Origin of the sequence: Pseudomonas mucoides (assembly GCF_015461845.1) — a bacterium.
GTDB classification, from domain to species: Bacteria; Pseudomonadota; Gammaproteobacteria; order Pseudomonadales; family Pseudomonadaceae; genus Aquipseudomonas; species Aquipseudomonas mucoides.
This window is the reverse complement of sequence record NZ_JACOPW010000002.1, coordinates 1,026,348-1,083,188: the sequence shown is the minus strand read 5'-3', so window position 1 is coordinate 1,083,188 and position 56,841 is coordinate 1,026,348. Positions and strand designations below refer to the sequence as shown.

The window sequence follows — 56,841 nt, the reverse complement described above, 5'->3', positions numbered from 1 at the left end:
CCGGGGCTGAACACCCTGCGCCACTATCAGATTGCGTGGCTGCGAAATGACATTGTGGCCGGGCTCGTCCTGACCACGATGCTGGTGCCTGTCGGTATCGCCTACGCGGTGGCCTCAGGTGTGCCCGGCATCTATGGCCTCTACGCGACGATCATCCCGCTGCTCGCCTATGCGTTATTCGGGCCCAGCCGGATTCTGGTACTGGGGCCGGATTCCTCCCTGGCGGCAGTCATCCTGGCGGTGATCCTGCCACTGTCCGGTGGCGATCCGTATCGCGCCGTTGCCCTGGCGGGGATGATGGCAATCGTGTCAGGGGTGGTCTGCATCCTGGCCGGCATCGCGCGCCTGGGCTTCATCACCGAACTGCTCTCCAAACCGATCCGCTACGGGTACATGAACGGTATCGCGCTGACCGTACTGATCAGCCAGTTACCCAAGTTTTTCGGCTTCAAGATCGAGTCCGACGGACCGCTGAGAAACATATGGGCGATCTTCACCGCCGTGCTGCATGGAAAAACCAACTGGGTCACCTGCGCGGTCGGCGCTGCCACCCTGGTGGTAATCCTGTTGCTCAAGGGGCACAAACGCATTCCGGGTATTTTGATTGCCGTGGCAGGGGCAACCATCGCCGTCGGTGTGCTGGACCTTGCCACGAAATACGGCATATCGGTGCTCGGTGAACTTCCACAAGGCATGCCCGCGTTCGCCATTCCCTGGATCACTTCCGCCGATATGGTTCCGGTCCTGATCGGTGGTTGCGCCGTCGCGCTGGTTTCGTTCGCGGACACCAGTGTTCTTTCGCGTGTCTATGCCGCGCGTTCGCGCACTTACGTCGATCCGAACCAGGAGATGGTCGGGCTCGGCGTCGCCAACCTGGCGGCCGGTTTTTTCCAGGGTTTTCCCATCAGCAGCAGTTCGTCACGCACTCCGGTGGCCGAGGCCGCCGGCGCCAAAACCCAATTGTCCGGTGTCGTCGGCGCGCTGGCGGTGGCGTTGCTGCTGATGGTGGCGCCGAACCTGTTGCAGGACCTGCCCAATAGCGCGCTGGCGGCGGTAGTCATCGCTTCGGCCATCGGCTTGATTGAGATCACTGATCTGCGGCGTATCTATCGCATTCAGCGCTGGGAGTTCTGGCTGTCCATCGCCTGCACCGTCGGCGTCGCGGTGTTCGGCGCCATCGAGGGTATTGGCCTGGCCATCCTGCTGGCGGTGATCGAATTCCTCTGGGATGGCTGGCGGCCGTACTCCGCCGTATTGGGACGTGCCGAAGGGGTCCAGGGTTACCACGACCTCAAGCGTTTTCCCAATGCCCGGCTCATCCCCGGCCTGGTCCTGTTTCGCTGGGACGCCCCGTTGTTTTTCGCGAATGCCGAACTGTTTAACGACCGGGTACTGGACGCCGTGGCGGCATCACCTACGCCCGTGCGTTGGGTGGTGGTGGCGGCGGAACCGATGACCAGCGTCGACGTGACGTCGGCCGACATGTTGGCCGAACTGGACGAAACCTTGCGCGCAGCAGGCATCGAATTGTGTCTGGCCGAGATGAAAGACCCGGTCAAGGACAAACTCAAGCGGTTCGGGCTGTTCTCGCAGTTTGGCGAAACGGCGTTTTTTCCAACGGTAGACACGGCCGTCGACAGCTACCTCGCGATGTACCCCGCCAACTGAGTGGACGACTAAACTGATTGGCAGTGAGCCAGCCAAGCGTTTTAACGGGAGGAATATCATGATTCGCAAATACAGCATGATGGCCCTGGCGACACTGGTCGTCGCCGTGGGTGTGCAGTCAGTATCGGTAACGGCTTACGCGACCGAGCAGGGAGAACAGCGGCGTGAAGCGCGGGATACACGCCAGACAGGGCGCTCGGATGCACGGCAAACCAAGGTCGATTGCAGACAGGCCAGTGAGAAAAGCAACGCGCAATGCCGCCAGGACAAGCGCAGCACCAAACAGGACACGCGCCGCACTGCCCGGGACATCAAATATTGATGACCTGATGCCGATCGCCATGGACCGGGGCGGTGCTAGATACCACTGAACATACCAATGATCACCGCATTGACCAGGTCAATGAAAAAGCCACACACCAGTGGCACGATCAGGAAGGCTTGATGTGCCGCGCCGTATTTTTGCGTCACGGTCGTCATGTTGACGATGGCCGTTGCCGTGGACCCGAGGGCAATGCCGCCGAAGCCGGACGCTATCACGCTGGCTTCGTAATTGCGGCCCATGCAACGGAACACCACGAAATACGTGTAGAGCACCGTCAGCAGGATTTGCAGGCTCAGGGCGCACAGAATGAACAGCAACGCACCACTGAGCTGCCATAACTGAAGCCCCATCAGCGCCATGGTCAGAAACATGCCCAGGCAGATATCGGAGATCAGCGACAGACCCAGTCGGGCGCCGCCCCAGGATTTCAACCGTTGTTCATTCATCACCGCGAGAACGATGTGGTGAATGACGATACCCGCGAACAGGCAACTGACGAATTTGGGCAGGGTGATACCGGCATCGACCAGCAGCAGGTTGAGTCCGTAGCCGAGCATCAGGGTCAGGTTAAGCCACATCCACGCCCAGAGCACATCGTAGTAGTCCATTGACTGGTGGGGTTGCTGTTCAAGGACGCCGACTTCCAGGCTCCCGTCCCCGGAAGGTGTCAGTTGATGACGACGTATCAGGCGGTTGGCGATCGGGCCGCCGATCACGCACGCGGCAATCAGGCCGACAGTGTTACTGGCCATGCCCAGTTCATGCGCGTTATTGATGCCCAGCTTGTCGACGAACAGCGGCGCCCAGGCCAGGGTCGTGCCCGCGCCCCCCGTCAGGGAAATGGAGCCCACCATCAACCCGGCCTTGGGATCGAGTCCAAATGCTTCGGCCACGCCCATGCCCAGCGCGTTTTGCAGGACGATGAACACCCCCGCCAGCACCAGCAGGATTAGCAGCGGGACGCCGCCCTTGAGCAGTTGGCGCATGTCCGAGTTCAAGCCAATGCCGGCAAAGAAATACAGCAGCAGGGTGTCGCGAACATCGAGATCGAATTCGATCTCGATGTTAAGGCCGAAATAAAACAGGGTCGTCACTGCCGCACAGACAAAGCCGCCAACCACCGACTCGGGAATGCAGTATTGACGGAGCAAGGCATTGCGCTGAACAAGGGATTTGCCGAGAAAAAGCAGGAGGATGGCGAGGGTAAAACTCACGAGGCCGTGAATCTGGAAGATCTGTGGAGTCATTCAGAGCCTGCCTAAAAATATGAAAAATCATTATCAGGATTCGACCGTTCAGCGTTTAGACCTGAGTCAATGAACGGTGGATGCAGCATAGCAGGCGGGTCAAATCCTTCCTGTCGCGCCCAAATGCTTGCTTGTCCAGGTCTTCCTCAAATTCACACGTATGATCATGCTTTGACCTACGACGGATAAATAGGGGGACCTGATGGCCACCGCACATGTATTCATTGCCACCAGTCTGGATGGCTTCATCGCCCGCGCTGATGGGGACATCGACTGGCTTTTGCAGCGTGATGATCCGGCCGAGGATCATGGCTACTCAGCCTTCATCGCCGACAAGGATGTGATCGTGATGGGGCGGGGAAGCTACGAGAAAGTGCTGACCTTCGAATCATGGTTCTATGACCGGCCCGTCGTGGTGCTGTCTGAACAGTTGGCCAATGCACCGGTGCCCGATGCGTTGAAGGGCAAGCTGCGTTTTTCCAGTCTCACCCCCGCGGCCTTGATGGAGGAACTGGCCGGGCAGGGCGTGCATCGGGTTTATGTCGATGGCGGGCAGTTGGTGCAGTCATTCCTGCGCGATGGGTTAGTTGCTGACATGGTGATTACCACCGTGCCCGTGCTGATCGGGTCGGGAAGGCCATTGTTCGGGCGTCTTCAGCAGGATGTTGACTTGAAACTGGTCTCCAGTTGCTGCTTTCCTTCCGGTTTGGTGCAGTCCACGTATCGGCTGGTCCGATGACCCTGACGCAGGCGCCAGGACGGGGCCGATCCGGGCCCCGGTCGCAGGAATTTGTAATGCGCAGCATTGCCCGACACAATCGCGTCCCGATCCGGCCAACGGTGCCGGGCATTCGTGGTGAAGGGAACTGCAGTTGAACGAACAGACATTGTCCATGCGCCTGGAACGCGTGGCGGCGCATGTGCCAGTCGGTGCGCGCCTGGCCGATATCGGCTCCGATCACGGCTACTTGCCCGTGGCGTTGATGCACCGTGGCGCCATCGTGGCGGCCGTCGCCGGTGAGGTGGCGTTGACGCCGTTCCACGCGGCTGAACGCACCGTGCGCGAGAACGACCTGGACGTGCGGATCACCGTGCGCCTGGCCAATGGACTGGCGGCCATCGAGCCGGGCGACGGGATCACCGCGATCAGCATCTGCGGCATGGGCGGCGAGACGATTCGCGACATCCTCGACAACGGAAAGGCGCGGCTGAGCGGGCAGGAGCGCTTGATCCTGCAGCCCAACGGCGGCGAGCAGCCACTGCGCCAATGGTTGATGGAAAATGGCTACCGCATCCTCTGCGAGGAACTGCTGCGGGAAAATCGCTTCGACTACGAAATCATCGTTGCCGAGCGCGCCGGCCCGGTGATGTACACCGCTGAGGAGCTATACTTCGGCCCACTGCAGATGCAGGCACGCAGTCCGGCGTTCCTGGCCAAGTGGCAGCGCCTGCTGCGCGAAAAGCAGAAGACCCTGAGCCAGCTCGCCCGAGCGCGGCAGGCCGTGCCGCAGGAGAAGCTGCAAGACATCGCCCGGCAGGCTCGGTGGATCACTGAGCTGCTGGTGTGAGTTGGTCGTCCATTTAGAGCGACCACCCAATAAAACGATTGAAAAAAACTCCCATTAGCTTTAAACGGGAAGCTAACCGGCACATTGCCAGCAATCTGTAAGTGAGTATTGCCAGTTTTTGGCTCAGGGAGCGTTGATGAGAGTTCGTCCATGGACCGACGCCCTGCGGCAATCGAACGATTGCGACGTTGTCGCATCTCAACTGAATGGACATCTGGATACGGTCGGCATGACCTACGCTGGCAACAAGGACACCCTCGAGCAATTGCTCATCCCCGCGCGCCACTGGGCGCACTCCACGGCGTGGGCGGTTTACCGCGCCGGTGAACAAATGCATCTGGTCGGGCAGGGCGACCCGCAGGTGCAGTGGCCGGCAAGCGTGGCGAATGAAGACTTTGACGCCTTTTGCCAGACCCGGCGCTTGCACCGCTGGCCGACCGGTAAAGGCGAAAGCGAGCTGGGTTGGCTACTTGCCCCCCTCAACGAAGCGGCGGACCCGGCGCTCGCCGATTTCGCCCAGCGCCTGGGCATTCAGGTCCAGACCAATACCCTGGCCCGCGCGCAGATTACTCAGCGTGTGCTGTATGAAATCACCTACCTGGCCAGTTCGACCCGCGACCGCTCGGTGTTTCTGGTGGGGGTTCACCAGTTACTGGCCAGCCTGATTGACGCCGAGAACTTTTATCTCGCGCTGTATGACCCGCACACCGGCAAGATTGACTACCCGTATTATGTCGACATCATCGACGTGGATGCCGTGGAGTCCCAGCACTATGAATACCTCGACCCTTCGCACCTGTCGTTGACTGGCCAGGTGTTGACCACGGGCCAGCCGCTGCTGATCGACGCCGCCGGCATCATCGCGGCGCAGGCCGAGGACCGTTTCTACTGCGTGGGTGATCGTCCGGAGTTCTGGATGGGCGCGCCGTTGAAAAATGCCTCGGACGACGTCTTTGGCATGCTGGCCATGCAAGTCTACGAGGTGTCCCGGACCTACAGCGCTGAAGACCGCGCATTGTTTCTGGTGGTGGCCCGCCACGTGGCCATGGCGCTGGACCGGATTCTGCACCGCGAAGACCTGGAAGAGACGGTGATGCGCCGCACCCTGGAGCTGTCGGCCGTCAACGATGCGTTGAGGCAGGAAGTGGCCGACCGCCAGCGCGCCGAGCATCTGCAAAGCGCGCTGTTCCAGATTGCCGAACTGTCGAGCCAGCCCGGCGACATGGCTGAGCTGTTTCAAACCTTGCATGGCATCGTCGGTGATTTGCTGTTCGCGCAGAACTTCTACATTGCGCTGTTCGACGACTCGATCAGTGAAGTGACCTTTCCGTATTACGTCGATGAGCGGCAGACGATCTGTCCGCCGGCACGGCGTGGCTGCCGGGGCTTGACCGAGTACGTTATCCGGCAGCGCCGGCCGTGCCTGATTGACGTCGGCGAGGCTGAACGATTGGCGGCGCAGGGTGAAATCGAACTGGCCAATGAGTCTGTCCGGTCTTACTCCTGGCTGGGCATTCCGTTGTTCGATGGCGATGTGGTGCGCGGCGTGCTGGCGGTGCAAAGTTATACCTCGCAGGTGCGCTATACCCTGCGTGATCAGGAACTATTGACGTTCGTGTCCCGGCATATCGACACCGCGTTGTCACGCCGCACGGCCGCCGAAGCGATCCATGCCGCCAATCTCAAGCTGGAGGCCCGGGTGCAGAACCGCACCCGTGAGCTCGATCACGCCAATGCCAAGTTGCAACACGAAAACTCCCACGATGCGCTGACCGGGTTGCCGAATCGTACCTACCTGCAACACCGCCTGAGCCAGGCCTGGTTGGAGTTCGGCAGCGTCGGCGGGCACCTGGCGGTGATGTTCATTGACCTCGACCGTTTCAAGATGGTCAACGACAGCCTCGGTCACCATTTTGGCGACCTGCTGTTAATGCAGGCCGCCCAGCGTCTGCGCGGTTGCCTGCGCGAAACCGACATGCTGGCGCGCCTGGGGGGCGATGAGTTTTCGGTGCTGGCGCCCGAGGCATCGCTGGAGGTGGTGATCGAAATCGCCGAGCGGATTCTGGTGGCGTTCGACCTGCCGTTTTTCATCAATGGCCATGAAGTGTTTTCGTCCTGCAGTATCGGCATCGTCAGCGCCGACAGTCAGTTCCATCACGAGCCCGCCGACTTGCTGCGCGATGCCGACGCGGCGATGTACCGGGTAAAGAGCGCCGGGCGTGACAGCTACGCGGTGTTCAACCAGGAAGTGCGCCGGGAAGTTTCGGACCAGGTCGAGCGGGAAGGGGCCTTGCGCAACGCGCTCAAACGCACTGACGAACTGCTGCCGTATTTCCAGCCGATTGTCAGTGTTGACACCGGCGAGCTGATTGCCCTTGAAGCGCTGGTGCGCTGGCATCAGCCGGGCGGCCGGGTGATCGCGCCGGGCGAGTTCTTGCCGGATGTCGAGGGCTTGCGCCTGATCGGTCGACTGGACCTGTACATGCTCACCAGCGTTGCGGTGATCCTCGCCCAGCCTGAACATGCCAATTGGCCTGCGGTGCACGTCAATTGCTCCAGCTACAGCATGACCCGTCCGGACTTTGCCAGTGAAGTGCTTGCACTGTTGGCGCGGCACGGAGTTGCGCCCTCGCGGATTTGCCTGGAGTTGACCGAAGGTGCGCTGGTGGCTGAGCCGGCCATCGCCCGCCTGACCATGCAGCAACTCGCCGACAATGGCATGTCGGTGGTGCTCGATGACTTCGGTGCCGGGTTTTCGTCCCTGAGCTATGTGCATCAATACCGTTTCAGCGGCTTGAAGATCGACAAATCGTTCATCCTCGAACTGACCACCAGTGCGCGCAGCCGCGCCATCGTCCGGGCGATTGTGCGGATGGCCGAATCGCTGGACCTGAGTGTGGTTGCCGAAGGTGTCGAGGATGAAGCGACGCTGGAGCTGCTGCGCGAAATAGGTGCGGGGCAGGCCCAGGGTTACTACTTCGCCAAGCCGATGGGGTTGGAGGCGTTGTTGGCGAGTTCGCTGGTGGGGTCATCCAGCCGGGTGCTTGCAGATAATTCGCCAATCACTCACTAAAACCCTGTCGACTGTGTAGCAGCTGCCGAGCCCGCGAGGCTGCGTTCGAGCCGGGGTCGCGCTCGACCGCAGTCCTCGCCATCGCGTCGAAATAATCATTTTGAAAATGTATACCGCACGATTTTTTAACAAAGCGTGAACAACTGGTGTGATCAATTAAGAGAAAAGTTCACCAGAACTTCCTCCGAACGCTGACACCCAGTGAGTCACCCTTGAAGCGCATAAAGCCCCCCTCGAAGATTGCAAAACGTTTGCGGCTCAGACGGCTCGCGCTGTGCTCAAGCGTCGCCTTCATCTGTCTGTCCATGGCGGGTGGCTACTGGTTATACACGCCACCAGCGCCTTACGTTCCGCTAAGAAGCCCGGACCCTGCGTCGGTGTCGATGATCGCCGTGGGCGATCAAGGCAGCGGTAACCTGCAGCAGTGGCGGGTGGGGCGGGCCATGGAGCGAGTCGCCGCCAATGAGGGAAGCCTGAACATGGTGGTGTTCCTGGGCGACAACTTCTACGGCAAGTCGCTGGCCAGTACCCATGACTCCAGTTGGCAAACCCGGTTCGAGCGCGTCTATTGGGGGCATTGGCTGAGTCATGTGCCGTTCTACGCGGTACTGGGCAATCACGATTACCCGGTGTCGCAAAAGTACGAGATCAAGTACGGACAACAGCACAAGGGATCGGGCCGCTGGCAGATGCCGATGAATTTTTACGCCAAGGATTTCGGTGAAGTCGACGGTCGCCCATTGGTGCGAATGGTGTTCCTCGACACGTCGGCGCCGCGTGAAAGTTTGCAGCAGCAAATCGACTTTATTGATCAGGCGTTCCAGGCACCCGGTCCGGCGCCGGTGTGGCGAATCGCAGCGTCCCATCACCCGGTGCGCAATCAGGGCCAGCATGGAGAGGAGTCGGATCTGGTCGCCAGGCTTTTGCCGGCGCTGCAGCGCAACAACGTTGATCTGCTGTTGTCAGGCCATGATCACAATCAGCAATTGCTGTTGCGTGCCGGCGAACCAGCGTGGGTCATCTCCGGTGCGGGAGGGCAGAAACTGTATGCCCTGAACACGCCGACGCCCGATAGCGCGTTCACCGCATCGCGGGCCGGGTTTGCCAAACTCGACCTGAACGCCGATCAATTGAGGTTGGCGTATTACAACGATCGAGGCGATCTGGAAACCAGCTATCACTGGGCCAGAGACTGCCAGTGGATGGCCAAAGGCTGTCTACGGCCCGAGGACTCCCAAGGGACCCTCGCGCAGTCGGCTCAATAGGCACCGATAACAGGGACAATTGGCGCTGCCTTTTGTAGCCGCTGCCTAGCCCGCGAGGCTGCGTTCAAGGACGCAGTCCTCGCCATCACCCTGCACCTAGCGAATACCCGCACCCGCCATCGACTCCGGTATCCACTGCGCCGTCGACAGCGGCTCGATATACCGAATCCCGCCATGCGGGCCGACCACGCCATTGATGTTGTACGAGCCGCGCGACAGGTCGTACGTCATGAAAGGCGTGGCATCCGGGACCTGCTCGTCATAGCTCTGGCTGAGGAACGCGAAGGAGCCCCGGTAAAGTTTGCCACTCGTGTCGTACTGATCGGAGGCGACAGCGGCCCAAGTGTCTTCATCCAGGTAAAAGCGGCGCTTCTGGTAGATGTGACTGGCGCCGGGCTTGAGGTTGCCTTCCACCACGTAGACCCGATGTTTCTCCCAGCGCACGAAATCCGGGGACAGGTAGTTGGGGGTGGTCAGCGACTTGGCCTCCCGCGCGTAGGTCAGTTTGTAGGTGTTGTAGGGCACGATCATTTCTTGCTTGCCCACCAGCGTCCAGTCATACAGTTCCAGGGCTCGGGCGGTGCCGGGGTTCGGCGTGTCGTAGGCCAGGATTGAAATCTGTTTGACCCGGCGCTGGGCCGGCATGTACTGCCAGGCACGGCCAGGACGCTGCAGCGGGTTGGTGGCGTTCTTGAGCATGATCGACTCGCCGGCTCGCCGCGCAGGTCCCGTATAGGACAGTTTCAACTGGTAGTAGAGGTCGGAGTTGTTGATGGGCTTGGACAGGTTCTCGTAGATCGGGAAGGAGACGAAGGCCTCCCCGGTGACGGCCAGGCTTGCCACGCCCGCCGAGTCGACGTTCCAGGAGTCGTACTTGGAATGGATGTTGACGCCCTGGTAGCGCAGCAGGAAATTCCACATCGCTTCGGCACCCGATTGCGGGATCGGGAACGGCACACCGGGCAATACATTGTCGAAGGCAATCCCGCCATTGAGGGACCGGGCGGTGGTGGCATTCTTGCGGCTATTGTCCAGCACCGTCTGCGGCAACGATGCGGTGCGGTGGGTCGGGTACACGTCGATGCGGTAGCCGGGGTAGCGCTTGGCCAACTCAACGGTGGTGGCCGTCAGCATGTTTTTGTACTGATCAACGTTGCGGCCATTGATCACCAGCAGCGGTTTCTCACCGGCATAAGGGTCCGGGCGCATGCTGTCGCCGATCTTGAAACTGGCGGGGGCCGTGGTCAGGCCTCCGCTATAGGGCGGGATGGAGCCATCGGCATTACCGGCTTTTTCAGCACCGACCAGCGTCAGGTTGGTGCCAAGTTCCGCAGCTTGCTGACTCGATACAGAGGCCTGGGCCTCAATGGCCAGCGTCATCAGGAGTGAGGCAGCCAGAAGACTTTTCACGATTTTCATATTGTTATTCTCTTGCTGAGTGCATCAGGCCACTCGTGGCTCAGGCGGAGCAACCGTATTCGCCTTGTGGGCGATCAGACGGGCTCAAGCGCCAGATGCTTTTTTATGACTCCCATTAAAAAGCCCCCGAATCGGGGGCGCTTTTCATTCGACGACAGTCGCTTGGCTATTCGTGACAGACGCGAAAAATCACGCCCATCGGCAAACTCGGCCTCATAGCTCTTCTTCTCTCAATGCAATGATCCGACCTGATTTCTCGGCGGCCACCAGCGAGGCATGGTCTTTTGCGTTTTGATCGGCATAGGTGAGGGCAAATGTTCCGATGGCCTGGTCGAAGGAGTCGGTCTTGCCCAGGTAGCCACTGATGAGTGCAGCATCCCCGGATTTGGCGTGGGAACGGGCCAGGGTCAGACCGCACCACTCGGCGTACATCTTCAATCGTGGGGCGGAAATGCCCTCGATGGGCGCTGACATTTTCATGTCGCGCAACTGACGCACAAAGAAATAGCGGCCGTTCTGACCGCGGGTCCAGCCCAGAAAGATGTCGCTGGACGACTGCATCAGGCGCTGCCCCGTGACGACACGTTGTCCCTGATTCTCGTATTCGCTCTTGCCGGCATAGGGCGCGAGTACCGAGGGACAGGCTTCCTTGAATTGCAGGAGCAACGGGTGATTCTCTGCGGAAAAGAACAGGCCGACGAAACAATAAGTACCGACGCTGCCAATGCCCACCGCTTTGACGGCAATGTCTTCGAGACGGTAGCGATCGAACAGCACGCGCCGTTCATGGGGCAGCGACAATCGATAATCTTGCAGCGCCAGATGGACGTTGCGCACGAAGCCCTTTTCATACACATGAAACAGAATCGGCGGTTGATCGATCAGACGCCGTCGCCCTCCGACTTCACCGCTGATTTTGGGATAAAGGTAATCGCCAACACGCAGCTTGGCCTTGGCGACCAATTGCTCACGGATTTTCTTGATTTCAGCATTGGGCGCCATGTCGATGATCGCTTGGGCGTCCAGGCAGTCGTACCAGACTTCCACCGGGCTCATCTTGGAAAATTTGCGCAGATTCTCGCGGTAGGCACGCACACATTCGGCGGCGCTGGCCTTTGCCGCTTTATCGCTGAGGCGGTTGTCGCGGGCGGCCACGGCAAAACTGATCGCCAGGCGTTTGACATCCCATTCCCAGGGGGCGGGGAGGGTTTCGTCGAAGTCGTTGATGTCGAAGATCAGATTGCGCTCAGGTGTCGCGAACAATCCGAAATTCATCAGGTGACAATCCCCGCACGCCTGCACCTGAAAGCCGGTGATCGGGGTCGTCGCCAGGTCATGGGCCATCAACCCCGAAGAGCCGCGTAAAAAAGTGAAAGGACTGGCCAGCATGCGCCCGTAGCGCACGGGCACCAGATTGGGCAGTCGATAGCGATTGGACTCTTCGAGGAGTGCGATAGGGTCGCGGTGTTTGCGCGCGGGTTTCCATTCGGCGTGAAGGGCATGCGGCAGACTCACGCGTAATTGCTCACCGGCGTACAGGCGTTCCTTGCGTGAGTGAAAGACCCGTTCTTCCCCGTTGTCTCGCGATTGCCCAGACGTGTTGTCGGTAGGCCTGTTTTTACGGGGCGGCATGTTCACTCCTTTGCTCAACGAAGTGTGATTCGGTTGGGCGCAGGAGCTGGTCATTCGGCTGTTCCATCAGCCTGCAGAGAGTGTGTGCGCCAGCGTGTTGGAAAGCGCGAAAGTTAATGCTTGAAGCGTAGCAGCTCTTATCCGGGGTGCCGCTTGGCGCGGATTATTTTGTGTTATTTCTGCGAGGGTTTCCGGTTTCAGGTAAGCCGCGTGTTCAGTCGACAGGCTGGCTTAAACAAGAAAAATCGCCCGCGTTTAAATGAAGCCTTCGGTTACCACTCAGAGGCTACAACGCCTTGCGCCATCGCCTACGGGTAAGACAGAATCCGCCGGCTTGTTTGCTTTGTCCCTGGCCTCTATCGTTTCCCTGCCACTGCCCATCAGTGGTCGGGTTTAGTCGCCCGGGGTTAAAAGTAAGGTGCATTAGCTCTGTCATTCAGGCATTCCCATGCCTGCACTTGATGGTGGCTGTGCGCAGGGCGCCTTCGGGCGCGCCGGCTTTGCTAGCTTCCCCGGTCGACTAACCTGCGTACAGCTGCCTCCCTCTCGTTTAGTCGCAGGAGGGTGGCGCTCAATCATGGAAGCGAGCATATGTTCAAAGTAACACCCAACCCACCGGACACCGATCCGGCATCCCCGTACGAACCCGATTCAAAAAAACTCAACGAAGCCGCCGAACGCGCCCTCAATTTCCATTTCCCGTCGAACGCCGACATCAACGCCAAACCGCGAACCCGCAGCACGCTGTTTTCCGTGGACCCGCACGCCACCGCCGAAACCCTGGGCATATTTTTGGTCGAGACACTGGCCTCGATCGACGTGATGGTCCATCAGTTGGTGGATCATCTGGAGGGGGAGGCCCGCTACGCGCTGCTGGGCATTTCAAACAGCATCATGGTGGCCGAAATCACGGCAAACGGCGTGCTGGATAAAATAGAACCCCCCAGGTAACCGCTGCTACAGACGAGGCTAACACCACCATCTTGTAGCCGCTGCCGAGCCCGCGAGGCTGCGTTCGAGCCGGGGTCGCGCTCGACCGCAGTCTCGCCATCATGGACGGCGTCCTAATGGCAGACACGGCTGCGAAACCCGCTGCAACGTGATAAACCACACAAACCAGGCAGTCACGCTGATCAAGGCCCCCAACAAACTGACGGCCATCCATCCCCATAGCGCATAAACCTGAGTCGCGGCAGCGGCGCCCAGCGCGCTACCGACCGAGTAGAAACACATGTAGGCGCCGACCATACGACTCTGGGCATCGGGTCGCGCCGCGAAAATGATGCTCTGGTTGGTGACGTGTACGGCCTGCACCGCGAAGTCGAGCAGGACGACGCCGCAGACCAGCGCGATCAGGGACGTCTCGGCAAACGTGATGGGCAGCCAGGACAACGTCAGGAGCGCCAGCGAAATCCCGGTCACCCGCTGTCCCAGGCCTTGATCGGCCCAGCGACCGGCTCTTCTGGCCGCCAGGGCACCGGCGACACCGGCCAGGCCAAACAGGCCGATGGCCGTGTGTGAGAGCGACAGCGGCGGGGCGCTCAACGGCAGCACCATGGCGGTCCACAGCACGGAAAAAGCGGCGAAGATCAGCAGGGCCAGCAAGCCCCTGACACGCAACGCGGGTTCGGTGATGAACAGTTTGAACAGAGAACTGATCAGCATCAGGTAGGACTCTTCATGCCTTGGCGACGCCGTGACAGGCACCGCTCGCCAGAGCACCGCCGCGAGCGTCAGCATCAATCCTGAGGACACACAGTACACGGCGCGCCAGCCCGCGAGGTCCGCAATCAGGCCTGAAGTAAACCGCGCCAGAAGAATGCCCAGGACAATGCCGCTGGTGACCGTCCCCACGGCATGCCCGCGTTGTGAGGGCGTTGCCAGCACGGCGGCATAAGCCACCAGCACCTGAACGACCACGGCCAACAACCCCATCACGACCATCGCACCCAACAGGGTCAGCCATTGCTGCGCTGCGCCGACCGCTGCGAGCGCAACGGCGGAGAGCAACACGTGCGAAAGAATCAGCCGCTTGCGGTTGACCAAGTCACCCAGCGGGACGATGAACAGCAACCCCAGCGCGTAACCGACCTGAGTGGCCGTCACCACAACCCCGATCATGGATGATTCCACGCCGAGGCTCTGAGCCATTGAGTCGAGTAAAGGCTGCGCGAAATAAACGTTGGCGACGGCCAGCGCGCAGGTGACAGAAAACAACAACGTGAGCGACGGAGAAAGCCCCGCAGGCTGCGTGGACAGTTGTTGGGTGGTTAAGTCGACCTTGGCTGTCATGCACACCTCCATGGTGTTAATCTGGTTTCAAATAAAAACCGGATGCGATTGTTGCTGCATCTGGTTTCAAATTGCAACCTGAAAAGCCACCTGTGGGAAGGGCAAAAAAAATGGTCGAAGACGCTTCACCGCAAAGCAACGAATGCCCGGTCGCCAGAACACTGGAGGCCATCGGAGATCGCTGGTCGCTGATGATCATTCGTGACGCATTTGATGACATTCGCCGATTCAGCGAATTTCAAAAGAGTCTCGGCGTGGCCAAAAACATTCTGGCGTCGCGCCTGAAAACGTTGGTTGAAGTCGGGGTCTTCGACATTCGACCGGCGTCAGATGGCAGCGCGTACAAGGAGTACGTGCTGACGGAAAAAGGACGGGAGATCTTTCCGGTAGTGGTCAGTATCAGGCAGTGGGGCGAACGTTTTCTGTTCCAGCCCCAAGAGACGCGTTCTGTGCTGCTGGATAACCAGTTCGGCCAGCCGCTGATGCCGCTTGAGGTTCGCTCATCAAACGGTCAAAAACTTGAGCCTTCTGACTGCCACAGGGTGAGACTGGTTGTCGGCGTTTAAGACGTATCGATCAACTTTCAGCGGTAACGGCTGAGTCTGAACTGGCCTCGGCCTCCAGTTTCAACCGGTCAGCCTTGCTGATGTATTTTTCCTTGCTTTGCGGCGCCAGTTTGGCGCTGGCCTTTTTGGCGTGAGCCTTTAATAGCTGCTGTATTTTTTTACGGCGGTTCATGTTTTTTACTCGGCTTGCCTGGTCTTGAATGACGCGAGACTTGAATGTTAACTCAGATCCTGTGATGCGCTCGATACGCGATGCCTCGCCCCACCTTGTCAGGTCATTAGCCGATCGCCTCCAGATGTCTCACCAACCACTCACTAAACCCCCTCGCACTGCTCTCGCTGTCGCGATGCGTCAGCACCGCCCAATTCGGCCCGCGAATGGTTTGCTCCACCAACGGCTGCAACAACCTGTCACTGCACGCCTTTTGACTCAATAACTGACTCACCAACGCAATACCCAGCCCCGCGCACGCCGCGTCCAGCAGCAAACCGGGATCGGAGAAGTTCAGTCCCTGATCCTGCTGGCCCACGTCGATACCGGCTTCCACCGCCCAATGACTCCAGTCCATTTCCCGCTCGCCGTGCAGGGTGGTGCGCTGTTCGCTCGGCAGTGCCAATTGGCTTGGGTGACACGCCGGGAACAGTCGGTCGGCGTGCAGCACTTTGAAGCTGCATTCAGCCTGGGAGCTGATGTCGTCGCGCACTGCAATGTCGATGGTCTGGGTGGTCATGTCCGGCACTTCATCGGTGCTGTAGATCCACAGGTCCACCTCTGGATGTTGAGCGCGGAAGTCCCCCAAACGCGGCAACAGCCAATGTCGGGCGAACGCCGGCGTGGTGTTGAGCACCAGTTGATTGGGCTTCTGGTATTGCCCGAGACGGCGAATGCCGACCGCCAATTGTTGCAGCAGCGCCTGGGTGGTGCTGAGCAAATCGTGGCCGGCGTCGGTCAGGGCGACGCTGCGGCCGCTGCGAAAGAACAGCGGTTGTTCGAGGTACGCCTCCAGGCTGCGAATCTGCTGACTGATGGCCGACTGGGTGAGGTTCAGCTCGTCGGCGGCCTTGTGAAAACTGCCCAAACGGGCCGCAGCTTCAAAGCCACGAAGGGTGCTGAGGGGTGGCCAGTGCTTGAGCATTGATAAGTTCTCCTAATCACTTCTGCGCAAAATCCATCGTTTGTTCGCCCGTTTTTCCAGCCGTAGCATGCATGCCAAGACCGCCAAGGCAGTTTTCATTGAACACAATGGCTTAACTAAAAGGGCTTTTTATCATGCAGCAGGTCAAGCAGCAGCAGGAAATTCAAAACAGTGGTTGGTGGATGCCGGCGGAGTGGGTTCGCCATGCCGCGACCTGGATGGTGTGGCCGCACAACCAGGCACTCTGGGAGTCGGGTTGGCACGTCACACTGCCGCTGGTGCAAGAGGATTTCGCCCGTGTGGCCAATGCCATTGCCCGTTTCGAACCGGTAAAAATGGTCGTCGACCCGTCTGCTGTCGCCAGTGCCAAAGCCTTGTGCGGGCCGAACATCGAGCTGATCCCGTTGGCGGTGAACGACAGTTGGTGCCGCGATTCCGGCCCAAGCTTCGTCTGCCACCCGCAACTCGGCATGGCCGGGGTGAGCTGGCGCTTCAACGCGTGGGGCGGCAAGTCGGCGCATGAGCTGGACGAAAGCCTGGCGCGCCGTGCGCTCAATCATCTGGGCTTACCGTGCTTTGGCACACCGTTGAGCAACGAAGGCGGCGCGATCCATGTCGATGGCGAGGGCACGTTGATCACCACCGAATCGGTACTGCTCAACCCCAATCGCAATCCGGGCATGAGCAAGTCCGAGATGGAAGAGATTTTCACGCGGTTGCTGGGCGTGAAGAAAACCATCTGGCTGCCGGGTGATCCGGACTACGTGACCGGTGACATGACCGATGGTCACGTCGACGGCGTGTGTGCGTTTGCGCGTCCGGGTGTGTTGTTGGTCGACGCCACCCGCGACCAAGGCTCGGTGTATGCCGACGTGGTGCGCGAAAACTGTCGCGCCCTGGAACTGGCCAGCGATGCCCACGGGCGCAAGTTCGAGATGATCGAGTTGTACGAAGCCACCGATGCCGTCGACACCGAGGCGCAAGTGTTCTGCGCGTCATACACCAATTTCTATATCGCCAACGGCGCGATCATCATGCCGGCTTATGGCATCGACGCCGACGATGATGCGGCGGATGTACTGCGCCAGGCGTTTCCCGGACGTGAAGTGGTGCCGGTGCGGATCAATCATCTGGCCCATGGCGGCGGCGGGGTGCATTGCATCACCCAACAACAGCCGGCGTGGCCGGTGGAGGGTTGATCTGATGACACTTTTGACAATTGCCACCACGCAAATGCCCTGCACCTGGGACTTGAAAAACAACCTCGATCTGGCCGAGCAATTAGTGCGCGATGCGGCGGCCAAGGGCGCGCAGGTCATTCTGCTGCAGGAGCTGTTTGCCACGCCGTATTTTTGCATCGAGCAAAACCACAAGCACTTGGCGCTGGCTGAAGAATACAGCGACAGCTCAGTGCTCAAGCGCTTCGCCGCGCTGGCCAGGGAATTGGGTGTGGTGTTGCCACTGAGCTGGTTCGAAAAGGCTGGCAACGCCTACTTCAATTCCTTGAGCGTGGCCGATGCCGACGGGCGCCTGCTGGGCGTGTATCGCAAGACGCACATTCCCAACGCCATCGGCTATCAGGAGAAGGAATATTTCAGCCCCGGCGACACCGGCTTCCGGGTCTGGGACACCGCGTTCGGGCGCCTCGGCGTGGGGATCTGCTGGGATCAGTGGTTCCCCGAAACCGCTCGCTGCCTGGCGTTGATGGGCGCCGAAGTGTTGCTGTTTCCCACGGCCATCGGCTCTGAACCTGGCTGCGCAGCGCTGGACTCCCGGGATCATTGGCAAATGACCATGCGCGGCCATGCGGCGGCCAACATCCTGCCGGTGGTGGCCGCCAACCGCGTCGGCCGCGAAGTGGCGACCACCGATCCCGAACTGCAAATGAGTTTCTACGGTTCGTCCTTCATCTGTAACCACAAAGGCAAGTTGCTCGCCGAAGCCGACCGCGACAGCACGGGCGTGCGGGTCCACACCCTGGACCTCGCTGCCATGCGCGAAGAGCGTTTGAGCTGGGGCATCTATCGCGATCGCCGTCCGGACATGTACGGAGCGCTGTTGAGCCAGGATGGCCGTCACCTCAATGCTCGCTGGAACACTCAAGGGGTTTGACATGCACATTGCCAACAAACGCTTGCTCGGCGCCCTGGGCCTGACCCTGTGCTGCGCGATCCCGTCGCTGCACGCCGAAGAGAAAACCCTGCGCCTGTACAACTGGGCCGATTATTTTGCCGAGGACACGCTCAGCCAGTTCACCGCGGAAACCGGAATCAAGGTGATCTACGACGTGATGGACGGCAGTGAAACCCTGGAAGCCAAGATGCTTGCCGGGGGCAGCGGTTATGACTTGATCTTCCCCGGTGACACCGTGGCCGAACGCTTGATGCGCGCCGGCAGCCTGCAAGCGCTGGACCAGTCGAAACTCACCGCGATGGGGGACGTCGAACCCGGTTTGCAGAAGCTGCGCTCGCACTATGAGCATTCGAGCAAGGCCACCGTTCCCTACACTTGGGGCACCATCGGCCTGACCTACAATGCCGAGCAGATCAAGCAGCGCATGCCGGACGCGCCGGTCAGCAGCCTGGACATGCTGTTCAAACCGGAACTGGCCGCGCGGTTTGCCGATTGCGGGATCTCGATGATCGATTCGCCGGACGAAGTGTTGGCCGTGGTGCTCAACTATCTGGGCAAAGATCCACGCAGCGCCAAACCGGCCGACCTCGCCGCCGCCAGTGATCTGCTGATGAAATTGCGGCCGTACATTCGCAAGTTCCAATCGCAGCCGGTGACCGATCTGGTCAATGGCAACCTGTGCCTGTCACTCGGCTACAGCGGCGACATGACCCAAGCGCAGCGGACGTCGGACTCAGCCGGCAAGAAAACCACGTTCCAGTACCGCGTTCCCCGTGAAGGCACCACGGTGTGGATGGACACCATGGCGATTCCGATCGATGCCAAACATCCGGAGTACGCCTATGCGTTCATCAATTTCGTCATGCGCCCGCAGAACATGGCGGCTATCAGCAATTTCACCGGATACCCGACTTCCAGCGCCAAGGCGCGGCCGAGTGTCGATGCGGCCATGCGCAATAACCCGGACATCTACCTCGACGACGCCACCTACGCACGGCTGATCCCGGGCAAGGACATTTCGCAAGCCGATATGCGCGCGCGGATGCGCACCTGGACCAAGTTCAAGACTGCCACTGCGCAGTGACATCCGGCCGGCACCCGGTGCCGGCCTTCACCTTTTGCGCAATTACGAACCGCTATTCAAGGATTTACATATGTCGACGCGTCGCGAGTTCATCAAATACGTCTCCGTGGTCGCAGGTCTCGGCGCCGCCGCCTCCATGGGCTGGGTCAACGCCGCCACCCGGGGCCCATGGTTCATGCCCGATGAAGGCGATAAACACCAACGCGCCTTCATCGCTTTTGGCGCACAGGACGCGATCTGGGAGGACTTCACCGCCGATGTGCAAGAAGCCCTTGGCCGGATCGCCCGCACCATCGCCCGCTATGAGCCGGTCACGGTGTTCTGCCGCAGCAACGAGCGAAGTCTGGCCGAGGAGCTGTGCGGTACGGCCAACATCACCTATATCAACACCCAGCTCGATGACATCTGGATGCGCGACATCGGCGCCAACTTCGTCATCGACGGCGACGGCGGACTGGGTGCTGTGGACTTCAACTTCAACGGTTGGGGCAACAAACAGCAGCACGCCAAGGACGCGAAGCTGGCCGGTCTGGTCGCTGAAAACGCAGAGGCCAGTAACCTGCGCACCGAACTGGTGGGCGAGGGTGGCGGCATCGAAGTGGATGGTCACGGCACCGGGATCATGACCGAAAGCAGCTGGATCAACGCCAATCGCAATCCGGACTGGAGCAAGGCCGAGGTCGAGCAAGAACTGAAGGAGCGCCTCGGCTTGCGCAAAATCATCTGGCTGCCGGGGATCAAAGGCAAAGACATCACCGACGCTCATGTCGATTTCTACGCACGGTTCGTCAAGCCGGGCGTCGTGATCGCCAACCTCGACAACGACCCCGAGTCCTACGACCGCAACGTCACGTTGGCGCACCTGGAGATTCTGAAAAACGCCACGGACGCCGATGGCCGCAAGCTCCAAGTGCATACCGTGTCGCCACCGCTGTACCCGCGCAAGAGCAAGTTCAACAAGAACAACCCGGACTTCGCCGCCGGCTACATCAACTACTTCGTGATCAACGGGGCGGTCATTGCGCCTGAGTTCGGGGACAAAGCTGCCGATACCAAGGCCTTCGACCTGCTGTCAGAGCTCTACCCAGACCGTGAGGTGGTGCAGCTCAATATCGACGCCATCTCGGCCGGTGGCGGCGGCATTCACTGTGTGACCAGTCATCAGCCAGGGGTTTAATCGGCTGCGGCGCCCGTTGTATCTGCAATCAATTAATGTTAAGTGGCTGTTTTAGAAGAAAAATATTTTAAGCAGGGGCTTCCCGGACGGCGCGAAAGTTGTTAAATTCCCGTCCACACGTAGCAAGTGCTACAGGGGCGTCGCCAAGCGGTAAGGCAGCAGGTTTTGATCCTGCCATGCGTTGGTTCAAATCCAGCCGCCCCTGCCATCTTCAAGAAACGCCAGATCCTATCGGGTCTGGCGTTTTTTTATGCCCGTCACTTTCTTCCAGGCGACATACCTCAGACTGCCTTTGCACCCTGCATTTGTTGGTCTGCATGGTAAGACGAACGCACCAGCGGGCCGGAGGCGACGTTCTTGAAGCCCATTTTTGCGCCTTCCTCGGCGAACCAGGCGAACACGTCCGGGTGCACAAAACGCTGGACCGGCAAATGGCTGCGCGACGGCTGCAGGTACTGGCCGAGCGTGAGCATGTCGACGTCGTGCTCACGCATTCGCTGCATGACCTCGATCACTTCCTCGTCGGTTTCACCAAGGCCGAGCATCAGGCCGGACTTGGTCGGGACGGACGGGACCAGTAACTTGAAGGTCTGCAACAGGTCCAGCGACCACTCGAAATCCGAACCCGGCCGCGCGGCTTTGTACAGCCGTGGCACGGTCTCCAGGTTGTGGTTGAACACATCGGGCGGCTCCGTCGCGGTGATCGCCAGCGCAACATCCATGCGCCCCCGGTAATCCGGGACCAGGGTTTCCAGTTGCACGCCCGGCGACAGCTTGCGGATCTCGCGCAGGCAGTCGACGAAGTGCTGGGCGCCGCCGTCGCGCAGGTCGTCGCGATCCACGGAGGTGATCACCACGTACTTCAGACGCAGGTCGGCGATGGCCACGGCGAGGTTCATCGGCTCATCGGCGTCCAGCGGTTTTGGCCGACCGTGGCCGACATCGCAGAACGGGCAACGGCGGGTGCAGATGTCGCCCATGATCATGAAGGTCGCGGTGCCACCGGAAAAACATTCGCCGAGGTTGGGGCACGAAGCTTCTTCGCAGACGCTGTGAAGCTTGTGTTTGCGCAGCAATTGTTTGATCCGGTCGACCTCGGGAGAGATCGGCATGCGCACGCGGATCCAGTCGGGTTTGCGCGGGAACTCATCGGTCGGGATGATCTTGACCGGGATCCGCGCGACCTTTTGCGCACCGCGCAGTTTGACGCCGACTTGCATTTTGGCCGGGGCGGGGTTGGTTGATTCCACAATGGGGTTCATGAGTATTTTCTTTCTTCGGAAGGCAGAGGCGAGCCCACACACAGTCCAATGTGGGAGCAAGCTCGCTCCCACAGGGATTACGGGGTGGCTGATCAGTCGCGGTAGACCGGGAAGTCGCTGCACATGGCGGCGGCTTGGCTGGCGACTTGCGCCTCGACATCGGCATCACCGAGGTGATCAAGCAAGTCACAGATCCATCCCGCCAACTCGATACTTTGCGCTTCCTTGAAACCACGGCTGGTGATCGCCGGCGTGCCAATGCGCAACCCCGACGTCACGAATGGCGACTGCGGGTCATTGGGCACGGCGTTCTTGTTCACCGTGATCCCGGCCCGACCGAGGGCGGCGTCGGCGTCTTTGCCGGTCAGGCCCTGACGGATCAGGCTGACCAGGAACAGGTGGTTGTCGGTGCCGCCAGACACCACGTCAAACCCACGGTCGATAAACACCTTGGCCATGGCCTGGGCATTGCGAATCACCTGCGCCTGATAGGTTTTGAAACCGGGCTCCAGCGCTTCCTTGAAGCACACCGCTTTGGCTGCGATCACGTGCATCAGCGGGCCGCCCTGGCCGCCGGGGAACACCGCGGCGTTGAGCTTTTTCTCCAGTTCCGGATTGGCCTTGGCCAGGATCAGGCCGCCACGCGGACCGCGCAGGGTTTTGTGCGTGGTGGTGGTGACGACGTCGGCGAAGGGGAGCGGGTTAGGGTACAGACCGGTCGCCACCAGCCCGGCGACGTGGGCCATGTCGACGAACAGGTATGCGCCGACCTTGTCGGCAATCTCGCGGAAACGCGGGAAGTCGAGGGTCTTGGAGTAAGCCGAGAAACCGGCAACGATCATCTTTGGCTTGCACTCGACGGCCAGGCGCTCGACTTCGTCGTAATCGATCAGCCCGGTTTTAGTGTCGATGCCGTACTGCACGGCGTTATACAGCTTGCCCGAGGAAGACACTTTGGCGCCATGGGTCAGGTGGCCACCGTGGGCCAGGCTCATGCCGAGAATGGTGTCTCCAGGCTGGATCAGGGCCAGATACACAGCACTGTTGGCCGAAGAGCCGGAGTGCGGCTGGACGTTGGCGTAGTCGGCACCGAACAATTGTTTGGCGCGATCAATCGCCAGTTGCTCGACCACATCAACGTGTTCGCAGCCGCCGTAATAACGCTTGCCCGGATAGCCTTCGGCGTACTTGTTGGTCAGGCCGCTGCCTTGCGCCTCCATCACCCGTTGACTGGTGTAGTTCTCGGAGGCGATCAACTCGATGTGGTGTTCCTGCCGTGCGTCTTCGGCATTCATCGCTGCCAGCAGTTCGTCGTCGTAGCCTTTGATCTGATCGTGTTTGCTGAACATGGTGGTGTCCTGTGTGGTAAGCGGGAAGGGGTTCAGGCTTCGGCGGATTCCTGGGTCAGGCGCGCGTAGGCGTCCTGATCCAGCAGTTGGTAAATGGCTGCAGCGTCGGCCGGTTTGAAACGAAAGAACCAACCTTCGCCCAGTGAGTCTTCGTTGACCCGTTCCGGTGAGGATTCCAGCGTCGCGTTGACTTCGACCACTTCGCCGTCCAGCGGCATGCCGATGTTGCTGGCCGCTTTCACCGACTCCAGCACCGCCACTTCATCACCGGCGCCAAACGTCCCCAGTTCCGGCACTTGCACGAACACCACATCGCCCAAAGCCTGCTGCGCGTACGGCGTGATGCCAACGGTGACCAGGCCATCACGCTCAAGCCGCAGCCATTCGTGATCGACGGTAAAACGCAATTCGCTCATACCCACTCCTCATTGTTCAGACCCATCCGCTGCTGGTGGCGGATGACGTTTACAGGCTCGTGCGGGGCAGCGAGCGTGGTTGCAGGAAGTGATAGCAAGGGGGGTGCCAATGTTTGTTATTTGTATTAAATCAATGGCTTATAGTTATTTGTTGAGAGGCAAAGGGTGTTGCCTGTATTGAAATCAATACGGGCAACAGGCGTGTAGCGAGCAGGGCAAGAAAACACGGGGTGGAAGGGGTGTGTCTTGAATTCGATACGCTGTATCGATTTGCAAACAGTCCGCATCGACAGCACATAGCCCCCTGTAGGAGGCGGGCAGGGTTTCAGGGCTTGGCGGGAATGCCGTATTTGCGCAGGCGAATGGCGATGGCGCTGTGGGAGGTTTGCAGGCGGGCGGCGAGCAGGCGGCTGGACGGGTAGCTGCGGTAGAGCTGCTCCAGCAGGTGCTTTTCAAACCCTTCGACAGCTTCTTCCAGGCTGCCAACTTCACCGTCGTTCTGGCGCTCCACCGCCGTCCTGGCGATGTCCAGATCGTCGATGTCTACCAGCGGGTTTTCGCAAATGGCCGCCGCGCGGAAAATCACGTTTTGCAGCTGGCGCACATTGCCCGGCCAGCGGTTGCCGAGCAGGGCGGCAAAGGTGCTCGGGGCCAGACGGCAGACCGGGCGCTGGATCTGCGCGCAGGCCTGTTGCATGAAGTGATTGGCCATCAGCAGGATGTCGTGGCCGCGTTCGCGCAGCGGCGGTACTTGCAGGTTGAGCACGTTGAGGCGGTAGAACAGGTCTTCGCGAAAGTGGCCTTCGCTGACCATTTTTTCCAGATCCCGGTGGGTTGCACTCAGCACCCGAACGTTGACCTTGACCTCGCGATCCCCCCCCACCCGGCGGAAGCAGCCATCGCTCAAAAAGCGCAGCAACTTGGCTTGCAAGTAGGGCGACATCTCACCGACTTCATCAAGAAACACCGTGCCCTGATCCGCCAGTTCCAGCAGGCCGAGTTTGCCGCCGCGCTGGGCGCCGGTGAACGCGCCGGCGGCGTAGCCGAACAGTTCGCTTTCGGCGAGGCTCTCCGGAAGCGCCGCGCAGTTCAGGGCGAGAAATGGCGCCTCCCGACGTGTGCTGAGCGCGTGGCAGGCCCGTGCGACCAGCTCTTTGCCGGTGCCGGTTTCCCCCTGGATCAACAGCGGCGCATCGAGGGTGGCCACACGTTGGGCACGGGCCTTGAGCGTGCGGATCGCCGGGGACTCGCCCAGCAGCGCATCAAACCCTTCGGCATGGTCATGGTGCAGCGCCGACAGGCGTTCGCCGATGCGGCTCGGGTGATACAGGGTCAGCAGGGCGCCGGCGTCGGTGATTGGCATGGCGTCCAGCAGTAACGTCTGGCCGCCCAGGCTGACCTCGTGCATGGGCAGGCGGAAGTGGTGTTCGATCAACGTGTGTTGCAGGGACGGATCATCAAACAATGCCGTCAGCGATTCACCAGCCGGTTCGCGCCCACACAATGCAATCAGCGCCGGGTTGGCCAGCAGCACGACACCGCGATCATCCACGGCCAAAACGGCGTCAGTGCTGGCCGCGAGCAAGGCATCGAGTTGCAAGCTGCGGCGCTGCCCCGGAAGGATGTCGACCATCGTCACCGCTTGCACACCCTGCACCCCGAGAAAGGCCTCGCGCAACTCTTCCAGCACCTCGGCACCGAGGGTCGGCGCATCGATGTAAACGTTCGGCGGCACCATCTCGACGGCGTCCAGATTGAACCGGCGCCCACCGAGCAGGGCCAGCACTTCCTGGGTGATGCCGACGCGGTCGATGAAGGTGACGTGGATGCGCATAACGGGCCTGCAAGGGTGGTGAGCGGGGTGATTGCATCAATGAGTATGCCGGGCACTGCGTGGCTGTGGCGAGCGCAGATCAGCCATTGGCGGTTTTACGCGAGCTGGCCGCCAGGTCCTCCAGGAAGGCCTGGAGGATCGGTGGCGGGGCCGTGCCGCGTCGGGTAATCACGTCAAACGGCGACACCAGTTGCAGGCTGTTCGGCGCCAGTTGGTGCATCTCCCCGGTCTTGATCCACTGCGCGGCGAAATGCGCTGGCAGAAAGCCCAGGTAGGCCCCGGAGATCAGCAAAATCGCCAGCGCCTCGATATTGTCCACGGTCGCGGCGGCTTTGCTGACACCCAAATGTTCGAGGTCGTATTGCTGCATGTAGCCGCGTACGACAATGCGGCTCGCGGCGATTTCTTCGAGCAGTTCGTCGCCTTCGGCCTTGTTGCCATACAGCGGATGCCTGCGCCCGCAATACAAGCCCAAGGCCTCTTGATACAGCGGTGTGTGCAGCAACCCCGGTACATGGATCGGGAAGTGCCCGATGGCCAGGTGCAGGCGGCCGTCGAGCACCCGTTCTTCGAGTTCGGCGGGGGTGCCGACGTAGACGTTGAGGTGCACGTCATGCCCCCGGGACACGAAGCGCTGAGTGGTGCGTGGCAGCGGTGAATCGGGGTCGGTGATGGTGGTGTCGATAATTCCCAGGTTGAGTTTGCCGCTGATGTGCTGCTTGAGCACGTCGGCGTCCATGCAGAAATTTTCCACCGCCGACAGCAGGCGTTGGGTGGCTTCATGTATCGCCACGCCTTGCTCGGTCAGGCGAAACCCGCTGCGCCCGCGTTGGCAGAGTTTGACCCCGAGCCGGGTTTCCAGATGAGTCATCTGTTCGCTGATCGTCGACTGACCGGCGTTCAACGCGGCCTGCGCGGCGGAAAAGCCCCCGCACCGCACAATCGTGGCAAACACCCTGAGCAATTTCAGATCGACATCGTGTAGCTGAATCACCTTGGACCTCCCGCACGTGGATGCATCGGTAATGCCGATATGAGTATCTGATGTTTAGCATTTTTTCCACGAAAACCTGCGCCCATAGTCATTCCAACGGCGGTCGCCTTGCAGTCCGCCCAGCCGATAACAAAAAGTGGAGAGGCTTGAAATGTCGAATAACGGTTATGAATCCGGTCGCCTGAACCTGCCATTCGTAGGTCATTGCACCTTTGGCAAATCCCCGGTGTGCACCGATTGGGACGCGCTGGATGCCGACGTCGCGGTGCTCGGCGTGCCCAATGACATGGGCACCCAGTGGCGCTCCGGCGCACGCTTCGGACCACGCGGGATTCGCGAAGCATCGACGCTGTTTTCCTTCGGCCACGCCGGCGCTTACGACCACGAAGACGACGTGATGTACCTGACCGCCGCCGACGTGCGCATGGTCGACGTCGGTGACGCCGACATCGTGCACACCGATATGGTCACCAGTAACGAAAACACCGAATACGCTGTGCGCAAAATCCTCGATGCCGGCGTCATGCCGGTGGTGCTCGGCGGCGACCACTCGGTGCACGCGCCGGTGATCAAGGCTTTCGAGGGCCGCGGCCCGATCCACATCATCCACTTCGATGCGCACCTGGATTTCGTCGACGAACGGCACGGTGTGCGCTACGGCCACGGCAACCCGCTGCGCCGCGCCTCGGAAATGAACCACATTGTCGGCATGACCCAGATGGGCATTCGCAACGTCTCGTCGTCCAACCGCGATGACTACGAAGCGGCCCACGCCGCCGGTTCGAAAATCCTCTCGGTGAGGGATGTCCGCCGCCTCGGCGTCGAAGGAGTGCTGGCGCTGATCCCGCAGAACATCAACTACTACATCACCATCGACATCGACGGTTTCGACCCGTCCATCGCCCCCGGCACCGGCACCCCGAGCCACGGCGGTTTCCTCTACTACGAAGTGCTGGAAATCATCCAGGCCCTGGCCAAGCGCAGCAAAGGCAACATTGTCGGCATGGACCTGGTGGAGGTTGCACCGGTGTATGACCCGAGCGGTATGACCTCGATTCTGGCGGCGCAACTGCTGCTTAACAGTATCGGTTTCATCTTCCATGAACGGGCTCAGGCGAAGCACGCCGTGAGCGCAACCACCACCGAATCGGCGTGAACTGACCGCCGCACAGAGGGCATGAAAAATGGACGCGAGTGTTAAGCAGTACCTGCAGAAATTCGGTGTCTGCGAAGCGACCCAGACCTTCCTCAGCAAGGTGCAGAAAATGTTCATCGGTGGCGCCTTTGTCGAGGCCAGCGACGGACAGACCTCCGACGTCATCGATCCGTCGACCGAAGGCCTGATCACACGCATTCCGATGGGCACCACCGAGGATCTGGACCGCGCCGTGCAAGCCGCTCGCGCACAGTTCGACGGTGGCGCCTGGAGCCAGGCCAAACCGGTGGAACGCGAGCGTTTGATGCAACGCCTGGCGGACCTGATCGAGCAGAATGCGGCAGAACTGGCGGAAATCGAATCGATCGACATGGGCAAGTCGGTCGCGTTTGCCAAGGACGTCGATATCCAGGGCACCGTCGATACCTTGCGTTATTTCGCCGGGTGGGCGACCAAGCTGCACGGACGCACCGTCGAGCCTTCGCTGCCGGGCAACTATCTGGCGTATACGCGCAAGGAAGCGGTGGGGGTGGTCGGCGCTATCGTGCCGTGGAACTTCCCGCTGCAAACCATGGCCTGGAAGCTCGGCGCCGCCCTGGCCACCGGTTGCACCGTGGTGGTCAAACCCGCTGAACTGACCTCGCTGTCAGCCCTGCGTTTTGCCGAACTGGTGCAGGAAGCCGGGATTCCCGACGGCGTGATCAATATTGTCTCGGGACGCGGCAGCGTGGTCGGCGCGGCCATGGCCACGCACCCCGGCATCGATAAATTGACCTTTACCGGCTCGACCCCGGTCGGCCGTACCGTCGGGCGTGCGGCGCTGGACGAAATGAAGCGACTAACCCTGGAACTGGGAGGAAAATCACCGGTAATCGTGTTGGCCGATGCGGACATCCCTGCGGCGGCGCAAGCGGTCGCCAACGGTGTGTTTTTCAACTCGGGCCAGGTGTGCGACGCCGGTACACGCGCCTATATTCATCGCAGTGTCTACGACGAATTTTTGCGTGAGCTGATCGCCTACACCCGCACCCTGAAGATTGCACCGGGTCTGGATCCAGACTGTTTCATTGGCCCGCTGGTCTCGGCCCTGCAAAAGCAGCGGGTCACCGAGTACATCGAAACCGGCAAGCAGGAAGGCGCCGAACTGGTCTACGGCGGCCAGCCCGTCGATGGCCCAGGCTTCTTCGTCGAGCCGACCATCTTCGCCCATTGCCGCAACGACATGCGCATTGTCCAGGAAGAGATTTTTGGTCCGGTGCTGGTCACCGCACCGTTCGACGATGAGGAAGAGGCGCTGGCCCTGGCCAATGACTCGGTGTACGGCCTGGCCGCCGCGCTGTACTCCAACGACCTGGGCAAGGTGCACAGCCTGATCCCACGGTTGAAGGCCGGTTCGGTCTACGTCAACGCCCACGGCACCCTCGATCCGTCGATGCCGTTCGGTGGCTACAAACAGTCCGGTTTCGGCAAGGACCTGGGCGCCGAGCAGCTCGATTACCTGCTCGAGACAAAGGCCGTCTGGATCACGTTGCCTTAAGCACGCGGCACCCGTGGAGAGGGAGCAAGCTCCCTCGCCTCAAGGTGCTCATCGCAAGGAATGCAGTTCCGTCATGATCTTCCAACAATAAGAGTCCATCATGAACACTGACGCCAAAGCCGCTCCTAGCGTGTCGCTCCTCGACGATAAACCCATCGTCGAAAGCCATTCGATCGACTTCATCCCGGAACACGAACGCACCGACAAACTGGCGAGCCAAGGCCCGTTCTGGTTCCTCGGCAATTTCACTTTCTTCACCATGACCATCGGCTTCGTCGGCCCAAGCGTCGGCCTGACCGCGCTCTGGACCACACTCGCCGGCACGCTGGGCATCATGTTCGGCACACTGTTCATGGCGTTCCATGGTTCACAGGGCCCGCACCTGGGCTTGCCGCAAATGATCCAGTCGCGGGCGCAGTTCGGCTATCGCGGTGTGATCCTCGTGTTGCTGGCGACGCTGTTTGTGTTTGCCGGGTTCAACATCGTCAACCTGGTGTTGATGATGCAGGGTTTGCACACGCTATTCGGCTTTCATCCCTGGGCGATTGCGGTGGCGGTGACGATACCGGCGGCAGTCCTGGCGATCCTCGGTCATGACTGGATGCACCGCAGTTTCAAATGGGCGTTGTACCTGTCGATTCCGCTGTACGGCCTGGTGACGCTGGCGGTGCTGATGGGCTGGGTACCGGATGCCGCGATGCCGGTACTGGCTGCGGGAGAAGTCGCGCCAGCGCCGTTGGGCTTCAACTGGACCGGGTTCATCGCCCAGTTCGCGGCGGCGGCCAGTTACAACATCGCTTACGCCCCGTACGTGTCCGACTATTCCCGTTACCTGCCGAAGAACACCTCCAGCGGCAAGCTGATTGCCGTGGTGTTTCTTGGCGCCTCGTTGTCCGGCGCATGGATGATTTCGGTGGGTGGCTGGTTGGCGGATCACCTGCATTCCACGGACGTGCTGGTCGCCCTCGGTCAGGTCGGCAACGTCGTCTCGCCACTGATCGGCACCGCGGTGGTGGTGATCACGATCCTGGCGTTCCTGCCGGTGATCGCGATGAACATCTACAGCGCGAAACTGACCACGTTGACCTGCGTCGACTCCATCAAGCACATCGAACCAACCCGCAAGGCCCGCATCCTGGCGATTGGTTTTGTGATCCTGCTGCAACTCGGCGTGGCGCTGAGCATCCAGAGTTCGGGCAAAGGCTTGTCGGTGCTGGGGATCTACCTGGTGGTGATGCTGTACTTCCTCGTGCCCTGGACCTCGGTCAACCTGACGGACTACTTCTTCGTGCGCAAGGGCCGCTATGCCATCCCGCACTTCTTCATGCCCCACGGCAACATCTACGGCAACTGGGGCCTGCGTGGCATCGCCGCGTACGCCATCGGTTTCGTGTCGATGATTCCGTTCTTCTACATCTACGACGGCGTCGAGCAGCGCGAGGTCTATGTCGGCCCCCTCGCCAAAGCCCTGGGCAGCATCGACATCGCCTGGCTGGTCGGGCTGATCGTTTCGGGGCTGGTGTACTACTGGTTCAGCCGCTCGATTGATCTCAAGCGTGAAGAAACCGTGATCCAGCACATCGAGAAAACCTCTCCGCAATACACCACTGGCGACTCGCTGACCCATCGCCCGTCCCCAGTGTTCAACGAATCGACGGCCGGGAGATAACCATGGCTACGCAAAAATACGACTACATCATCATTGGCGCCGGCTCCGCGGGCTGTGTGTTGGCCAACCGCTTGAGCGAAGACCCGGCTACTTCGGTGTTGGTGCTGGAATTCGGTGGCAGCGACCGCAGTGTGGTGATCCAGATGCCGAGCGCCTTCTCGATCCCGATGAACACCAAGAAATACAACTGGCGCTACGAAACCGAGCCAGAGCCGTTCCTCAACGGGCGGCGCATCCACTGTCCACGCGGCAAGGTGCTGGGCGGTTCTTCGTCGATCAACGGCCTGGTCTACATCCGTGGCCACGCCTACGACTTCGATGAGTGGGAATCCCTCGGTGCCCAGGGCTGGGGCTACCGCAATTGCCTGCCGTACTTCAAACGGGCAGAACATTACGAGGAGGGTGGCGACGGCTATCGGGGCGGCACCGGGCCGCTGCACACCACCAACGGCAACCACATGAAAAACCCGCTGTATGGGGCGTGGGTCGAAGCCGGTGCCGAAGCCGGTTACATCAAGACCGAAGACTGCAACGGCTACATGCAGGAAGGGTTCGGCGCCATGCACATGACGGTGAAAAACGGCGTGCGCTGCTCCACGGCCAACGCCTATTTGCGCCCGGCCATGGGCCGTCCGAACCTGACGGTGATCACCCACGCGATGACCCGCCAGATCCTCCTTGAAGGCAAACGGGCGGTTGGCGTCATGTACGACCACGATGGCCAGACGCACCAGGTTTACTGCCACCGCGAAGTGCTGATTTCTTCCGGCCCCATCGGTTCGCCGCACCTGCTACAACGCTCCGGTATCGGTCCGGCCGAGGTCCTGCGCAAAGCCGGGATCGGCGTGCGCCATGACCTGCCGGGGGTAGGGGAGAACCTGCAGGATCACGCCGAGGTGTACATCCAGTTCGGCTGCAAGGAACCGGTGACCCTCAACAGCAAAATGGACCCGCTGAGCAAACTGATGATCGGTCTGCGCTGGCTGCTGTTCAAGGACGGGCTCGGCGCCACCAACCATTTTGAGGCCGGAGGTTTCATTCGCTCGGACAAGGGCCTGCGCTGGCCTGATATCCAGTTCCATTTTCTGCCCGCCGCCATGCGTTATGACGGCAACAAACCGATCAAGGGCCACGGCTTCATGGTGCTCACCGGGCCGAACAAACCCAAGAGCCGCGGCTACGTGCGCGCCCGTTCGGCGGACCCGTACGAGCACCCGCAGATCCAGTTCAACTACCTGCAACGGGAAGAAGACCGCGAAGGCTTCCGCCGCTGCATCCGCCTGACCCGGGAGATCATCGGCCAGAAAGCCATGGACCGTTTCCGCGATGGCGAAATCGCTCCCGGCCCGCGGGTGAACAGCGATGAAGAGCTGGACGCCTTCGTGCGGGAAAACCTCGAAAGCACCTACCATCCGTGCGGCTCGTGCCGCATGGGCGAGGACGACATGGCGGTGGTGGATTCCGAGTTGCGTGTGCATGGCATCGCCGGATTGCGCGTGATCGACTCGTCGGTGTTCCCGACCGAGCCGAACGGCAACCTCAACGCGCCGACCATCATGCTCGCCGAGCGCGCCAGCGATCTGGTGCGCGGACGCAACATGCTGCCGGCCTCGGATGCACCGGTTGGCTTGGTGGAGAATTGGGAAAACAGCCAGCGCTCGACGTTGCCGGGGCGTAACGTCCGGGTTTAATGCCCTGGTTTTTTGCTCAACAACAGCCAGGTCGACGCCGAGTCGATCTGGCTTTTTGTGTTTTTCAGGCGGGTTTTAGCGGTAACGGCCTTGTCTTGCAGCGTCTCCTATACTGATCCGCGTTGGCAGGTTCAACACCGATCCTGAATGCCGTTGGAGGCGCACCCAGCACTCCGACGGTTTTCCCTACGACCCCACAGTAAGGAGAACGAACATGGCAATCCGCATTGGCGACGAGGCACCGGACTTTACCGTCGAGAGCACCGAAGGCACGCTGCATTTCCACGAATGGATTGGCGACAAGTGGGCCATCCTGTTTTCGCACCCCAAGGACTTCACCCCGGTGTGCACCACCGAACTGGGCTATATGGCCGGGCTCAAGCCTGAGTTCGACAAGCGCAACACCAAGATCGTCGGCCTCAGCGTCGACCCGGTCAGCAATCATGCAAGCTGGGCCAAGGACATCGAAGAAACCCAGGGGCACGCGGTCAACTACCCGATGATCGGTGACGAAAACCTGGTGGTGGCGAAGCTCTACGACATGATCCACCCGAATGCCAGTGGCGGCACCCGTACTGCCGTCGACAACGCCACCGTGCGTTCGGTGTTCATCATTGGCCCGGACAAAAAGGTCAAGGCCATGCTCATCTACCCGATGAGTGCCGGGCGCAACTTCGATGAAGTACTGCGTCTGCTCGATTCCCTGCAATTGAACGCCAAGCACACCGTCGCCACGCCGGTGAACTGGCGTCCGGGCGAAGACGTGATCATCCCGACATCGGTGTCCGATGAAGATGCGCGGAAAAAATACCCGGACGGTTTCAAAACCATCAAACCGTACTTGCGCACTGTGGCGCAGCCCAAGTAATCCAACCTTCGAGGGATCCCGAAATGGACGTAAAAGCCCTGCGCGCCGACGCCAGCCACCTCGACAAGGTGGCGCGCCTCTTCGACGCCTACCGAGGCTTTTACGGCCAGCCCTCGAACCCGACCCAGTCCCGGGACTTCATCGCCGAACGCATTGCCCGGGACGAATCGGTGATTTTCCTCGCCGAAGACGCCGCGGGCCATGCGTTGGGTTTCGTGCAGTTGTACCCGACGTTTTCCTCCATCGACGCCCACCGCACCTGGTTGCTCAGCGACCTGTTCACCACCCCCGAGGCCCGCGGGCTAGGGGTGGGAACGTTGCTGATGAACACCGCCCGTGCCTTTGCGGTGTTGAGCGGTGCCAAGGGCATGGTGCTGGAAACCGCCACCGACAATGTGGGTGCGCAGCGGTTGTATGAGTCGTTGGGGTATGTGCGTGATGGGGGGTATTACACGTATTGCCTTGATTTGAAGCAGGGTTGAGAAGGGTGGTGGTCATGCACCCCCACCCACATCACGGCAACGCCCACTCCTCACGAAACTGCTCGTACTGCGCCTCCGGCATCTGCACCAGCAATGGCGACTCGCGAGGGTCGAGCCACTTGAGCAACGCAGCAATATCTCCCTGATCCATGGCCGTACAGCCCGCTGTGGGTGACGCGGGGCCGCGCCAGATGTGGAAGAAAATGCACGAACCCGAACCCGCTGTGGCCGGGGTGTTGTGCTCGATGAAAATGCCTTGGCGATAACCCTCTTCGTTGCGCATGTGTTCCGAGCTGCTCCAGTCTGTAGCCGTCGCTGCGCCGTCGACCAGTTTGTTGTAGTGACTGGATTGGCTGTCATCCACGCATTCGGTGGTCGGTGTCAGCGCGAGGTAAGGCAAGTGGGTGTCGACCGTGTTGTTGAAACCAAACGCCGTGCCCAGTTTGAACACTCCCGCCGGTGCTTTTCCATCGCCTTCGCGTTTGATCGGGCCTTCAACATCACCCACACTGCTCACGCCTTTGCCCCAGCCCATGCCGTTTTTGCCGACCACGACGGGAAAGGCATCGCCGTATTTTCGAAAGGTTTTCCCGTCACGTTCATAGCGCTGAGCGGTGCCCTGAATGTCATCCCAGTTTTTGCTGGTGACCACAATCAACTGACCACTGCTGCCGACCGTGTCGCTGGCGCTCATCGGTGTGATCGGGAAATCCATCACGTCCTTCGGCGCGCCCTCGCCACTGAATGTGAAATGCCACCATTCCTTCGAATACCCGGCAAACCCTTCTTTCTCCATGGCACTGCTCAGACGTTGACGGTTGTCCTTGGCGGTGGCGTTGATCGTCTGGTTGGCGGTATGTGCGCGCTCGTCGAAGCAGTCGAAACCGGTGCCCATATCCAGGGCGCCGTCGTGCCAGCGCTGGTCATAGGGCGCGGTGCAATCGACTTGCGTCGCCGTCGGGGTCCAGGTGTCGGCGGGCAGCGCATCCGGGCCGATCAGCGTCAGGTCTACGGTTGAGCCCTTGGAGTGTCCCGACACCCGCGCCACATAGCCCAAACGCCAGAAGTCCTGCTTGTCCACGCGCGGATAGAACTCGGCCTTGCGCGGGTCACCCGGTTCTGTCGCGAAGCGCCCCATGTCGGCGACGGCGCGGCTGGGTCGATAGCAGTCGAACACCTTCAAACCGTAGCCTTGAGTGCGCAATTCCGCCTGGACCCGGGCGAGGGCCTTGGCGGTGTCGACGGACAACAGGCATTCGGCCGCGTCATAACCGTCGAGCCGGTGCCCGGTGAAATTGTGGGCACTGGCGTAGCGCATGTCCTGTTCGATGCTCGGGTCGATGGTGCGCAAATACACCATGTTTTCGGGCCTTGATTCGGCATTGGCCATGCCGCAAATGACAAGGCTTATCAGTAGCGCTAAAACGCGATTTCGCACTCTTGTTGCCTTCATACAAATTAAATAAATATGTAACAAAATTTCACCATTGGGCAGGCAAGGTAACGGGGCAGCGTGTCAACGATGTCACGGGCCTCAAGGACTTATCAATGGTGCCGGGCATGAAGTTGAATCGGGCTTCGAATAATAATGAGGTGCTATGACTGTTCTGGTTACCGGCGCTGCCGGTTTTATTGGCTATCACACGGTTAAACGGCTGTGCCAGCAAGGTCTTGATGTCGTCGGTATCGATAACCTCAACGACTACTACAGCGTAGAACTCAAACAGGCACGGCTCAAAGAGTTGGAGTCGTTGCCGGGTTTTCGCTTCCAGCGACTGGATATTGTTGATAAAGCGGCCCTGATGGGGCTGTTTCAGGAGCATCGATTCACCGAGGTCGTGCATCTGGCCGCCCAGGCCGGCGTTCGCTATTCGCTGGACAATCCCGACGTCTACGCGCAATCGAACCTGGTGGGGTTTGTGAATGTGCTGGAAGCCTGCCGGCACCATCGCCCGGAGCATTTGATCTACGCGTCGAGCAGCTCGGTGTATGGCACCAACAGCAAAATGCCGTTCAGTGTCGAAGACGCCGTCGAGCATCCGGTTTCGCTGTATGCCGCCAGCAAGCGCGCCAATGAACTGCTCGCGCACAGCTATTGCCATCTCTACGGAATCCGCGCCAGTGGCCTACGGTTTTTCACCGTTTACGGGCCCTGGGGGCGGCCGGACATGGCGCTGTTCAAGTTCACCCGAGCGATGCTCAACGACGAACCGATCGACATCTATAACCACGGCGAGATGGCGCGGGACTTCACCTACATCGATGACATCGTCGAAAGCATCGTGCGCCTGCGGCCCAAACCGCCGTTGGCGGACAGTGCCGGCGAAGGCCTCAATCGAATTTTCAACATCGGACGGGGCGAACCCATGCCGTTGCTGGCGTTCGTCGAGTGTCTGGAAAACGTGCTGGGCATCAAGGCGCGGCGCAACTATTTGCCGCTGCAAGCGGGCGATGTGATCAAGACCTGGGCCGATGTGTCGGCGTTGGCGGATTGGGTCGACTTCCGCCCGCAAGTGGCGGTCGAGACCGGTGTGGCGGAGTTTGTGAAGTGGTATCGGCACTTTTATCAGCGATGAAGCGTTCACCCTTGAGAACAACCATTAGCGGGGGGAGAACCCTATGAGCCAAGACATTTTCGTATCGGTACTGATTCCGGCGAAAAACGAAACCAATAACCTCAAGCCCTTGATTGAGGAAATCCGTGTGGCGTTGGCGGATGAAGCGTACGAAATCATTGTCGTCGACGATGGCAGCACCGATGCCACCCTGCACGAACTGCAACAGATCAAAAACAGCGGTTTGAGCACGCTGCGCATTCTGTGCCATGAGCGTTCGCTGGGCCAAAGCACCTCGCTTTACCATGCCGCGCTCGCCGCGCGCGGGCAGTGGCTGGCGACGCTCGATGGTGACGGCCAGAACGACCCGGCGGACATCCCCGGCATGTTGCAACTGGTGCGGGGCGGTCACGGTCCGGTCGATGTTCAACTGGTGGCCGGTCACCGGGTTAATCGCCGCGACACCGCCAGTAAACGCTGGGCCTCGCGCTTCGCCAACGGACTGCGCCGGCGCATGCTCAACGATGCCACGCCGGACACCGGTTGCGGGTTGAAGCTGATCGAGCGGGCGGCGTTTCTGCGCTTGCCGTACTTCGACCATATGCACCGGTTTCTGCCCGCGCTGATCCAGCGTCACAACGGCCGCATGATCGTCCACCCGGTCAACCATCGTCCGCGCACCGCCGGGGTGTCCAAGTACGGCAACCTCGACCGGGCTCTGGTGGGCATTCTTGATCTGTTCGGGGTCTGGTGGCTGATCAAACGCACGCGCCTGAACACCAAGGCGCAGGAGATCGAAGGATGAACCTCTCCCGCGAAGCCCTGTGGCTGGCGGTCGGTTTCATTGGCCAGATCGCCTTCACCGGCCGCTTTGTCCTGCAATGGTTGTACAGCGAATACCAGAAGCGCAGCGTGATCCCGACGAGTTTCTGGTACTTGAGCATCGTCGGCAGCACGTTGCTGCTCGCGTACGCCATTTACCGCCAGGACCCTGTGTTTATCGCCGGTCAGGCATTTGGCTCGATCGTCTACCTGCGCAATTTGCAACTGATTGCCAAAAGCACCCCCGCTAAGGAATGAGTCATGCGTAGAACGCTATCGCCCGGCGTCGAGTGCCTGGGCTTGATGTTGCTGGCCCTGTTGCTGATCGGCGCCGGGTTGGGGCTGCGTCAGCCGCAGAATGTCGACGAGGAACGATTCCTTGGCGTCGCTTTGGAGATGTTGCACAACAACGCGTGGCTGATTCCGCACCGGGCGGCAGAGATCTACGGCGACAAGCCGCCGATTTTCATGTGGACCGTGGCGTTCTTCACTTGGCTGACCGGGAAGCCTGCGATTGCCCTTTATATTCCGGGCCTGTTGTCCGGTGTGACAGTCACCGCAGTGGTTTACGACCTTGGCCGACGACTCTGGAACCAGCGCATCGGCCGGATCGCGGCCCTGTTGTACCTGGCCACCTATCAAACCTACAGCATCTTGCAGACCGGCCAGATCGACAGCTTTTTGGTGCTGTTTACCTCGGTCGGCCTCTACGGTCTCACGCGTCATTTGTTGCTTGGCCCGGCCTGGCGCTGGTTTTACATCGGCTGCGCGGCCATGGGCGTGGGCGTAATCACCAAGGGGGTCGGGTTTGTCCCGGCGCTGATGTTGATTCCGTATGCCTATGCGGTGCGCAAAGACTGGCCTGGCGTGGTGGCGATGCCGGGGGAGGCGCGCAAGTGGTGGCTGGGATTGGCGGTGATGTTGGGCGCCACGGCGATCTGGTTGCTGCCCCTGGCGTTGTCCATCGTGCTCAATGGCGGCGCCGAGGAAATCGCCTATGCCAAGGAAATATTGCTGCGTCAAACCGCAGGGCGATATGCCGCGGCCTGGGACCATCGTGAACCGTTCTGGTACTTCTTCGTTTACGTGATCCCGCAATACTGGCTGCCGCTGGTGCTGGCGTTGCCGTGGCTGGTGCCGGCGTGGCGTCGGCAGTTGCAAAAGCATGACGGCCGGGTGTTGGTGCTGCTGGGGTGGGTCCTGCTGGTGGTGCTGTTTTTCTGCATCAGCAGCGGCAAGCGCAAGTTGTACATCTACCCGGCGCTTCCAGGGTTGGTGTTGGTGGCGGCACCGCTGATTCCCTGGCTGCTCAAACGCTGGTTCAGCCAGCGCCCACGCGGTCGTCAGGTGTTCCAGGTGGTGGCGGTGATCTGGTTTGCGCTGTGGTTCGCCCGTGGTTTCATCGAGCCGGTCAGGGACGGTGCCAACCCGCATAACGCGATCATGGCGCAGGCCGCGACCATGACCGGTGGCGCAGAACTGGTGCTGGTCGACTGGCGTGAGGGTCACTGGTTGTACGCCCGGCAGCCGATTGTGCATTTCGGCATGGCCGGCTCCTCCATCGAGCAAGCCGCACAATGGCTGCGCGACCATCCCAAGGCGTACGCGCTGGTCCCCGACGAGGAGCTGGGGAAGTGTTTCAATCCCCAGACCGCCCGTGAGTTGGGCGAAACCTCGCGTGCCCAGTGGTCGATTGTGGGGGCCGACGCGGATAACGGTAAATGTCATCCGTTGCCGCCCGTCAACGTCTATCACTTCACCTGGAACGAGCGGGTCAATGACTTGAAGGCGGCGCTGCGCTAAAAAAAACCACATGGGCTCGGGGCTGATCCCGGCCCATTGAGTCCGAATGCGGTTATTAGGTGCAGATAAGGCAAACTGCTGGCCCCGCTGGCGCAAAACAGTCGCCAAAATCACTTTATTTTCAGGTGGTTAGGCGGAATGCAATTGCGCAATGTAGCGATCACGATGATCTCGGTTACCCTGGCGAGCATGGCCGGCGCGGCCCAGGCCAGGGAGTTGGTGGCCAATGACCGATATATGTGCGACTGGGGCGCGGGGACGGCGGCCAGGGCCCAGGAGCTGAAGTTGTCCGGGGTGTCGCTGTATGCCGCTCGCAAGAAGATTCAGACCTACAAATTCAACAAACCGTGGATGCACATGATGGCCATGGGCATTACCGAGCAGACCTACGACAGTCCGTCGCGGTTCAAACCGGCTGCGGTGCGGCAGAGTTTTTATGAAGAGTGCATTCGGTACAAGCTGGCGCGCAAGTAATGCGATCCTGTGGCGAGGGCGCTTTTGTGGCGAGGGAGCTTGCTCCCGCTGGGCTGCGAAGCGGCCCCAAAAAACGGGACAGCTGCGCTGTCCAGCGGGAGCAAGCTCCCTCGCCACAGGTTGATAGTGCCGAACCTTTTATGGCGTTACTTCAAACACTGCGCCCCGGCCTTGGCCACTTGTGCATCCTGTTCAGCCTTGACCCCGGACACGCCGACCGCGCCGATCACCTGGCCGTCGTAAACAATCGGCACGCCACCTTCAAGGGACGTCAGCAACGGCGCCGATAAAAAGGCGAAGCGTCCGCCGTTGACCATGTCTTCATAACCTTTCGACTCACGCCGGCCCAAGGCCGAGGTGCGGGCTTTTTCAGTGGCGATGTAGGCGCTGCTGGCCGCGCACCCGTCGAGGCGTTCGAGCGCCAGGGGATGGCCACCGTCATCGACAATCACAATGGTTACGGCCCATTGATTGTTCTGTGCTTCGGTGCGGGCGGCGGTGAGGATCTGGCTGACTTCGGCCTGACTCAGTATGGCTTTACGCTTCATGGCGATTGCTCCAGAGGGTGATCAGGGCAGGGCGGCTTCCACCAGTTCAATCCAGTGCCGGACCGGGGTTCGACCCGCGCCGTCGAGGTGGGACTGACAGCCGATATTGGCGGTGACAATGATTTCGGGATGCCCGCTCTCCAGCGCATTGAGCTTGTTGTCGCGCAGTTGCCGGGACAGTTCCGGTTGAGTCAGCGAATAGGTGCCCGCCGAGCCGCAGCACAAATGGCCGTCAGGTACGGGCGTGAGGTTAAAACCCAGACGTGTCAGCAGCGCCTCAACCGCGCCGCCCAGTTTTTGCGCGTGCTGCAAGGTGCAGGGGCAATGGAACGCCAGGCGCTGGTCGCTGTGGATACCGAGGGTTTCCAGCGGTTCATCGCGCAGCACTTCGACCAGGTCCCTGGCCAGTGCGCTGACCTTTTGCGCCTTCTCGGCATAGGCCGGATCGCTGCGCAGCAAATGACCATAGTCCTTGATGAACGCACCGCAACCGCTGGCGGTTTGCACAATCGCTTCGGCACCGTTTTCAATCGCCGGCCACCACGCATCGATGTTGTGCCGTGCGCGATCAAGGCCGGCCACCTGGGCGTCGAGGTGATAATCGACGGCGCCGCAGCACCCGGCTTCGCGGGTGGGTATGACGCTGATACCGAGTCGATCCAGCACCCGCGCAGTGGCGGCGTTGGTGTTGGGCGACAGCCCCGGCTGCACGCAACCTTCGAGTATCAGCACTTGCCTGGCGTGGCGCACCGTCGGGCGTGGTTTGGCCGGGTACACACGGCGAGGCAACTTGGCTTGCAGGGTGTTCGGCAACAAGGCACGGAACACCTGGCCACCGCTCACCAGCGCTTTGAACAATCCCGGGTTGGGTACCACGCGGCGCAACCCTTCGCGCAATAAACGCTGCTCGAGCGGGCGCGGTACGGCGGCGTCCACCACTGCGCGTCCGATGTCGAGCAAGTTGTGGTAATCGACGCCGGAGGGGCAGGTGGTTTCGCAGTTGCGGCACGACAGGCAACGATCCAGATGCTGCTGGGTTTTTTGCGTGACTTCGTTGCCTTCCAGCACCTGCTTGATCAGGTAGATGCGACCTCGCGGGCCATCCAGTTCATCGCCGAGCAATTGATAAGTCGGGCAGGTCGCATTGCAAAAACCGCAATGCACACAGGTGCGCAGAATGCGTTCGGCTTCTTCGGCGCGGGGCAGCTGGCGGGCCTGGTCGCTGAGCGTGGTTTGCATGGGTCAACACTCCGCGTACAGGCGACCGGGGTTGAAAATGCCCCGTGGGTCAAGTTGCTGCTTCAGGTTCTGGTGATAGCGCATCAGTGCAGCCGGCAGCGGTTGGAACGGGCTGTCGATCAGGCCATGGCTGTAGCAGGTCACATGCCCGCCGACCTCGCCGACGATCTTGCGAATGAACGAGGCTTGCGCCTCGGATTTGAGCCAGCGCTGTGCGCCGCCCCAATCGATCAGTTGAACGCCGGGCAAAGACAGTCGGGGTGTGTTGTGGGGCAGGGACAACCGCCAAAGGGGTTGGTCCTCATCAAAGAAACTCAGTCGATGTTCGTTGAGGTCCGCCCAATAGTTCGCGTCCAGCCGCTCGCCGCCCAATCGATCATGGGCCGCCGCCACCGAGCCTTCGCCCCCCTCAAGCCGCAGGTGCAGGCGTTGCCCGTCGTGGCACGCGGCGCTGATCGGCAAGGGCTGCTGGCCCCATTCCGCGAGGCGCAGCAGGGCGCGGTCACTGTCCATGTCCAGGCTGATGCTCAGGCATTGACGCGGTTTGGGCAGGACTTTGAGTGACACTTCAGTCACCACCCCCAGCGATCCGTAACTGCCGACCATCAAGCGCGACAGGTCGTAACCGGCGACGTTCTTCATGACTTCGCCACCGAAGCGCAAATGCTTGCCATGCCCGGTGATCACCCGTGTGCCGAGGACAAAGTCCCTGACCGAGCCTGACCACGGGCGTCGAGGCCCCGACAAGCCGCAGGCAATCATGCCGCCGACGGTGGCGCCTTCGCCGAAGGAGGGCGGTTCACACGGCAGCATCTGCTGTGCGTGGTCCAATACCTCAGCCAGTTCTGACAACGGTGTGCCGCAGCGGACGGTGATCACCAGTTCGGTCGGGTCATAGCTGACGATGCCCCGGTGGGTGCGCGTGTCGAGCACCTCACCGGCAACGATCCGTCCCAGGAATGCCTTGCTGTTGGAGCCCTGAATGCGCAACGGCGTGGCGTTTTGCAGCGCCTGGTTGACCTGCTCCAGCAGCGCGGCACTGTCATCCATGTCGTGTTCGCTACGCATCAGAAGCGCTCCAGATCAGGGAAGGGCAACTGCCCCATATGCACGTGCATCGCGCCAAACTCGGCGCAGCGGTGCAGGGTCGGAATGTTCTTGCCGGGGTTGAGCAAGCCGCCAGGATCGAAGGCCGCTTTGACCGCATGGAACACGGTCAGCTCATCGCTGTTGAACTGCGCGCACATCTGATTGATTTTCTCCCGCCCCACGCCGTGTTCGCCGGTGATGCTACCGCCGACCTTCACGCACAGCTCGAGGATCTTGCCGCCCAGGGTTTCGGCGCGGTCGAGCTCGCCCGGTTGATTGGCGTCGAACAGAATCAGCGGGTGCATGTTGCCGTCGCCGGCGTGGAACACGTTGGCCACCCGCAGGCCATATTCATCCGAGAGTGTCGCGATAGCCCGCAACACACCGGGCAGTTCGCGGCGCGGGATCGTGCCGTCCATGCAGTAGTAATCCGGCGACAGCCGTCCGACGGCCGGGAAGGCATTCTTGCGCCCGGCCCAGAACCGCACGCGCTCGGCTTCATCGCGGGCCTGGCGGACTTCGGTGGCGCCAGCCTGTTCCAGCACCTGGCGCACGCGGTCGCAATCATCATGGACATCGGCTTCAACGCCATCGAGTTCACAGAGCAAAATGGCTTCGGCGTCGACGGGGTAGCCGGCGTGGATGAAGTCCTCGGCGGCGCGAATCGCCAGGTTGTCCATCATCTCCAGGCCGCCGGGGATGATGCCGGCGGCAATGATGTCACCCACCGCGCGCCCGGCCTTTTCCACGGAATCGAAGGCGGCCAGCAGCACTTTGGCGGTTTGCGGTTTGGGCAGCAGTTTCACCGTGACTTCGGTGATGACCCCCAGCATGCCTTCGGAACCGGTGAACAAGGCCAGCAGGTCAAAACCGGGCGAGTCGAGCGCGTCGGAGCCCAGCGTCAGGTGTTCGCCCGCGACGGTCAGAATGTCGACTTTGAACAGGTTGTGCACGGTCAGGCCGTATTTGAGGCAATGCACGCCACCGGCGTTTTCGGCGACGTTGCCGCCGATTGAGCAAGCAATCTGCGAGGAGGGATCCGGCGCGTAATACAAACCAAACGGCGCCGCGGCCTGGGAAATCGCCAGGTTGCGCACCCCCGGCTGAACCCGCGCGGTGCGGGCGGCGGGGTCTATGTGCAGGATGTTGTTGAAGCGCGCCATCACCAGCAGCACGCCTTTTTCCAGCGGCAGTGCACCGCCGGACAACCCGGTGCCGGCGCCACGGGCAACCACCGCGACGTGCCGCTCATGACAGACTTGAAGGATGCCCTGGACTTCGTCCAGGTGGCGCGGCAACACCACCAGCAGCGGCGTGGTGCGATACGCGGAGAGCCCGTCGCATTCATACGGTCTGAGCTCTTCTTGCTGATGCAGGATGTCCAGATCCGGCAAGCGCGCTCGTAACGCCTGGAGCAGGGCGGCTTTGTCGACCTCGGGCAAAACGCCGTCGACGCGTTCGTCGTAAAGAATGTTCATAGCCTGATCGCGACCCTCGGTTGTTTTTATTAGAGGTCAGGTTTCGATGATAGGTCCCTCGCCAACGTTAGCTCAGTTGCGAGCAGGAGCCGATTTGATTTTGACCCACTCAATAAGAAACCGGGCGTCTTCAAGACGCCCGGTTTGATTCTAAGCGTGGTGGTTGATGGTTTAGGGAACGACTTTGCCGAGTAAAACCTTCGGCCCGACAATGGCCGGCTTCTGGTCATAACCCAGCTCGGCCAGGAGCTTGCCCGTGGCGCGGACCAAGGCATTGAATGTCGGACGCTTTTTGGATGAGCGCAGCGTCTGGGCGAGCGCGTAGGTGAACGCGCCGTACGAAATCACGCCGTGGCGGTACTCATACGACAGTTGGGATTCGCCACAGGCGTACATGAGGATCGGCAGAAAAGGGCCATCGTGTTTGTAAGCGATGCGACGTCTGTTGTAGAGCTTGTCGTCGTACCCGCGTACCGCGATGGCCTGGCCGACCCGGCGAATGCCGTCGCGATTGCTCACGGTGTTGGCGGCTTCTGCCTTCTGCGCGTTCTTGCGCGCCTCTTTCACCCAATCGCGCTCGACCCACATCTGCAGACTGGCCTCCCAGCGCAGGGCGCGATGGCGGATGTCATCCGGTGGCGTCAACCCTCGGGCACGCCGCGCGCCTTCACGCGTCATGCCGCCCGAGTGGCAGCAATCGAAGATGGTTATGAACTGTGTGTTGTACGGCAGCTGGATGTACAGGTCGCGAAAGTCGTTGTCGACGATGGCGTGTTCCGGCGTCCAGTCGAAATCCCAGGGGCACAGACATTCATCGATGCGATCGGCCTCGCCGGCGGCATTGGTATTGGGAATCTGCGCACCGTGCCCTGAGTAGAACAGCACTCGGCGATCACCCGCCTGGGCGTCGTCGAGCAACCAGTGCAGGCGATCGCGAATGCCGGCGGTGGTGGCGCGGTCATCGAGCACGACGCGGATGTCATCCGGAGAGAAGTTCGATTCTTGCAGCAATGAACTCATCAGGAACACGTCATTGACGCAACCCTCGAGCCGGTCCGAAGGGTTGGGATAGTTGTTGATCCCGATCAGCAACGCCTTGTCTCGCGAACGACGTGCGGTTTGTGCCTTTGGCACGGCCAGACCGAGTGATTTGTCGACGGCGAGCAAACGTTTGTCGAACCCCCTGGCGAGGCCGACCTGTAACAGCGGCCCCCAGACATTGGACCGGGTTTCGGGGTGACCGAGGTAGTACGTTGCATCGTGATTGAGCGCGTCGCCCGGTTTGTCGAAAGGCGTCATGACTTGAGTGAAGTTGGCATCGCGCAGGTACAGCGGTGCGGTAAACACATGATCGTGTTCGTTGTAGAGGTGGTACCACTTGTATGCCGTGTCAATGCCTTCGATACGTCCGCCGAACGTCTCGCGTACTGCGGGGTTGGCAATCTGCGAGCCGAACGTGATCAGCACGCGCTTGTTCATCAGCGACGGATCCCGACGGAACGTGTCATAGGCGACCAGTGTTCCGAGGCTGTGCGCACAGACGATATCCGGTTCTGAGTCGTTGATGCGCGTGGCGAGGTCTTTACGCAGCGTGGTTCGCAGCGCCTCGTCCGCGGTCCATTGCGCCACCATGCCGGCCGTCCAGCGCAGGCGATCAGGAAATTGCCCGATGCCGCGATCACGCCGGAACAGATCCCCGACTGAATGGATGACGGCGCTGGTCAGTAGACGCAGCGTCGCTTCGGCAATTTCCGGCGCGCCCAGACCGCTGGACGCAAAGCGCGCGTCATACTCGAAATAGTCCAGTTCGATCACCGCATTCGGCGCCACGCTCAGCACCGCCGTGGTAATCGACCGTTTCCAGGATTGCTCGAAACTCTCATCCGCTTCTTCATGGCCAATGCCATGCACGCACAGAATCTTGATCTTCATGTCCATTTCCTTGAAGTGATGTCTGCTGGCGTTATTTGCATGAACAAGCGGTTGTTGTCATCGGCTTGATAAGAGAACTAACTGCCTGTTGGTGCGTTGAGTTGAGCATATTCGATTAGCAAAATCCGACTGGGCTTTTTTATGATTAATTGGAATGAGTCAGTTGTTTTTAATTTAGAGCATTGCTAGTGGGGTGAACTTCTAAGGTGCGGGTGAAGGCCTTGGGGTTCGGGGTGTTCAGAAAGGCGCGTCGGTACGAAGTGCTGATGTTATTGAGGTTTAGCCTAGGTTGAAGGTGTCAGGTTTTATAAGTGTCTTGTTGGTGTTACACGTGTGAAGGAATTATCTAATGTGCAGCACTTATCTAATAAGGTTGACTCAGAAGTTGTACCCGTCTTATTAAACTTCCGTGGCTGGAAACCCTCTCGGGATTCCCATTCAGCTTCACCATGCCCCCGTGCTGAAAACGCCGCGACTGTCGTGAAAACGACCTGTTTACGCTGAACGCGAACCTTCGCGACTTTTCTGTTGAACGACTGTTCAGCTTCGACTATGTTGATGGCCACCTCCCCGGCGGGTAGCGCGGGCTGGCGTTTCTTCAATTCGAACGAGGCACTGGCATGCGGTTTTCACCTTTTGTTGAGCGGATTTCAGGCGACGGTGTCGCCGCCTGGGATATTCACAATGCAGCCTTTGAAGCCCAGCGCCGTGGCGAGGATGTGATCATTCTCAGCGTCGGTGACCCGGATTTCCCCACACCCGATTTCATCACCGATGCCGCCATCGAAGCGCTGCGCGAGGGTGACACTCACTACACCGAGATCGCCGGTCGCCAGACCTTGCGCGAAGCCATCGCCAACCGCTACAGCCCATTGTTCGGCCGTGAGGTGCAAGCGCCGAACGTGATCGTCGCGGCCGGGGCGCAGAACGCGTTGTTCATCACCTCGATGTGCCTGCTCAACACGGGCGATGAAGTGATTGCCCTGGACCCGATGTACGTGACGTACGAGGCCACCCTCAAGGCCTCCGGCGCCACGCTGGTGCGGGTGCCGTGCTCGGCGGATTGCGGTTTCAGGCTCGATGCCGCCGTGTTGGCCAAGGCCATCACCCCGCGCACCCGGGCGATTTTCTTCTCCAACCCGAACAACCCCACCGGCGTGGTGCTCAACCGCGAAGAGCTGCAAGCCATCGCCGACCTCGCCATCGAACATGACCTGTGGGTGGTGGTCGACGAAGTCTACGAAAGCCTCGCCTTCGAACGCGAACACCTCAGCCTCGCGGCGTTGCCGGGCATGGCCGAGCGCTGCGTGGTGGTCGGCAGTCTGTCGAAATCCCATGCCATGACCGGCTGGCGGATCGGCTGGATCGTCGCCAACGAAGCCTTGATCGCCCACGCGGAAACCCTGGTGCTGAGTATGCTCTATGGCTTGCCGGGGTTTGTCATGGAAGCGGCGCTGAAAGCGGTGCAGGCCCACGAAGACGTGACCCACGGCATGCGCGACATCTATCGCCGTCGGCGTGATCTGGTGGTCACGAGTCTGTCCAACTGCCCGGGTATTTCAGTGCTCAACCCCGATGCCGGCATGTTCGTGTTGATGGACGTGCGTGACACCGGGCTGACTTCGCTGGAGTTCGCCTGGCGCCTGTTGCGCGAGGCGCGCGTGTCGGTCCTCGATGCGGCGGCGTTTGGCGAGCCGGCGCAAGGCTTTGTGCGGCTCTCGTTCACCCTCGGAGAAGAGCGGTTGGCCCAGGCCTGTCAGCGTATTCGCGATTTTGTCCTGGTGCTGAAAGGTGAGGCGCCACGACCGGTGATCAGTCGCGTCACCTGCGAAGCCACCGTTGTCCCCGTCACGTCCAAGACCATGATCGAAGTCGATGGCCTGCACAAACGCTTCGGCAATATCGAAGTGCTCAAGGGCGTCTCGCTGACGGCCCGCGAAGGCGATGTGATCTCCCTGATCGGCGCCAGCGGCTCGGGCAAAAGTACCTTGCTGCGCTGCATCAACATGCTCGAAGTGCCGGACCAGGGACGCATTCTGGTGGACGGCGAAAGCATCAAGCTCAACCACGACCGTCCCGGCGCGCCACTGGTGTCCGACGCCAAACAGCTGGTGCGGATCCGTTCGAGCCTGGGCATGGTGTTCCAGAACTTTAACCTCTGGCCCCATCGCACGGTGCTGGAAAACCTCATCGAAGCGCCGACCCAGGTCCTGCGTGAAAGCCGTGCCGAAGCCACTGAACGGGCTGAAGCCTTTCTGGAACGCGTGGGGCTTGCGGCCAAGCGCAACGAGTACCCGGCGTTTCTCTCCGGGGGGCAGCAACAACGGGTGGCCATCGCCCGGGCCCTGGCCATGCGGCCCAAGGTCATGCTGTTCGATGAACCCACCTCGGCACTCGACCCGGAACTGGTCGGCGAAGTGCTGCGGGTGATCCGCTCCCTCGCGGAAGAAGGCCGGACCATGATCCTGGTGACCCATGAAATGGCCTTTGCCCGCGATGTGTCTTCCCAAGTCGCCTACTTGCACCAAGGGCTGATCGAGGAAACCGGTTCGCCGGATGAAGTGTTCGTACACCCACGCAGTGAACGTTGCCGACAGTTCGTCAACGCACATCAGACTCGCTAAAACATCATAAAAAGACGGGGAAAAATCATGGGAAATCGACGTTTGGCAAACTGGTTTACCGGCGCGGCCTGCTTGCTGCTGGCTGGCATGAGCGCGGCGCAGGCGCAACCGATCAGGTTCGCGGTCGCGGCCGAACCCTATCCGCCGTACACCGAGAAACAGGCCAACGGTGAGTGGAAGGGCTTCGAAGTCGACCTGATCCACAAGCTGTGCAGCGAGATGAAAGCCGAGTGTGAAATCAAGGAAGTGGCGTGGGACGGCATCATTCCTTCGTTGCTGGCGAAGAAGATCGACGTGATTTTTTCCTCGATGTCGGTCACTGAAGAACGGGAAAAACAGATCGCCTTCAGCAAGGCTTACTACGATTCGGTGATCGCGATTGTCGGGCCGAAGGACGCGTCTGTTAAGAAGTACCCGGATGACCTGAAGGGCAAAACCATTGGGGTGCAGAACTCCACGGTGAGCGCCAGTTACCTGAAGACGTACTACGAAAAAATTGCCGACGTGAAGTATTACGACACCCAGGACTCGGCCAACGCCGACCTGATTGCCGGTCGTATCGACCTGATGATGGCGGACGGCACGGCCATGGCGGCCTTCGTCCAGACCCCGGATGCCAAGGACCTGGCCTACCTCGGCGCAGTGCCTTACGACCCGATTTTTGGCAAAGGCGTGGGCGCCGGTTTGCGCAAGGACGACACCGAGCTCAAGGCCAAACTCGACACGGCGATCAAGACCTTGCTGGCGAGCAAGGACTATGACGACCTGTCCCAACACTACTTCGGCACCAGCGTGAAACCGGCGTTCTGATAGAGATCCTGTGGCCGATGCAAAACCCTGTGGGCGCGAGCAAGCTCGCGCCCACAAGGTCCGGTGGTGCTTTAACGGGAGAGTGAAATGCCGGCAATGTTCGATTTGATCAATTTCAGCGAACAAGGATGGGGCAGTGCGCTGTTGAAAGGGCTCTGGATGACCCTGCAGATTTCCGCCGGGGCGTTTGTGCTCGGGCTCCTGATCGGGCTGGTGGTGGCTTGCCTCAAGCTGGGCGCGCCGAAACCGATCGCGGCACTGATGCGCAGTTACACCACGTTATTCCGTGCGGTTCCGGAGTTGTTGCTGATCCTGCTGCTGTACTACGTCGGTTCGATGCTGCTCAATTCGCTGATGGCGCAGATGGGCTACGACACGGTGAATGTCAGCGGTCCGCTGGCGGCGATTGTGGTGCTGGGGCTGGTGCAGGGCGCGTACGCCTCGGAGATTTTCCGGGCGGCGATCCAGGCCATTCCGTTCGGTCAGATCGAGGCAGGCAAAGCGTTCGGCTTGAGCGGCTTCGGCCTGTTCCGACGGGTCACGCTGCCGATCATGGCGCCTTACGCCATGGCCGGGATGGCCAACCTGTGGATCAACCTGATCAAGGACAGCGCATTGATCAGCGTGGTCGGCACCAACGAGTTGCTGTACACCGCCAAGCAAGGCGCGGGCTCGACGCGTCACTACCTGTTGTTCTACCTCACCGCCGCGGCGATGTATTACGCCGTGACGCTGGTGTCCAACTACCTGTCGGGACGGCTTGAGCGACGCATCCGTCGCTGGATGCCTTTGGCTGAGTGAATGAAATGATTCCAGCGTGGATAGTTGAATACGCGGCGCTGTTGGGCCGGGGGCTGCAAACGACCATCACCATTTTGTTGATTTCCAGCGTGTTCGGTTATGCGCTCGCAGTGCTGGTGGCGCTGGCCCGGATCTCGAAAAACAAAGTGATCGCCAAGGTCAGCCTGTTCTATACCAGCGTGACGCGCGGTACGCCGTTGCTGATCCAGATCTACATCTTCTACTACGGCCTCGGCAGCCTGTTTGCGCAGTTCCCGTTGATCCGCGGCAGCTTCCTCTGGCCATACCTGCGCGACGGTTACTGGTACATCGTGTTTGCCTTGGTGGTGTCGGTAGGGGCCTATGTCGGCGAAGTGATTCGCGGCGGGTTGCTGGCGGTGCCCAAAGGGGAAATGGAAGCGGCGTCGGCGTTTGGCATGACCCCGCGCCAGTCGTTGCTGCGGGTGCGTTTGCCCAGGGCGTTGCGTCTGCTGTTGCCGACCCTGGCCGGGGAGACCGTGATGCTGCTGAAGTCCACCGCACTGGCCTCGACCATTGCGATTGTCGATCTGTTGGGCGCCGCCAACGTGGTGCGGGCGCAAACGCTGCAAGTCTATCAACCGTTGCTGTTGGTGGCCGGCGTGTATGTCTGCCTGACGTTCATGATCGAAGCGCTGTTTGCCTTTGCCGAACGGCGCGGGACACCCGTGCGCAGGTCGGTGTAATGAGTACGCCAAGGATGGTTGACCGGTCGTTGCAAGGCATTGGCCTGTGCACCTTGGGTTATACGTTCCTGGCCCTGCAGGACGCCGCCATCAAGTGGCTGGTGGCGGATTATTCGGTGGTCAGCATTCTGTTCTGGCGCGCCCTTGTGGTGGTCCTGGCCTGTCTGCTGGCCGGGCATTTGCGTTTGGTCCAGCGCGCCTGGCGCTCGCCGAGCCGACGCTTGCTGGTGGTGCGCGGGTTGTTGTCGATTGTTGCCTGGGTGCTGTATTACACGGCGGCCCGGGACCTGACCCTGGCGGAAATGACCACGCTGTATTTTTCCGCACCAATCATGGTTACGGTGCTGGCGGCGGTGATTCTCAAGGAGCGCGCCAGCGGCTGGCAGTGGCTTAGCCTGATCATCGGTTTTGTTGGTGTGATCATCGCCTGCCGCCCGAGCAACCTGGTTGATCCGGTGCCGGTGGTGCTGACGTTGTTGGCGGCGATGTGCTGGGCGTTCACCTACATCCAGTTGCGCCAGGTGGATGAGCAGACGTCCGTGCTCGAACAGATGTTGATCACCAACGTGGTGTTTGTGATTTGCATGGCAGTGGCGTTGCCCTGGACCTACACACCCGCACCCACCCCCGCGTGGCTCGGGATGCTCGGCGCCGGGCTGGTCGGCGGCATCGGCCAGTTTCTGCTGTTTGCCAGTTTTCAGCGGGCCACGGCCACGTTGCTCGCACCGTTCGAATACACCGGGCTGATCTGGGCGTTCCTCTTGTCGAGCCTGATCTGGGGCACGCTGATGGACGTGTCGCTGATGGTCGGTGCCGGGCTGATCGCCGTCAGCGGCACCCTGGCGATGATCTTCGGCCGTCACCCCTCACAGGACGTCGTCGGTGCTGAATGCTCCGTGTCGCAGCCCCTTTATCCAGCAGCGACAGATGTGGAGGCCGTTGGCGGGGCTGAAGGTTTCGGGGTTCAGGCACCACTCGATCCAGAGACCATCGAGCATCGCCGATAAACCGATGGCAGCCAGGCGCGTGTCGTGGATCACGAAACCTTCGCTGGCCGCCATGTCATCCAGCAGTTGGCGGAGCAGGTCGAGGTAGGCACGGTAGCTTTTTTCGTGGGATTGGCTGACGTGTTCTGAGTGCCGGATCAGGCTCCAGAACACCACCCAGACCCCAAGTAATTGCGGGTCCATGACCCGAGGCGAGAAGGAACCGGTGAGGAACGCGTCCATCTTCTGCGCGGGCGTGCCGGCCTGCTGGATCTCCTGGAGCAGGGCGGTGGTCAGCTCGCTGGCGATCTTTTGATAGGTGTCGGCAATCAACGCATCGATGCTGCCGAAATGGTGATTGAGCAACCCCACGGACACCCCGGCCTCGGTGGCGATGCGGCGCACGGAAATGCCGGCGTGACCGTCGCGCACCAGGCAGCGCAGGGTGGCGGCCACCAGCATTTCGCGACGCTCGTCCGGTTCAGCGCGGCGGTTTTTTGTGGAAGGGACTGTCACAAGGATTCCTTGGGTGTGTTGCCTGGTTGGCGAGCTTAGTTGAACGTGCGTTCAATCTCCAGTTCGGCCTTGGCAACGTGTCGGTTTTTAACGTTCGTGACGCGGGAGGACAAGCAGATGGCGCAGGATGTTTCGTTCAGTGTTCGCAACAACAACGGTGACTCGGTGCAGGTCGGCGCGTGGCGCTACGACGGCAATGGCAGCGGCCCGACCGTGCACCTCCAGGCCGGGGTGCATGCGGATGAAATCGCCGGGATGCTGGTGTTGCATCTGCTGATGCAGAAGCTTGAGGTCGCCCAGGCCCAGGGGCGGCTCAACGGCCGCGTGACGGTGGTGCCGCAAGCCAATCCGCTGGGCATCGGGCAGTTTCGCCAAGGACGCCTTCTCGGTCGCTTTCATGAGGCTACCGGGCATAACTTCAACCGCGGGTTCGACCAGTCGGCCGCCATGGCCCAACCCTCGACCAACGTCCAGGAATGGCAAAAAAAACTGGTGCAGCTCGCGGCCCCGGCGGACGTGATGCTCGACCTGCACACCGATGACGAAGCAATGCCCTACCTCTACGTCCACCGCCGTTTCTGGCCCCGTGGTCGTGAATTGGCCGCCGCGATGAAAATGGACGTGGCGATCATCTGGGATGACGGCGGCGATGGCTCTTTCGAAGAGACCCTCATTGCGCCATGGCTGCGCGACGGCGTCACCGACCAGCGCATGGCGGCGACACTGGAGTTGCGCGGGCAAGGCGACGTCAGCGACCGGTTTGCCGAGCAGGACGCCGAAGGGTTGTACGTCTGGCTCTGCGGCTGCGGGGTCATCGATGAGGCGCAGGCACCCGCTGACTGGCCCGTCGAGGCGATGGAAATGGGCCACATGGAAACCATTCTGGCGCCGCAGCCCGGCGTGTTGATCTTTGAAAAAGAACTGGGCGATTTCGTCGAAGAAGGGCAGCGCTTTGCGCGGATTCTGCGGCGGCCGGGCGATCCATCGTCCGAGATGGTTTTGGTCGCCGAGCAATCGGGGCGCATGGTCACTCGCTATCGCGATCGGCTGGTGCCGCAGGGCATGGTGGTGGCGAAATTCACCGGCAGCCGGGTATCGCGCAACTGGAGCGGCGGGTTGCTCGATCCGAACTAGCAGAGCGCAGCCGTCACTCATGAAGGCTGCGCCCGCGGCTCAGGGCTTGAGGTCCGCCAGTTGTTCCAGCAAGTCTGCCGAAGGGATGAAAAACAAGCCGCCAGTGAAGGCAGTGCGCAAATCCAGCAAGCGGACATAATTGCCCGGTGGTCGGCCGACAATCATGTTCTCCAGCATCTGTTCAAGGGGATCGGGCGAACGGGCGTAGCCGATGAAGTACGTGCCAAACTCGCCCGCACCCGGACTGCCAAAGGGCATATTGTCGCGCAGGATCTTCACTTCTTCGCCGCCCTTGGTATCGTGGTCAAGGCACTGTGTGAACGCGGCGCTGTTTGAGACGATGGCCAGACACATGGGCGTCGAGACAGACAAGTTGGCGGCGCTTGAAATCGATGACCCTTATAAAGCGGTGGCAGTTGACGTGGCGGCACTGAAGGCCAATCCGAACCTGCCGGGTGGTTTCACGGTGACGGGGCTGGTGTACGACGTGACGACCGGGCTGATCGAAACGGTGGTTCCTTCCGGGTTGCTGCGCCCCGATTAAATGAGATGGATGTAAACTGCGCGGCTGATACGCAACAGCCCCTTTTCACCTCAAGCGCGAGATCCTCATGGCTAACCAAGACATCACGTTCATCCCTGATCCAGACCAGGACTCCATCTCCTCCGACGTTGCCGGTTTTGGTGGGCTGCTGGTCTCCACTCAGATCCCTACCCGCGCCGACGGCAGTCTGGAACTGGGTGACATCGTCGAGCAGAGCGAATGCACGCTGCAAGCGCTCAAGTCAGCACTGGAAGGGGCTGGCAGTTCGATGGATCGGGTGTTGCACCTGACCATCTACCTCACCGACATGGCTGATCGCGCCGCGTTCAACGAGGTCTACAAGCGTTTCTTCGCCAAGCCGTGGCCGGTTCGCGCCGCTGTGGGCGTGGCCGCTTTGGCGGTCGAAGGCATGCGTGTGGAAGTCACCGCAATGGCGGCCAAGGGCTGAATTATTGAGCGGGATTGGAGCCTGTAGCGCACCAATCCCGCTCAATGTTTACGGCTGGGTTGGCAGCGGCGGGGTGCGCGGCGGGATCAAGCGTTTGCTCCCGGTGGCTTCAAACGCCGACGCCAAGCGCAGCAGCGACGAATCGTCATAGGCGCGACCGGCGAACGTCAGCCCGACAGGCATGCCGATGTCCGGCATCACGCCCATCGGCACCGTGACCGTCGGAACGCCGAGGTGGCGGATGGCGAGGTTGCCGTTGGCGACCCAAATGCCATTGCTCCACGCAATGTCCGCAGACGCAGGATCGACATCGGCGTTCGCCGGGCCCACGTCGGCGACGGTCGGGAACAGCACCGCGTCCAGTCCCAAGCGATCCATCCATTGCTCAAGATCGATACGCCGCGTGTGTTCAAGCCCGCGCAAGCCATCAGGCACGGTGGTGATCTCGTTCCACGGCGTAATGCCGCGTTCAGCCATCCGCACATATTCGTCCATGCCGGCCGCCAGATCGCCCTCGCGGTTGGGCAGCGTGCCGGGGTCGTGGGGGAAAATCAGCGGCCCGTCGACGTCAACCAGGCGATTCAGTTTGGGATCGCCATTGGCCTGAAGGAAATCATCGAACGCCCAGGCCGTCAGGTCCCACAATTCGTGGTGCAGGAACTCCTTGGAGACGATGCCGCGATTGAACACGGTCGGTGCCCCCGGACGGTCGCCTTCGCAGTTGGAGACCAGCGGGAAATCGACTTCGACGACTTCAGCGCCGGCGGCTTCGAGGGCCTTGCGAGCCGCTTCCCATAGACCGATTACCGAGGCGCGGGTGTTGATGCGCTGCCCGGTCGGCCCGCCGATACCCGGCGCCTCGCTGGTGCCGGCTTCAAGATCTTTGTTGATGTACATGCGCGGCACGCCGAAACGCTTGCCGGCGAGAGCCTCAGGTTGTGCGGCCAGGTCATGATAGGAAGCGGGGCGCACCGAGGAGACACTGGGAATCGGCACCCAGGGTTGCATCCGCCACAGATCGCCGCGGGTGTCCGGGTCTTCGGCCACGACAATGTCGAGCACCTCAAGCAGGTCCGCCATGGTCCGGGCGAACGGCACGACCACGTCCATGGTCGGTGTCAGCGGCCAGTTACCGCGCACCGAAATCACCCCGCGCGAGGGCGTGTAGGCGCACAAGCCATTGTTCGATGCTGGGCCGCGCCCACTCGACCAGGTTTCTTCCGCAAGGCCGAACGCGGCGAAACTGGCAGCAGTTGCGGTGCCGGCACCGTTCGACGAACCCGAAGCGAAAGGCGCGGTAAGGTAGTCCGCGTTGTACGGGCTCTCGGCACGACCATAGACTCCGCGCTGCATACCGCCGTTGGCCATGGGCGGCATGTTGGTCTTGCCCAGGCAGATGGCACCGGCACCGCGCAGGCGTTCGATGGTGAACGCATCGCGATAGGCAATCAGATTGGCGAAGGCCGGGCTTCCGGAGGCGGCGGTCAGCCCCTTCACCAGATAGCTGTCCTTGGCCGTGTAGGGGATGCCGTCGAGCGGGCCCAGCGTTTCGCCTTTGGCCCGACGGGCATCCGACGCTTGCGCTTCCTTGAGCGCGTCGGGGTTGCGAACCACCACCGCGTTGAGGGCGGTAGGGGTGTCGGCGCCGTCGTAGGCATCGATCCTGGCGAGATAAGCCTCTACCAACTCGACCGCCGTGGTCTGGCCGGATTCAAGCGCAGCACGCAGTTGCGCAATGGAAACCTCAGTGACTTCAATCATGCTGTGACCGCCGGCGGCTGATGGGAGACGTGGGATTCAGGGGCATCACTTATCTGAAAATGGGGGTTCATATCGATTCTCGTTGCACTGCATGACGCGGGGCAGGGGCTGGACGGGTGACCTGAGCGTTGCATTTTGGCATTAAGCCGGTGGCAGAGGAAACGCTGTGCGCAGATCGTGCCGGACGGGGGCGCCGTCAGTCAGTGACGCTCGAGCGGTGGGCGAGCGACAACTATCATGAGGCGGGTCAAAACCATCATGAAGCAGGTGATCACTGTATGAAGAAGGACGAGCCCGTTGCACAGGCTGCCGTGATGCAGGACGCCTCGGCGTTGATAGACGACAGAATCAAGGAACTGGGCGATTGGCGGGGCGAGATGCTCTGTCACATTCGAACGTTGATCCGTCAGGCCGATCCCGAGGTGGTCGAGGAATGGAAGTGGCGGGGCGTGCCGGTCTGGTCTCACGCCGGGATCCTGTGCACCGGGGAGACCTACAAAAGCGTGGTCAAAATGACCTTCGCCCAAGGCGCCTCGCTGGAGGATCCGGCAGGGCTGTTCAATGCCAGCCTGGAAGGCAATACCCGACGTGCCATTGATGTGCATGAGGGCGAAAAGCTCGATGAAAAGGCGTTGAAGGCACTGATCAAATCCGCCGTGGCGCTCAACCTGTCGCGGGCGGCCGCTCGGCGTAAACCGGTCAAGTGAGCACAAATCGGGAGAACACCAGC

General features: G+C 60.7%; 50 protein-coding genes, 1 tRNA gene and 2 pseudogenes (1 of these 53 cut by a window edge). 33 read left to right on the top strand and 20 right to left on the bottom strand.

Annotated features, from left to right (window positions below; translation table 11 throughout):
• Both H8F22_RS13675 and H8F22_RS13670 read left to right on the top strand, forming a co-directional pair.
• Window positions 1–1,668: the 3' portion of a SulP family inorganic anion transporter gene (locus H8F22_RS13675; RefSeq protein WP_027924775.1), read on the top strand. 96 nt of this gene lie to the left of the window's left edge; the window shows 1,668 of its 1,764 coding nt (coding positions 97–1,764); the start codon falls outside the window, past its left edge; the stop codon is at window positions 1,666–1,668.
• Window positions 1,669–1,726: 58 nt separating this feature from the next.
• On the top strand, window positions 1,727–1,990 hold the full coding sequence (locus H8F22_RS13670; protein WP_059182665.1) for a hypothetical protein: 264 nt from the start codon (window positions 1,727–1,729) through the stop codon (window positions 1,988–1,990).
• Window positions 1,991–2,025: 35 nt separating this feature from the next.
• Here the strand turns inward: H8F22_RS13670 and gltS are convergent, their stop codons facing one another.
• Window positions 2,026–3,240, bottom strand: a complete 1,215-nt coding sequence (gene gltS / locus H8F22_RS13665) for a sodium/glutamate symporter (protein WP_027924773.1) — start codon at window positions 3,238–3,240, stop codon at window positions 2,026–2,028.
• Window positions 3,241–3,442: 202 nt separating this feature from the next.
• Between gltS and H8F22_RS13660 the strand changes: the two genes are divergently transcribed.
• The 4 genes from H8F22_RS13660 to H8F22_RS13645 all read left to right on the top strand — a co-directional run bounded on the left by H8F22_RS13660 (window position 3,443) and on the right by H8F22_RS13645 (window position 9,146).
• Window positions 3,443–3,979 carry a dihydrofolate reductase family protein gene (locus H8F22_RS13660; RefSeq protein WP_059182666.1) on the top strand — a complete coding sequence of 179 codons (537 nt, stop codon included), beginning with the start codon at window positions 3,443–3,445 and terminating at the stop codon, window positions 3,977–3,979.
• A 133-nt stretch (window positions 3,980–4,112) separates the two neighbouring features.
• Window positions 4,113–4,808 (top strand): tRNA (adenine(22)-N(1))-methyltransferase, encoded by a 696-nt coding sequence (locus H8F22_RS13655; RefSeq protein ID WP_027924771.1) that lies wholly within the window; start codon window positions 4,113–4,115, stop codon window positions 4,806–4,808.
• A 136-nt stretch (window positions 4,809–4,944) separates the two neighbouring features.
• Complete coding sequence (locus H8F22_RS13650) at window positions 4,945–7,881, top strand: EAL domain-containing protein (RefSeq protein WP_050590216.1); 2,937 nt, start codon at window positions 4,945–4,947, stop codon at window positions 7,879–7,881.
• A 383-nt stretch (window positions 7,882–8,264) separates the two neighbouring features.
• Window positions 8,265–9,146 (top strand): metallophosphoesterase, encoded by an 882-nt coding sequence (locus H8F22_RS13645; RefSeq protein ID WP_050590215.1) that lies wholly within the window; start codon window positions 8,265–8,267, stop codon window positions 9,144–9,146.
• 96 nt (window positions 9,147–9,242) lie between these two features.
• Here H8F22_RS13645 and H8F22_RS13640 read toward each other — a convergent pair whose 3' ends face one another.
• Together H8F22_RS13640 and H8F22_RS13635 are read right to left on the bottom strand one after the other, a co-directional pair.
• Complete coding sequence (locus tag H8F22_RS13640; protein ID WP_027924769.1) at window positions 9,243–10,565, bottom strand: DUF1329 domain-containing protein; 1,323 nt, start codon at window positions 10,563–10,565, stop codon at window positions 9,243–9,245.
• 213 nt (window positions 10,566–10,778) lie between these two features.
• Window positions 10,779–12,197 (bottom strand): DUF2252 domain-containing protein, encoded by a 1,419-nt coding sequence (locus H8F22_RS13635; RefSeq protein ID WP_050590218.1) that lies wholly within the window; start codon window positions 12,195–12,197, stop codon window positions 10,779–10,781.
• Between the two features lie 591 nt (window positions 12,198–12,788).
• On the opposite strand from H8F22_RS13635, the gene H8F22_RS13630 reads away from it, so the two are divergent.
• Window positions 12,789–13,148, top strand: a complete 360-nt coding sequence (locus tag H8F22_RS13630) for a DUF6124 family protein (protein WP_194940315.1) — start codon at window positions 12,789–12,791, stop codon at window positions 13,146–13,148.
• Window positions 13,149–13,247: 99 nt separating this feature from the next.
• Here the strand turns inward: H8F22_RS13630 and H8F22_RS13625 are convergent, their stop codons facing one another.
• Window positions 13,248–14,489 (bottom strand): MFS transporter, encoded by a 1,242-nt coding sequence (locus H8F22_RS13625; protein WP_194940314.1) that lies wholly within the window; start codon window positions 14,487–14,489, stop codon window positions 13,248–13,250.
• A gap of 110 nt (window positions 14,490–14,599) precedes the next feature.
• Here H8F22_RS13625 and H8F22_RS13620 point away from each other — a divergent pair, with 110 nt between their 5' ends.
• Window positions 14,600–15,055, top strand: a complete 456-nt coding sequence (locus H8F22_RS13620; protein ID WP_027924766.1) for a winged helix-turn-helix transcriptional regulator — start codon at window positions 14,600–14,602, stop codon at window positions 15,053–15,055.
• Between the two features lie 10 nt (window positions 15,056–15,065).
• Here H8F22_RS13620 and H8F22_RS13615 read toward each other — a convergent pair whose 3' ends face one another.
• The gene (locus tag H8F22_RS13615; RefSeq protein ID WP_194940313.1) at window positions 15,066–15,227 is read right to left on the bottom strand and encodes a DUF2986 domain-containing protein; all 162 of its coding nucleotides are present in this window, start codon (window positions 15,225–15,227) and stop codon (window positions 15,066–15,068) included.
• Window positions 15,228–15,333: 106 nt separating this feature from the next.
• A complete protein-coding gene (locus tag H8F22_RS13610) occupies window positions 15,334–16,191 on the bottom strand; it encodes a LysR family transcriptional regulator (RefSeq protein WP_059182671.1) in 858 nt (285 codons plus the stop codon).
• 134 nt (window positions 16,192–16,325) lie between these two features.
• Here H8F22_RS13610 and H8F22_RS13605 point away from each other — a divergent pair, with 134 nt between their 5' ends.
• The 5 genes from H8F22_RS13605 (at window position 16,326) to H8F22_RS13585 (ending at window position 20,793) form a co-directional block, all read left to right on the top strand.
• A complete protein-coding gene (locus tag H8F22_RS13605; RefSeq protein ID WP_194940312.1) occupies window positions 16,326–17,390 on the top strand; it encodes an agmatine deiminase family protein in 1,065 nt (354 codons plus the stop codon).
• A gap of 4 nt (window positions 17,391–17,394) precedes the next feature.
• Window positions 17,395–18,303 carry an N-carbamoylputrescine amidase gene (gene aguB, locus H8F22_RS13600; protein ID WP_194940311.1) on the top strand — a complete coding sequence of 303 codons (909 nt, stop codon included), beginning with the start codon at window positions 17,395–17,397 and terminating at the stop codon, window positions 18,301–18,303.
• A gap of 1 nt (window position 18,304) precedes the next feature.
• Complete coding sequence (locus H8F22_RS13595; protein WP_194940310.1) at window positions 18,305–19,408, top strand: extracellular solute-binding protein; 1,104 nt, start codon at window positions 18,305–18,307, stop codon at window positions 19,406–19,408.
• Between the two features lie 70 nt (window positions 19,409–19,478).
• Entirely contained in the window at window positions 19,479–20,585 is a 1,107-nt protein-coding gene (locus tag H8F22_RS13590; RefSeq protein ID WP_059182673.1) for an agmatine deiminase family protein, read from the top strand.
• Between the two features lie 133 nt (window positions 20,586–20,718).
• Window positions 20,719–20,793, top strand: a tRNA-Gln gene (locus H8F22_RS13585).
• A gap of 73 nt (window positions 20,794–20,866) precedes the next feature.
• Here the strand turns inward: H8F22_RS13585 and lipA are convergent.
• From lipA to H8F22_RS13560, 5 genes are all read right to left on the bottom strand, one after another.
• Window positions 20,867–21,847: a lipoyl synthase gene (gene lipA / locus H8F22_RS13580; RefSeq protein ID WP_059182674.1), complete on the bottom strand. Its 981-nt coding sequence runs from the start codon at window positions 21,845–21,847 to the stop codon at window positions 20,867–20,869.
• 92 nt (window positions 21,848–21,939) lie between these two features.
• Window positions 21,940–23,196, bottom strand: coding sequence for a serine hydroxymethyltransferase (gene glyA, locus H8F22_RS13575; RefSeq protein WP_027924759.1), 1,257 nt, complete (start codon window positions 23,194–23,196; stop codon window positions 21,940–21,942).
• Between the two features lie 32 nt (window positions 23,197–23,228).
• Window positions 23,229–23,612, bottom strand: coding sequence for a glycine cleavage system protein GcvH (gene gcvH / locus H8F22_RS13570; protein WP_027924758.1), 384 nt, complete (start codon window positions 23,610–23,612; stop codon window positions 23,229–23,231).
• A gap of 325 nt (window positions 23,613–23,937) precedes the next feature.
• Window positions 23,938–25,446, bottom strand: a complete 1,509-nt coding sequence (locus H8F22_RS13565) for a sigma-54-dependent transcriptional regulator (protein ID WP_027924757.1) — start codon at window positions 25,444–25,446, stop codon at window positions 23,938–23,940.
• A gap of 79 nt (window positions 25,447–25,525) precedes the next feature.
• A complete protein-coding gene (locus H8F22_RS13560; protein WP_027924756.1) occupies window positions 25,526–26,440 on the bottom strand; it encodes a LysR family transcriptional regulator in 915 nt (304 codons plus the stop codon).
• A gap of 151 nt (window positions 26,441–26,591) precedes the next feature.
• Between H8F22_RS13560 and speB the strand changes: the two genes are divergently transcribed.
• The 6 genes from speB to H8F22_RS13530 all read left to right on the top strand — a co-directional run bounded on the left by speB (window position 26,592) and on the right by H8F22_RS13530 (window position 33,843).
• Window positions 26,592–27,596, top strand: a complete 1,005-nt coding sequence (speB, locus tag H8F22_RS13555; protein WP_027924755.1) for an agmatinase — start codon at window positions 26,592–26,594, stop codon at window positions 27,594–27,596.
• A gap of 28 nt (window positions 27,597–27,624) precedes the next feature.
• Window positions 27,625–29,133 (top strand): aldehyde dehydrogenase family protein, encoded by a 1,509-nt coding sequence (locus tag H8F22_RS13550; RefSeq protein ID WP_194940309.1) that lies wholly within the window; start codon window positions 27,625–27,627, stop codon window positions 29,131–29,133.
• Window positions 29,134–29,233: 100 nt separating this feature from the next.
• On the top strand, window positions 29,234–30,802 hold the full coding sequence (locus H8F22_RS13545) for a purine-cytosine permease family protein (protein WP_027924753.1): 1,569 nt from the start codon (window positions 29,234–29,236) through the stop codon (window positions 30,800–30,802).
• 2 nt (window positions 30,803–30,804) lie between these two features.
• Window positions 30,805–32,493 (top strand): choline dehydrogenase, encoded by a 1,689-nt coding sequence (gene betA, locus H8F22_RS13540; protein ID WP_027924752.1) that lies wholly within the window; start codon window positions 30,805–30,807, stop codon window positions 32,491–32,493.
• A 214-nt stretch (window positions 32,494–32,707) separates the two neighbouring features.
• Window positions 32,708–33,361, top strand: coding sequence for a peroxiredoxin (locus H8F22_RS13535; RefSeq protein ID WP_123432063.1), 654 nt, complete (start codon window positions 32,708–32,710; stop codon window positions 33,359–33,361).
• Between the two features lie 23 nt (window positions 33,362–33,384).
• Window positions 33,385–33,843: a GNAT family N-acetyltransferase gene (locus H8F22_RS13530; protein ID WP_027924750.1), complete on the top strand. Its 459-nt coding sequence runs from the start codon at window positions 33,385–33,387 to the stop codon at window positions 33,841–33,843.
• Window positions 33,844–33,874: 31 nt separating this feature from the next.
• Here the strand turns inward: H8F22_RS13530 and H8F22_RS13525 are convergent, their stop codons facing one another.
• Complete coding sequence (locus H8F22_RS13525; RefSeq protein WP_194940308.1) at window positions 33,875–35,296, bottom strand: M15 family metallopeptidase; 1,422 nt, start codon at window positions 35,294–35,296, stop codon at window positions 33,875–33,877.
• 145 nt (window positions 35,297–35,441) lie between these two features.
• Here H8F22_RS13525 and H8F22_RS13520 point away from each other — a divergent pair, with 145 nt between their 5' ends.
• The 5 genes from H8F22_RS13520 to H8F22_RS13500 all read left to right on the top strand — a co-directional run bounded on the left by H8F22_RS13520 (window position 35,442) and on the right by H8F22_RS13500 (window position 39,497).
• On the top strand, window positions 35,442–36,419 hold the full coding sequence (locus H8F22_RS13520; RefSeq protein WP_194940307.1) for an NAD-dependent epimerase: 978 nt from the start codon (window positions 35,442–35,444) through the stop codon (window positions 36,417–36,419).
• A 43-nt stretch (window positions 36,420–36,462) separates the two neighbouring features.
• Window positions 36,463–37,203, top strand: coding sequence for a glycosyltransferase (locus tag H8F22_RS13515; RefSeq protein ID WP_059182679.1), 741 nt, complete (start codon window positions 36,463–36,465; stop codon window positions 37,201–37,203).
• Window positions 37,200–37,478: a lipid-A-disaccharide synthase N-terminal domain-containing protein gene (locus H8F22_RS13510; protein ID WP_027924746.1), complete on the top strand. Its 279-nt coding sequence runs from the start codon at window positions 37,200–37,202 to the stop codon at window positions 37,476–37,478. The genes H8F22_RS13515 and H8F22_RS13510 overlap by 4 nt, the downstream gene beginning before the upstream one ends.
• 3 nt (window positions 37,479–37,481) lie before the next feature.
• Entirely contained in the window at window positions 37,482–39,023 is a 1,542-nt protein-coding gene (locus tag H8F22_RS13505; RefSeq protein ID WP_194940306.1) for an ArnT family glycosyltransferase, read from the top strand.
• A gap of 144 nt (window positions 39,024–39,167) precedes the next feature.
• Window positions 39,168–39,497 (top strand): hypothetical protein, encoded by a 330-nt coding sequence (locus H8F22_RS13500; RefSeq protein ID WP_194940394.1) that lies wholly within the window; start codon window positions 39,168–39,170, stop codon window positions 39,495–39,497.
• A 146-nt stretch (window positions 39,498–39,643) separates the two neighbouring features.
• Here H8F22_RS13500 and H8F22_RS13495 read toward each other — a convergent pair whose 3' ends face one another.
• From H8F22_RS13495 to H8F22_RS13475, 5 genes are all read right to left on the bottom strand, one after another.
• A complete protein-coding gene (locus H8F22_RS13495) occupies window positions 39,644–40,045 on the bottom strand; it encodes a heme-binding protein (protein ID WP_194940305.1) in 402 nt (133 codons plus the stop codon).
• 21 nt (window positions 40,046–40,066) lie between these two features.
• Window positions 40,067–41,284 (bottom strand): glycolate oxidase subunit GlcF, encoded by a 1,218-nt coding sequence (gene glcF / locus H8F22_RS13490; RefSeq protein WP_059182683.1) that lies wholly within the window; start codon window positions 41,282–41,284, stop codon window positions 40,067–40,069.
• A 3-nt stretch (window positions 41,285–41,287) separates the two neighbouring features.
• Entirely contained in the window at window positions 41,288–42,352 is a 1,065-nt protein-coding gene (gene glcE, locus H8F22_RS13485; protein WP_194940304.1) for a glycolate oxidase subunit GlcE, read from the bottom strand.
• Window positions 42,352–43,851, bottom strand: a complete 1,500-nt coding sequence (glcD, locus tag H8F22_RS13480) for a glycolate oxidase subunit GlcD (RefSeq protein ID WP_194940303.1) — start codon at window positions 43,849–43,851, stop codon at window positions 42,352–42,354. Before glcD ends, glcE begins: the two co-directional genes overlap by 1 nt.
• Before the next feature lie 171 nt (window positions 43,852–44,022).
• The gene (locus tag H8F22_RS13475) at window positions 44,023–45,783 is read right to left on the bottom strand and encodes a caspase family protein (protein ID WP_172825940.1); all 1,761 of its coding nucleotides are present in this window, start codon (window positions 45,781–45,783) and stop codon (window positions 44,023–44,025) included.
• A gap of 620 nt (window positions 45,784–46,403) precedes the next feature.
• Between H8F22_RS13475 and H8F22_RS32960 the strand changes: the two genes are divergently transcribed.
• The 5 genes from H8F22_RS32960 to H8F22_RS32635 all read left to right on the top strand — a co-directional run bounded on the left by H8F22_RS32960 (window position 46,404) and on the right by H8F22_RS32635 (window position 51,729).
• Window positions 46,404–48,407, top strand: a complete 2,004-nt coding sequence (locus tag H8F22_RS32960) for an aminotransferase class I/II-fold pyridoxal phosphate-dependent enzyme (RefSeq protein WP_194940302.1) — start codon at window positions 46,404–46,406, stop codon at window positions 48,405–48,407.
• A 27-nt stretch (window positions 48,408–48,434) separates the two neighbouring features.
• On the top strand, window positions 48,435–49,217 hold the full coding sequence (locus H8F22_RS13465) for a transporter substrate-binding domain-containing protein (RefSeq protein ID WP_027924738.1): 783 nt from the start codon (window positions 48,435–48,437) through the stop codon (window positions 49,215–49,217).
• A gap of 87 nt (window positions 49,218–49,304) precedes the next feature.
• Entirely contained in the window at window positions 49,305–50,018 is a 714-nt protein-coding gene (locus tag H8F22_RS13460) for an ABC transporter permease (RefSeq protein WP_027924737.1), read from the top strand.
• Between the two features lie 5 nt (window positions 50,019–50,023).
• Window positions 50,024–50,722: an ABC transporter permease subunit gene (locus H8F22_RS13455; RefSeq protein ID WP_027924736.1), complete on the top strand. Its 699-nt coding sequence runs from the start codon at window positions 50,024–50,026 to the stop codon at window positions 50,720–50,722.
• On the top strand, window positions 50,722–51,729 hold the full coding sequence (locus H8F22_RS32635) for a DMT family transporter (protein ID WP_228758765.1): 1,008 nt from the start codon (window positions 50,722–50,724) through the stop codon (window positions 51,727–51,729). Before H8F22_RS13455 ends, H8F22_RS32635 begins: the two co-directional genes overlap by 1 nt.
• On the opposite strand, the pseudogene H8F22_RS13450 reads toward H8F22_RS32635, so the two are convergent.
• Window positions 51,685–52,170, bottom strand: a pseudogene (locus H8F22_RS13450) (TetR family transcriptional regulator C-terminal domain-containing protein); the annotation flags it as partial. The gene H8F22_RS32635 and the pseudogene H8F22_RS13450 overlap by 45 nt on opposite strands.
• A 171-nt stretch (window positions 52,171–52,341) precedes the next feature.
• Between H8F22_RS13450 and H8F22_RS13445 the strand changes: the two are divergent.
• Complete coding sequence (locus H8F22_RS13445) at window positions 52,342–53,358, top strand: M14 family metallopeptidase (protein WP_194940301.1); 1,017 nt, start codon at window positions 52,342–52,344, stop codon at window positions 53,356–53,358.
• A gap of 39 nt (window positions 53,359–53,397) precedes the next feature.
• On the opposite strand, the pseudogene H8F22_RS13440 reads toward H8F22_RS13445, so the two are convergent.
• Window positions 53,398–53,678 (bottom strand): annotated as a pseudogene (locus tag H8F22_RS13440) (Dyp-type peroxidase); the annotation flags it as partial.
• 32 nt (window positions 53,679–53,710) lie between these two features.
• On the opposite strand from H8F22_RS13440, the gene H8F22_RS13435 reads away from it, so the two are divergent.
• Window positions 53,711–53,902: a carbonic anhydrase gene (locus H8F22_RS13435; RefSeq protein WP_027924732.1), complete on the top strand. Its 192-nt coding sequence runs from the start codon at window positions 53,711–53,713 to the stop codon at window positions 53,900–53,902.
• 67 nt (window positions 53,903–53,969) lie between these two features.
• The gene (locus tag H8F22_RS13430; protein ID WP_194940300.1) at window positions 53,970–54,350 is read left to right on the top strand and encodes a RidA family protein; all 381 of its coding nucleotides are present in this window, start codon (window positions 53,970–53,972) and stop codon (window positions 54,348–54,350) included.
• 48 nt (window positions 54,351–54,398) lie between these two features.
• On the opposite strand, the gene H8F22_RS13425 is transcribed toward H8F22_RS13430, so the two are convergent.
• Complete coding sequence (locus H8F22_RS13425; protein ID WP_059182689.1) at window positions 54,399–56,111, bottom strand: amidase; 1,713 nt, start codon at window positions 56,109–56,111, stop codon at window positions 54,399–54,401.
• A gap of 278 nt (window positions 56,112–56,389) precedes the next feature.
• On the opposite strand from H8F22_RS13425, the gene H8F22_RS13420 reads away from it, so the two are divergent.
• Window positions 56,390–56,818 (top strand): DUF1801 domain-containing protein, encoded by a 429-nt coding sequence (locus tag H8F22_RS13420; protein WP_194940299.1) that lies wholly within the window; start codon window positions 56,390–56,392, stop codon window positions 56,816–56,818.
• Window positions 56,819–56,841 lie beyond the last annotated feature (23 nt).

Excerpts from the sequence above, each read along its gene's own strand:
- H8F22_RS13670 (WP_059182665.1), top strand. The coding sequence starts at position 1,727 with ATGATTCGCAAATACAGCATGATGGCCCTGGCGACACTGGTCGTCGCC.
- gltS (WP_027924773.1), bottom strand. The coding sequence starts at position 3,240 with ATGACTCCACAGATCTTCCAGATTCACGGCCTCGTGAGTTTTACCCTC.
- H8F22_RS13660 (WP_059182666.1), top strand. The coding sequence starts at position 3,443 with ATGGCCACCGCACATGTATTCATTGCCACCAGTCTGGATGGCTTCATC.
- H8F22_RS13650 (WP_050590216.1), top strand. The coding sequence starts at position 4,945 with ATGAGAGTTCGTCCATGGACCGACGCCCTGCGGCAATCGAACGATTGC.
- H8F22_RS13645 (WP_050590215.1), top strand. The coding sequence starts at position 8,265 with ATGATCGCCGTGGGCGATCAAGGCAGCGGTAACCTGCAGCAGTGGCGG.
- H8F22_RS13640 (WP_027924769.1), bottom strand. The coding sequence starts at position 10,565 with ATGAAAATCGTGAAAAGTCTTCTGGCTGCCTCACTCCTGATGACGCTG.
- H8F22_RS13635 (WP_050590218.1), bottom strand. The coding sequence starts at position 12,197 with ATGCCGCCCCGTAAAAACAGGCCTACCGACAACACGTCTGGGCAATCG.
- H8F22_RS13630 (WP_194940315.1), top strand. The coding sequence starts at position 12,789 with ATGTTCAAAGTAACACCCAACCCACCGGACACCGATCCGGCATCCCCG.
- H8F22_RS13625 (WP_194940314.1), bottom strand. The coding sequence starts at position 14,489 with ATGACAGCCAAGGTCGACTTAACCACCCAACAACTGTCCACGCAGCCT.
- H8F22_RS13620 (WP_027924766.1), top strand. The coding sequence starts at position 14,600 with ATGGTCGAAGACGCTTCACCGCAAAGCAACGAATGCCCGGTCGCCAGA.
- H8F22_RS13615 (WP_194940313.1), bottom strand. The coding sequence starts at position 15,227 with ATGAACCGCCGTAAAAAAATACAGCAGCTATTAAAGGCTCACGCCAAA.
- H8F22_RS13610 (WP_059182671.1), bottom strand. The coding sequence starts at position 16,191 with ATGCTCAAGCACTGGCCACCCCTCAGCACCCTTCGTGGCTTTGAAGCT.
- H8F22_RS13605 (WP_194940312.1), top strand. The coding sequence starts at position 16,326 with ATGCAGCAGGTCAAGCAGCAGCAGGAAATTCAAAACAGTGGTTGGTGG.
- aguB (WP_194940311.1), top strand. The coding sequence starts at position 17,395 with ATGACACTTTTGACAATTGCCACCACGCAAATGCCCTGCACCTGGGAC.
- H8F22_RS13595 (WP_194940310.1), top strand. The coding sequence starts at position 18,305 with ATGCACATTGCCAACAAACGCTTGCTCGGCGCCCTGGGCCTGACCCTG.
- H8F22_RS13590 (WP_059182673.1), top strand. The coding sequence starts at position 19,479 with ATGTCGACGCGTCGCGAGTTCATCAAATACGTCTCCGTGGTCGCAGGT.
- lipA (WP_059182674.1), bottom strand. The coding sequence starts at position 21,847 with ATGAACCCCATTGTGGAATCAACCAACCCCGCCCCGGCCAAAATGCAA.
- glyA (WP_027924759.1), bottom strand. The coding sequence starts at position 23,196 with ATGTTCAGCAAACACGATCAGATCAAAGGCTACGACGACGAACTGCTG.
- gcvH (WP_027924758.1), bottom strand. The coding sequence starts at position 23,612 with ATGAGCGAATTGCGTTTTACCGTCGATCACGAATGGCTGCGGCTTGAG.
- H8F22_RS13565 (WP_027924757.1), bottom strand. The coding sequence starts at position 25,446 with ATGCGCATCCACGTCACCTTCATCGACCGCGTCGGCATCACCCAGGAA.
- speB (WP_027924755.1), top strand. The coding sequence starts at position 26,592 with ATGTCGAATAACGGTTATGAATCCGGTCGCCTGAACCTGCCATTCGTA.
- H8F22_RS13550 (WP_194940309.1), top strand. The coding sequence starts at position 27,625 with ATGGACGCGAGTGTTAAGCAGTACCTGCAGAAATTCGGTGTCTGCGAA.
- H8F22_RS13545 (WP_027924753.1), top strand. The coding sequence starts at position 29,234 with ATGAACACTGACGCCAAAGCCGCTCCTAGCGTGTCGCTCCTCGACGAT.
- betA (WP_027924752.1), top strand. The coding sequence starts at position 30,805 with ATGGCTACGCAAAAATACGACTACATCATCATTGGCGCCGGCTCCGCG.
- H8F22_RS13535 (WP_123432063.1), top strand. The coding sequence starts at position 32,708 with ATGGCAATCCGCATTGGCGACGAGGCACCGGACTTTACCGTCGAGAGC.
- H8F22_RS13530 (WP_027924750.1), top strand. The coding sequence starts at position 33,385 with ATGGACGTAAAAGCCCTGCGCGCCGACGCCAGCCACCTCGACAAGGTG.
- H8F22_RS13525 (WP_194940308.1), bottom strand. The coding sequence starts at position 35,296 with ATGAAGGCAACAAGAGTGCGAAATCGCGTTTTAGCGCTACTGATAAGC.
- H8F22_RS13520 (WP_194940307.1), top strand. The coding sequence starts at position 35,442 with ATGACTGTTCTGGTTACCGGCGCTGCCGGTTTTATTGGCTATCACACG.
- H8F22_RS13515 (WP_059182679.1), top strand. The coding sequence starts at position 36,463 with ATGAGCCAAGACATTTTCGTATCGGTACTGATTCCGGCGAAAAACGAA.
- H8F22_RS13510 (WP_027924746.1), top strand. The coding sequence starts at position 37,200 with ATGAACCTCTCCCGCGAAGCCCTGTGGCTGGCGGTCGGTTTCATTGGC.
- H8F22_RS13505 (WP_194940306.1), top strand. The coding sequence starts at position 37,482 with ATGCGTAGAACGCTATCGCCCGGCGTCGAGTGCCTGGGCTTGATGTTG.
- H8F22_RS13495 (WP_194940305.1), bottom strand. The coding sequence starts at position 40,045 with ATGAAGCGTAAAGCCATACTGAGTCAGGCCGAAGTCAGCCAGATCCTC.
- glcF (WP_059182683.1), bottom strand. The coding sequence starts at position 41,284 with ATGCAAACCACGCTCAGCGACCAGGCCCGCCAGCTGCCCCGCGCCGAA.
- glcE (WP_194940304.1), bottom strand. The coding sequence starts at position 42,352 with ATGCGTAGCGAACACGACATGGATGACAGTGCCGCGCTGCTGGAGCAG.
- glcD (WP_194940303.1), bottom strand. The coding sequence starts at position 43,851 with ATGAACATTCTTTACGACGAACGCGTCGACGGCGTTTTGCCCGAGGTC.
- H8F22_RS13475 (WP_172825940.1), bottom strand. The coding sequence starts at position 45,783 with ATGAAGATCAAGATTCTGTGCGTGCATGGCATTGGCCATGAAGAAGCG.
- H8F22_RS32960 (WP_194940302.1), top strand. The coding sequence starts at position 46,404 with ATGCGGTTTTCACCTTTTGTTGAGCGGATTTCAGGCGACGGTGTCGCC.
- H8F22_RS13465 (WP_027924738.1), top strand. The coding sequence starts at position 48,435 with ATGGGAAATCGACGTTTGGCAAACTGGTTTACCGGCGCGGCCTGCTTG.
- H8F22_RS13460 (WP_027924737.1), top strand. The coding sequence starts at position 49,305 with ATGCCGGCAATGTTCGATTTGATCAATTTCAGCGAACAAGGATGGGGC.
- H8F22_RS13455 (WP_027924736.1), top strand. The coding sequence starts at position 50,024 with ATGATTCCAGCGTGGATAGTTGAATACGCGGCGCTGTTGGGCCGGGGG.
- H8F22_RS32635 (WP_228758765.1), top strand. The coding sequence starts at position 50,722 with ATGAGTACGCCAAGGATGGTTGACCGGTCGTTGCAAGGCATTGGCCTG.
- H8F22_RS13445 (WP_194940301.1), top strand. The coding sequence starts at position 52,342 with ATGGCGCAGGATGTTTCGTTCAGTGTTCGCAACAACAACGGTGACTCG.
- H8F22_RS13435 (WP_027924732.1), top strand. The coding sequence starts at position 53,711 with ATGGGCGTCGAGACAGACAAGTTGGCGGCGCTTGAAATCGATGACCCT.
- H8F22_RS13430 (WP_194940300.1), top strand. The coding sequence starts at position 53,970 with ATGGCTAACCAAGACATCACGTTCATCCCTGATCCAGACCAGGACTCC.
- H8F22_RS13425 (WP_059182689.1), bottom strand. The coding sequence starts at position 56,111 with ATGATTGAAGTCACTGAGGTTTCCATTGCGCAACTGCGTGCTGCGCTT.
- H8F22_RS13420 (WP_194940299.1), top strand. The coding sequence starts at position 56,390 with ATGAAGAAGGACGAGCCCGTTGCACAGGCTGCCGTGATGCAGGACGCC.